This is a genomic window from Clostridium sp. USBA 49 (assembly GCF_900167505.1).
GTDB classification, from domain to species: domain Bacteria; phylum Bacillota; class Clostridia; order Clostridiales; family Clostridiaceae; genus Clostridium_AT; species Clostridium_AT prolinivorans.
Map to the genome: position 1 here is coordinate 1 of NZ_FUYD01000014.1, position 51,770 is coordinate 51,770.

The following is a 51,770-nucleotide window of genomic DNA, read 5'->3' on the forward strand; positions in this document are numbered from 1 at the left end:
TTGAGGTTTGTTTTTCAGTAACATCATACTTGTCATATCCAAGCTGTGTATCCATTTCTGCTTCTAATGCTTCTTGCAGTACCTCTTTAAATAATTCTTTCATAGCATCTAAAACATCATTAGGACTTTTAAAGTTCTGCTCATTAACATAATTTCTTAAAATTTCTTTAGAAATATTCGACATAAAAAACACTCCTTCTTGTAAATATTTGGTATATTATCTATCCAAATTCTTGCCAAGAAAGAGTGCTTTTTATTCAGTTTACACAAAATTTTTTGCAGGCTCGTTTATTATATAACAAATTTCATCATCAGATATATTTATAAGATATTTATTACATAAAAATGAAAAGTTTTCTTTAACTATATAATATATTTCTTTGTTTTGTGATATATAACTATCTTTATCAGGATATTCTATTGATGCATCGCCTTTTTTTAACCTACTTAACATAAAAGCTAAATGCAAAATTATACCAATTAAACTTTCATCTTTTAACTTTAAAGATAAGGTTTCCTCTAAACGTTTTAAAAAAATTATAATATCATTATAAAGCTCAATTCCATCAAAATTATCAATATTTTCTTGTATTATTATAGGCATTTTTAAAAGTGTAGTTTTTATATCTATACTTTCTTGAAGTGAATCTAAAACTTTCATATTAAGTACATCATACATATTATATTGTTTAATATCTATATCTATTGGGAAAGAAGATACTATAAATAAAATTTCTTTTTCTTTTAAAATTTCATTTAGTTTTTGTTTAAAATAATTTCTGTCTAAACAATTTAAAGCAATTATTTCAAATAAATCTTTATCATATTTAAGATTATTATTTAAAAAACTTTTAATTGCTAAAGAACCACCTTGTCCAGTTAAACATGCTGTTATTATAACTACTTTAGAGTTATGAGTATTAGCTTCTTTAATAATTCTATTTTTTTCAAAATATGAATTTACTTGCAATACTTCATTATAAATATCATCTAATGAAAGACCTAAAAGAGCTTTTCTTGCAGCCTCCAATACATGTAATGTTGAAACAAGAGGTATTACTTTTACAGGAACATTAAATTCTTGACTTATAGTTTCACCAAAAGTAGTTAAAGAGCCCATGTCAACAAGAAAAAGATATCCACTACTATTAATATCTTCAGATATAATTTTTTTGGTTTTTTCAAGAATAACTACTGGGCTTTCATCTATTGGTGAGTTGACACCTATAACATAATTTTCTCCCAAAAGTTCATTAGCTACATTTGCCATGGATGTTGCAGTAGATTCACCATGAGCTATAAGTATTATTTTAACTTTATTTTTATTATTAATGTTATGCTGTTCTTCAGGTAATAAAAATATTGTTAAATATCCAGCTTCATCTTCAGGTATTGTATGATGTATATATTTTTCAATAATTTCTTTAGCTTTAACAGCTATCTTAAATTCTTCAGGGTATAGTTCTTTAATTTTATATAATTGAGGATTAGTTATAGTTTTATTACTATTTATTCTTTTTATAAGAGTATTTATATGAAGAGCTAAAGCAGTATAAGTATTATTACTAAGATTTCTTTTTAACTGAGAAGTTACATAATATACAACCTTATCAATACATGCTAAAGCTTCTTCGCCAACAATGCTTAGTAAATTTTTCCTGTTTATTTCTTCAGAAATTCCACTGATATGCTTTACAAAATATTTTGTTATATCTTTTTCTAATATATTTTCTATAGCAATATTTGATATACCTTTAGATTTTAAATTTTCAAGTTTTGTTTCAATAATTTTATAAATTCCGTTATCTTCAGATTCTAAGTTTTCGTCATATTCCATAGATTTTGAGAACTTAAAATATTCTATTTCTTCACCAACTAATTTGTTCCATAAAATTCTATGTTCTTTTTCCTTATAAAGTCCTTCTCTAATATAAGATGGAAGACTGCCGCTGTGTATTCTTACATCAGATCTGATATTTGTAAGAAATTCAGAATAAGCTTTAGCACAAATAAGTTGAATATCACTTTTTAACTGACCTACATTATTTGGACAATCATAAGATAAAAGGGCTCTCATACTGTTTAAAGACACATATATATCTCTATTTATTTTTTGACTTTTTACTTTAAAAAAATTTTTAATTAAATAAAGTCTTTCTTCTAATGATCTTTGTTTTAAAGATGGAATTTTTATTATCATTGGGATTCTTCTTGTGAATGTTTTAAGCAAGGCTGAACTTGGATCTTCAGTTGTAGCACAAATAATAAGAACATCTGATTTTCTAGTTTCATAATCTCCCATACGTCTAAAACAACCGGTATCAAGAAATGTAAAAAGTATTTCTTGTCCTTCAGGAGGGAGTCTATGAACTTCGTCTAAGAATAAAATACCACCATTAGCTTTTTCAAGTAAACCAATTCTATCCGTTTCTGCTCCCGTATAAGCTCCTTTTTTTACGCCAAAAAGCTGAGAAGTAAGCAGCTGAGGGTTATTGCTGTAATCGGCACAATTAAAAACTATAAATGGTGAATTTTCTTCTCTTACATTCATTTCTACGGCATACTCATACATTAATGAAGCAAGCATTGATTTACCAACACCTGTATCTCCTAAAATTAAAGAAGGAATACCTTTTGGGGGATATAATATAGCTGCCTTCATTTGCTCTACAGCTTGTCTTAAACTCATATTATTTTTAACCAATAGATCAAGTTTACTTTCTTTATTTTTACAAAGTATATTATTTGCAGCCCAAAATAGTACTGGACGGGTAGAAGATTTTTGAACTTTTCCTTCTTTATAAAGCTTATTTAATTCATGGCTAACATTAGCTCTGCTCATACCTAAAATAGAAGCTAATGTTTGAGCATCTATTCCTTTACCATCATTAAGTTCTAAAAGCTTATTATATATAATTTCACTATTTTTCAAAGAGCCTTTCCTCCTTTCGATTGAATTTTCAAACTAATCAAAATTATATATATATTATACATTAATAACGTTTAAAATCACAGTGTTTAAAAAAATAAACACTATTATTTTTTTTGATTTTTCAGCAAATTAATATAAACACTAATGTAATTATATTTAAACACAACAGAGCCATTGTAAACGTTATAAAAACAATGCAATTATTATTAATAAATAAAAATTTAAAATACAATTTTTATATAGCCTTAAATAGTATAATTTCAATAAAATTCATTGCGATTATTAGAGTAATCATAATGAAAATTATAATAATTAGAGTTTTGGCATAATAATTGCTGTATTAAATAAGCAGAAATATAAAACACAAATTAATAAATATTTAGTGTTTGGCATAGTTTTTGCTAAATAATATAGTGAAAACATAAAAATAAATTACTAGACTAATTCAGGAGGTGACTTAAATGAGTGAGATGGAATTAATGATTATGAATATTATAATTAATGCTGGAGATGCAAAAACACATGCATATGAGGCTTTAAGAAAGGTGAATGATGGGGATTATGCTGGTGCAGAAGAGGAAATGAAAAAATCTGAAGAAGCACTTGAAGTAGCACATAATGCTCAAACATCATTAATTCAAAAAGAAGCTAACGGTGAAAAAATTGAGTTTTCAGTTTTATTTGTTCATTCTCAAGACCATTTAATGACAACTATAACAGAAAAAAATTTAATTGAACAAATTATTGAACTTAAAAAAACAATTAATCAAATATTAACTAAAATTAACAACTAGATATAATTAATAATTTTAAATTTAAGTAAAATATTAAAATCAATAATTAATGTAATAAATAATTTAAAAATTAAAATATTATTTAATTATTTAAAGGAGGAGTTTTTTATGATAAAAATTAGATTATTTTGTGCTGCAGGAATGTCTACTAGTGTATTAGTAAACAAAATGAAAAAAGCTGCTCAAGAGAAAGGAATTGAGGCAGATATTGATGCATTGCCAGAAAATGCTATGGCTAAAAGTTTAGATGGTGTAGATGTCGTACTTCTTGGACCACAAGTTGGGTATACATTACCAAAGGCAAAGAAAATATGTGGAGAAAAAGGAATACCAGTAGAAGTAATACCTATGGTAGATTATGGAATGATGAATGGAGAAAAAGTTTTAAATTTAGCATTAAAATTAGCAGGAAAATAATATGAGTACCCCATGTGCTAATACTAAAAGTGTTTAGGCAAATACTTATAAAAATAAACAAATGAGGTACTCAATATAAATTATATATAAAATATAATAATAATTCAAATTAAAATTAATATAAGAGTTATAAATACAGGGAGTTGATTGAATGAAGTTTCCACACGATTTTTTATTTGGAGCAGCTTCAGCTTCTTATCAAGTGGAAGGTGCATGGAATGAAGATGGAAAAGGTATTTCTAATTGGGATGTATTTTCAAAAATACCTGGCAAAACATATGAAAATACAAATGGAGATGTATCTGTAGATCATTACCACAGATATAAAGAAGATATTAAATTAATGGCTCAAATAGGATTGGAATCGTATAGATTTTCAATTTCATGGCCAAGGATAATTCCAGATGGAGATGGAAAAGTCAATGAAAAAGGAATAGAGTTTTATAACAATTTAATAGATGAATGTTTAAAATATGGAATTGTTCCTTTTGTTACATTATATCATTGGGATTTACCACAAGTTTTAGAAGAATGTGGAGGGTGGACCAATAAAAGAACCGTAGATGCATTTGTAAAATATGCCAATGTATGTTTTAACGCTTTTGGAGATAGAGTTAAACATTGGATTACTTTTAATGAAACAATAGTATTTACTTCATTAGGGTATATAGCAGGGGCTCATCCACCAGGAATAAAATATGATGTAAAAAAATACTTTGAAGCAACACATAATGTATTACTTGCACATGCAAAAGCTGTACAAAATTATAAAAATTTAAGACAATTTGGAGAAATAGGTATTACTCATGTATTTTCACCAGCTTTTAGTGCAGATGATAATGAAGAGAATAAAATTGCAGCATATCATGCTAATCAATATAATATTGCTTGGTTTTATGATCCTGTACTTAAAGGAGAATATCCTGAATATGTTGTTAAACAAATAAAAGAAAAAGGATGGACTCCTGATTGGACAGATGAAGAATTAAATATTATTAAGAGTTCTGCTGTAAATAATGATTTTATTGGATTAAATTATTATCAGCCTCAAAGAGTTATAAAAAATCATAAAGAAGATGAAAATACACAAAAAACTAGAGAAAATTTTACTGGAGCACCAGGAAATGCATCTTTTGATGGATTTTATAAAACAATTAAGCTTGATGATAAAGTTTACACTAAATGGGGATGGGAGATTGCTCCAGATGCTTTTCTTGAAGGTTTAAAAATGTTGAAAAAAGATTATGGAGACATAAAAATATATATTACAGAAAATGGATTAGGAGACGAAGATCCTATTATTGATGGTGAGATAGTTGATGTACCTAGAATAAAATATATAGAAACTCATTTAAGAGCTGTTAAGAATGCTATTAAAGAAGGCATAAATATTAAAGGCTATTATGCTTGGTCAGCAATTGATTTACTAAGCTGGTTAAATGGATACAAAAAACAATATGGATTTATTTATGTAGATCATAAAAATAATTTAAAAAGAAAGATAAAATTATCTGGTTATTGGTATAAAAAGGTTATCAAAGAAAGAGGAGAAAATATTTAATACAGTAATAAATTAAGTAAAATAAAAATTTGTAATAAATTTTAAGGAGGCCTGTAAATATGTCAGAACAAACAAAATTAACAGATAAATTAGTACCTGCCATAATGCGATTTGTTAATACAAAAGCAATTATTGCTTTGAAAGATGGTATACTATACACAATGCCTTTAAGCTTAGTAGGATCAATATTCTTACTTTTGGCGCAAATACCTTATCAACCATTTAATGATTGGATGGCAAGTATTTTCGGACAAAATTGGACAGCACCATTACTAAAAATTTACAATGGTTCATTTGCACTTATGGCTTTAGCAGCTGTTATGGGTATAGCTTATACTTATACAAAAAATGAGGGACATGAAGGTTTACCTGCAGCAGTAATTGCTTTATGTTCATTGGCAATTGTTATTCCAGGAACAGTTACTGCAATAGGAGCAGATAACAAGCCAATTACTGTAAGTGGTGTTTTACCTGCAAGCTGGCTTGGTGGACAAGGAATGGTACTTTCTATAATTTTGGGATTACTTGTTGGTTATGTATACTCCTTATTCTTAACTAAAAAAATTACAATTAAAATGCCTGAAGGAGTTCCACAAGGTGTTGCAAATCAATTTATTGCTCTTATACCAGCATTAGTAATATTTACAGCATTATTAATTATAAATATATTCTTCTCAGTTGTATTTAAGACTACTTTTGCAGAATGGATATTTAAGGTATTACAAACACCTCTACAAGGCGTTACAGATTCATTGTTTGGAGTATTTATTATGGGTGCATTAATTCCATTCTTATGGTGGTTTGGTGTACACGGAGCTACAATTGTAGGTGGAGTTATGACTCCTATATATCAAGCAAATATGCTTGCTAATCAAGCTATACTTGATAGTGGAAAGGCATTAACTTTACAAAATGGAGCACATATTATTACTGAACAATTTCAATCATTATTTGTTACAGTTACAGGATCTGGACTTACTATAGGGCTTGTAATTGCAATGATTTTAGCAGGAAAATCTTCTCAGTCAAAAACTTTAGGAAAATTAGCTATATGGCCGGGTATATTTAATATAAATGAACCAGTTACATTTGGATTCCCTATAGTAATGAACCCTTTTATGTTTATACCATTTGTATTAGTTCCACTTGTATCAGCTATAGCAACATATTTTGCCATGAAAATAGGATTTTTACATCCATTTTCAGCTGTAACAGTACCTTGGACAACTCCACCAATAATATCAGGATTTATTCTTCAAGGTTGGAAAGGTGCATTATGGCAAATTATAATAATGGCTTGGTCTACAATAGCATATTTCCCATTCTTTAAGAAACAAGATGCAATTAACTTAAAAATAGAACAAGAAGGATCAGCAGAATAATAAAAACAATAATAAAAACTTTAATATAATTATAAAATTTATGATATTAACCCAATATTTTATAAAATATTGGGTTAATATTTAAATTTAAAATTTTTAATAAAAAATAGATAAAGAATTAATACAATTTTAGAGTGTTTAAAAGACTAAAATTTATAAAATTATTATTTAATGTATGTCAAAATAGAACTAAATATATTTATTCAAATTATTTAGTACACTAAATATAATTAAGTATTATAGAAGGAGAGAGTTTAAAATGAAGTTGTTTAAATTAAATGTTAATGGAAGTAGTGATAATTTTAATATAAAATATACAGCAGCATCTAATTTTATTACTTATGAAGACTGTGGTTTTAACGGATCAGAGCAAGAAAAATATAATTTATTTTTAAAAGAACTAGAGAAAAATGGTGGACCACAGCCTGTAAATATTAAAGTAAAATTGAATACACAAACAGTAGATAGAGCTTTATCTAAAAATGAAATATTATCTATAAAAGATGTTAATGAATTTATAAAAAGATTAAGCAGATAATTACAAACCATATAAATTATACTATTAAACCACAATAAATTGTAAATAAATTTCCATTACACAATGAGTAGTATATTTATTATTGATTTATTTAAAAATATAGTGGTTAATTCTAAGAAAAAATAATTTTTGTGAGATAATCATTATATAAAAAGTAAAAAAATATGTTTAAGAAATTTAAAGTTATTAAATGTTTCTTATAGATATTTTTTTACTTTTTTTGTGTATGTTTATATTTCATAATATATAATTGTAATTGTAATAAAAATTATTTTTATTAAGAATTTATTATAAGATTTTTATACAATAAAAAATTTTAAGCAGGAAAGGTTTATTTTCATACTAAAATTGTATACTTAAAGTTAGTTTACAGTTTATTTAATAAATTATTTAAAATAAAAACTAGGGGATAGAACTATGTATGAAAAAATAATTGATGAAATAAAAAAAGATATAGTAAAAGGAATATATAAACCTGGTAAAAAATTACCTTCAGTAAGAGAATTAAGCGATAAATATAAATGTTCTAAAAACACTGTTGTTAAAGCTTATGAAGTTTTAAAAAATAATCATATAATTTATTCAATACCACAAAGTGGATATTATATAGTTGAAAAAATTATAAATAATAATATAGAAAATGATTTTAAAACAATAGATTTTCGTAGTGGCAATCCTATTATCGGCAATATGAATACTCCAGATCTTAAGCATTGTCTTGATAGAGCCGTTGATATTTATAAAAATAATTCATTAAATAATACAGAATATGGAGTGGATTCTTTACGCAATATATTGCCTAAATATTTAGCAGATTTTCAAGTATTTACTTCCCCTGACAATATATTTGTAAATTTAGGAATTCAGCAGGCTTTAAGTATATTAACACAAATGCCGTTCCCAAATGGTAAAGATTTAATTTTAATAGAGCAGCCTACTTATAGTCATTTCATAAATTTTTTAAAATTTATAGGAGCAAAAGTTATAGGAATAGAAAGAGATAAAAACGGAATAGATTTAGATAAGTTAGAATACCTTTTCAAAAATGAAAATATTAAGTTTTTTTATACTGTACCCCGTAACCATAGCCCATTAGGTGTTAATTATAATAAATATCAAAGACAAAAGATAGCAAAGCTTGCAAGCAAATATGACGTTTATATTGTTGAAGATGATTATTTTGCAGATATTTCTTCTGATAATAAATACGATCCCATATTTACTTATTCAGATCGTTTGCATCATTTTTATTTAAAAAGCTTTTCTAAAATATTACCATGGATAAGAATAGGGTTAATAGTTATTCCTGATAATATGATAAATTTATTTAAAGAATATAGTCATGTTTCTTATTATTATTCTTATTTTTCAGCATCTTTAATATCTCAGGCAACACTAGAAATTTATATAAGAAGTAATATTTTAAAAAAGCATGTATTAGCTGTTAAAAAAGAACTTGAAGAAAAGCAAAAATATTTAGCAAATTATTTTTCTATATTAAAAAAATGTGGTATTAATTGTACAGGTGGTAAAAATGGATTTTATTCTTATATTTATTTGCCTGATTATATAAATGAATATATATTTGTAGAAAATCTAAAAAAACAAAATGTAATTGTAACTTTAGGAAATAGATTTTTTTTAAATGAATCTTTTTATAAAAAAGGAATAAGGTTAAGTATTGCTAATTCAAAAATAGAAGATATAGATAAAGGATTACAAATTATTATTAAAGAGATTGAAAAATATAAAAAATTTTAATTGTTATTTTTGAATTTTATTATTAGTAAAACTTGTAATAAAAAATAATATTGCTATAAATATAAATATTATCACTCCAATAGTATCTTTAACTAAAAATCTTGTTAGAGCAATAAATAAGAAAATTATAGCTAATATTAAATTAAAGTTCCATGATTTAAATTTCATTTTTATTTACCTCGCTTTGTTTTAATTAATAATTTTAAAAATAATTTATTTATATAAATAAATTATAATCATATTAAAAATTTTTACAATACATTATAATTTGCACTATTTAAACTGTGCCAATACAGTTTGAAGTTATTGTGATTGAGATACTTTTTTTGTGGATATATAATTGTTATTGTAAGGTAGAAATAATTAATTATATATACCTTATTAAAAAATTTTTTAGTATATAAATGTAATAATTTTTATATACTAAAAATTTATTTGTAGGAGGTTACTATGGGGAAAAAAGGAATTAAAATTGCTACTATTGGAGGAGGTTCAAGCTATACTCCTGAATTAATCGAAGGCTTTATTTTAAGGAAGGATCAACTTCCAATAAAAGAAATCTGGCTTGTAGATATTGAAGAAGGAAAGGAAAAGCTTGAAATTGTAGGTAATCTTGCTAAACGTATGGTTGAAAATGCAGGATTAGATTGGGAAATACATTTAACACTCGATAGAAGAGCAGCTTTAGAAAATGCAGATTTTGTAACTACACAATTTCGTGTTGGACTTTTAGATGCAAGAATAAAAGATGAAAGAATTCCTTTAAGTCATGGAATATTGGGACAAGAAACAAATGGTGCTGGAGGAATATTTAAAGCATTTAGAACTATACCTGTAATTTTAGATATAGTTAAAGACATGAAAGAATTATGTCCTAATGCATGGCTTGTAAATTTCACAAATCCATCAGGAATGGTAACTGAAGCAGTATTAAAATATGGTAATTTTGAAAAAGTAGTTGGACTTTGCAATGTTCCTATAGGACATAATATTCGAGAATCAAGTTTAATTGGGAAAAATCCTGATGAATTATACTTTCAATATGCAGGGCTTAATCATCATCATTGGCATAAAATTTATGATAAAGATGGAACCGATTTAACTCCAATAGTTATGGAGAAAATGTTTTCAATGAAAGAAAGTGAATTAGAAAATATTCATTTTGAACCATTCTTTGAAGAACAGATTAAAGACCTTGGAATGCTTCCATGCGGCTATCATAGATATTATTATTTAACTGATGATATGTTAAAGGAAGAATTAAAAGAATTTGAAAAAAATCAAACTCGTGCTGAAACAGTAAAGAAATTAGAGGAAGAATTATTTGAATTATATAAAAATCCAGATTTAAAAGTAAAACCTGAGCAGCTATCTAAACGTGGAGGAGCTCATTATTCTGATGCTGCTTGTGAATTAATATGTTCAATTTTTAATGATAAAAGAACTGATATGGTAGTTAGCACAAGAAATAATGGTGCATTAGCTGATTTACCATATGACTGCGTAGTAGAAGTAAGCAGTATAATTACTGCATCTGGTCCAAAACCAATTACATTTGGTAAATTTAAACCAGCTATGCGAGGAATGGTTCAACTTATGAAAGCTATGGAAGAAGTTACTATTGAAGCCGCAGTTACAGGTGATTATGGCAAGGCACTTCAAGCTTTTACAATTAATCCATTAATTCCTAGTGGAAAAATTGCAAGAACATTATTAAATGAAATGCTTATAGCACATAAAAAACATCTTCCACAATTTAAAGAAGTTATAGAAAAAATTGAAAATGGAGAACTAAAATAAAAAATTTAATTAAATAAAAGTAAAACAAAATTAATATTTATATAATTTTGTAAATAAAAGCTGTGCATAAAAAATATTTTAATTTATGCACAGCTTTTTAATTTATTTTTCAAACATTAAAGGTAAGGAATATTGTTTCCCTAAAAGTAAATCGTATTGAATTAATTTATATTCTTCAATTAATTCTTTTTCATCATCGCTTAAATCTTTCTTTATATTGCTATTAGAATCTATAAGAACAGATGATTTAAGCCCTGGTACTTGAGATTTTATATCTTCAAGCATTGCATAATAAGGTGTTAAAGGCTTATTTAAAATATCAAATAAAGTTACTCCTAAAAAAGCAGGACTTATAGTTTTTAAATTCTCTTTTTTTAAGTTGTAGTTTGAATATATAAACAAAGGAGTTTCAGATAGTTTCCTTTCATTTAAAGACTCATCATCTCCTAAATACTTAGAATCTTCATATATTGAGTTAGATAGTGATGGAAGATGATCTCCCCAAAATACTACAATAGTAGGCTCTTTTAATTTTGATACACCGTCAATTAAATTTTTTATTGCTATATCTGATTGCTTTATTCCTTCAGAATAAGTTTCTAATTCTTTAGCATCTTCTTCATTTAATCCAGAAATAGATATTGAATTTTCACCATGTTTACCATCTGTTATAGGAAGATGATTTTGCATAGTAACAGCATGAATAAATTGAGGATTATTTTTTTCGTTTAATACATCTAATATTTCATTTACAACAGATTGGTCAGAAATATAAGAATCTTTAGTAAGTCTATCTTTATAACGTATATTTTCTTCACTTGTAAAATAATCAAATCCTATAAGAGGATAAACTTTAGAGCGCTTATAAAATATTTTATTATAAGGATGAATAGCTAAAGTATCATAATTATCATTTTTTAGAATACTTGCTATAGATGGTATTTTTGTATCCTTTTGAAAACCTTGCTGAAAAGGTACAGTACCTGGAAAAAGATTATACATTGAAAAACCAGTAAGAGCTTCAAACTCTACATTAGCAGTACACCCTCCAAAACTAGGTGAAAGCAATGCTCCAGATGAAGAATTAGACATTATTTCACGTATATTTTTCATAGGATCATCGCTGAATTTTAAATTTGTAAGTTTGGTTGGATCCCAAAAAGATTCATCCATAACAAAAACTATATTTGGATTTTCGCTTGAAGAAATATTTCTGTCTTTATTTATTTCTTCAGCCTTTTCTTTATATTTTAAAGCTATTTTATTAACATTTTCTTCAGTATAATTCTCAGGCATTGCCATTATATCATTTTGAAGATTTGATAAAAGAGCAATCATAAATCCATTTGTAGAATAATTCACTGGCTGATTCCAAAAAACAATAGTTACTCCAGCTTTAGATAAAATATTATTTAAAAAGCTATTGCTAAAATTTAAGTATGAATAAAGCATAAAACCAGACAAAATAATAGAAATAACTCTATTTTTTAAACTTAAAGATATCCTTGGAAGTTTTTTTATTGCTTTTACAAAAGCAAACAATAGCACAAAGAAAATAATTAAAAAAGATAATGAAAAACTTCCTTTTACAAATTTAAACAAAGATTTTATTTCTAAAACCTGATAAAAATCAACAGGATAAATAGGCTCTCCTAATATTGATAATTTTTGGCTGTTTGCAAAATTAAATATTAAAAAAACTATAAATCCTATAATAAAACCTGTAGTAAAATTACCTGCAATAGATATAATTAAAAGATAAATAAAAAATATAAATATTGTATTAAATATAGATATTTTTATATTTGATACAAACCATATTAAAGTTTTAAACAAGCCTTCATTTAATTGAGTATTTTGAAATATAAAAAATGTTATAAAAGATAAAACAAAAAGAGCAACATAAGGAAGTCCATTTTTTATATTTACTTTTTTTAAATTTAATTTATTAAAATTTAAATTAAACTTCATTTCGTTCCCCCTAATTTTAAATATATTGTATAAATATAATTATGTGTTTATAATATGTATTTTTTATTGTGATTTTATAAATATTTTGTAAATGAAATCATTAATTAAAATTTAAACTCTCTAAGCTATATTATATATTATTTATATATTTTTAGCCTAAATATATGAATATTTTAAATATTAAAAACTGCCAGACAAGTTTAAAAAAATAAATGTCTGGCAGTAGTTATAATTATTTAATATTTAATTATTATTTTTAATATTTTCACAATTTTTATGCTTATGTTTTTTTATAGAACCATCCCAATTTGCAGTTTTTTCTTTTGATTTTTCAATCATTTTTTCGGCTTCTTCTTTAGTAAGTTTACCTTCTTGAACAGCTTTGTTTATAACATCAGTTTTATTCTTTATAAGAATGTCTTTAACCTGTTTTTCTGTATAACCTTTTTCTTTAGCTAAATCAAAAATAGTTTTATTTGACTCTATTCCTTTTTTTAAATCTTCTTTAGTTAATCCTATCTCAGTAAGGAATTTATCAAAAGATTCTTTATTTATCTCTCTTTTATAAGATTTTTGAGTATCTGTTTTTGGTAAATTACTTGTTTCACTAGGATTAAGTGATGTACTAGCAAAAGCAGTAGAACTTATAAATGTTACACAGACTAATGTAAGTGCTGCAATTTTCTTATAAATTTTGTTAACCATAATGTTTCCTCCTTTTTATATTTTTTATACTGTATTATATTTTGCTTATAATGTGTCAAGAATGTGTTGAAATTATTAACAGTTTATAAACATTTTTTATTAAAATAAATTCAAATAACATATAATAAAAAATATTTTATTAACAATCAACCTCTAAATATTGATACAATACAATAATTACGACTAAAATATTTTTATATTATTTAGCAATTAAATTTTATTTTACAAAAAAGGATATCATTATTTTAATAAAGTATTTAATTAAACTTTGGAAATTAATATTTATAGATCTAAAAAATAATTGATTCTGTAAATATAAAAAATTTAAAAAATAATTAATATTGTTAATTTACAATTAAATTTATTTATAAAATTTAGTAATTATGATATTATATGTTTATAAGTTAATTGTCTGAATAAAAGTATAAAATAAAAGAGAAAGGGAGATGCTGTATGTCAAGTATATTTGAAAAATCCATTAATTTAGGGCTCGGACTATTCTCATATTCAAGAGAAAAAGTTGAAGAAATAGTAGATGAATTAGTAAATAAAGGTGAAGTGGCAAGAAAAGATGCCAAAGATTTAGTTAATGATTTAGTTAAAAAGGGAGAAGAAGAAAAAGAAGAACTTAAAAAAATAATAAAAGATGAAGTTACTGAATCATTAGATTATATGAATGTAGCCAAAAAAGAAGATTTAATTTCTGAAAAAGATATAAGAAAAATTATAAGGGAAGAACTTATAAATATATTAAATGAACAAAATATTGCAACAAAAGATGATATTATTAATCTAAAAAAAGAATTAAATGGGGAAAATAAATAATATAATAATTGATAGGAAATACATTTTAAGTATATAATTTATATAATATAAATAAGATTCGCTATTTAAGCTTTACAAAATACTGTAAAAATATCAGAATTTTACTAAGCTTAAATAGCGATTTATTAATAAAATTTTTGTTAGATTTTAAAATAGTATGTATTAATTAAATATGAAAAATAGGTTGTGATAAAATTTGATTGCTGCCAGTCAATATAATCATATTAAAAGAGTACGACAAATTATACAAGTTTTTATTAAGCATGGGTTTGGAGCTATAATAGATAATATAGGTATTTTATCTTATTTAAAAATTAAGAAAAAAACATTAAATAATAATGTTGAAGATAAAGTTATGAAGCTTACTGTAGGTCAAAGGCTAAGACTTGCATTAGAAGAATTAGGACCTACCTTTGTAAAGCTTGGACAAATAATTAGTACAAGACATGATTTACTCCCAAAGGATATAATTGAAGAACTTGAAAAACTACAAGATTCTGTACCCCCTTTTCCTTTTGAAGAAGTTAAAAATGTTATAGAAAGTGAACTTGGAGATAAACTTGAGAATATATATGCAAAATTTGATAAAGAATCTTTAGCAGCAGCATCTATTGCTCAAGTTCATCTTGCACAGCTTCTTTCAGGTAAACGGGTGGTTGTAAAAGTTCAAAGACCTAATATAGAGGAAAAGATTGATCTTGACATAAAGATATTAAAAGATATTGCATATTTTATTGATAATCATACAAAGTATGGTAAACTATATGATTTCAATAAAATGGTGAAAGAATTTGAAATTAGCATTAAAAATGAATTAGATTTTAGAATTGAAGGAGAAAATGCAGAAACATTTAAAAACAATTTTTCCAAAGATAAAAATGTATCTGTTCCTAATATCAGTTGGATTCATACAACACAACGTGTTTTAACAATGGAATATATAGAGGGAATAAAATTAAATGATTTTGATAAATTCGATAAAGCAGGTATTGATAGGAAAGAAATTGCTTATAATCTTGCAACTTCAATATTTAATCAAATATTGAGAGATGGTTTTTTTCATGGAGACCCTCATCCGGGTAATATTATGGTTTTAGAAGGAAATAAAATTGTTTTTTTAGACTTAGGTATGGTAGGAAAATTAAATCAACAGAGAAAAAATCAATTTTTAAAAATGTTAATGGGTATTACTTTAAAAAACAGTAAATTAATTATTGAAGGAATAATAGGATTAGATGCTATACCTAACAGAATAAATATGAAAAAACTTGAAAAAGATATTGATGTATTAAGGGATAAATATTTATCAATTCCTTTAAGTGAAATAAAAATTGGAGAGATGTTTAATGAAATTTTTAATCTTGCCTTTTTTTACAATATTGTAATTCCAAGTGAATTTACAATGCTTGCAAAATCACTTATTACATTAGAAGGAATTGTTGAAAAATTAAATCCAGATATGAGTGTTTTAGAAGTTGCAGAGCCAATTGCAGAAAAACTTATATTTACTTTATTTTCACCGGAAAAGATAGGTAAAGAAATTATTACAAGTATAATGGATTATGGCAATTTAGCAAAGAAATTTCCATCTTCTATGATAAATTTTTTAGATATGATAGAAGATGAAGATTTCACTATGCAGTTTAAGATTAAAGGAATTGAAGATATTACAAAACGAATTGATAAAATTTTTAATCGCCTTTCATTTAGTGTAGTTCTTTTAGCAGTCAGCATTATTATTGCAGGAATTATTATAGGTTCTAGTATGAATGCAAATATTGGAGCAGAGATGTATTTATTTAATATAACAATTTTAAGAGTAGGATTAGTAATAGCAGCTCTTATAATATTATTTCTTATTATTTCAATATTACGATCAAGTCGTCTATAAAACTTAAAAAATTATAAATATAATTTCACAATTCTTAATAGACAAATTAATGTATAAAATAAGAAGGGGTAAAAATGAATATAAAAAAATTACAGCTAAATTTAAAAAAAGAAAATGAAGAAAACAATTTAGAAGGAAATAATATATATAAAGAATATGAAAATTATATTAAAGATTTGCTTATGGATGAAAAAGTAAGAATGATGGATAAGTATAGGCACCATTACTCTACTACTTGTCTTGAACATTGTTTAAATGTATCATTTTGCAGTTATATAATATGCAAGAAATTAGGATTAGATTATATTTCTGCTGCAAGAGGGGGAATGCTCCATGATTTATTTTTATATGATTGGAGAACTACGAAATTAGATGAAGGAAAACATGCATTTAGGCATCCAGATATAGCACTTGAAAATGCTATAAAAATATGTGAATTAAATCCTATAGAAAAAGATATTATAAAAAAGCATATGTGGCCTCTTACAATAAAAATACCTAGATATATTGAATCATTTATAGTTTCTTTTGCAGATAAATACTGTGCACTAATGGAATTTGGACAGGAGATGGTAATGAATATAAAACAATCTAATTGATATTTATAAATAAGTAAATTGTTAGATTAGTTATAAATAAATTATTAAATTACTTGTTTTTCAATAACATATTACATAAAATGTAATATTATCAATAATATGTTTTTTTGAAAGTTAAACATTGACTTAAATTCATTTTTCAAATAATATAGAATTATATAAAAATTAACAATATTTTTATATAATTCTATATTATTTTTTTATATTTTGCATTTGTTGATTAATAAAATAATAAAATAAGGAGGAGTATGGCATTGGATGATAAAAAATGCTGCTGTTGTAGTAATGAAGACGATGACAGAATAGAAAAAGTTAGAGAAATTGTTAAAGAATATAAAGGAATAAAGGGTTCTCTTATTCCAATACTTCATGAAATTCAAAAATTATTTGGATATATTAAAGAAGAGGCTATGCAAGTAGTATCTGAAGAATTATCTGTTCCTATGTCTGAAATTTATGGAGTTGCAACTTTTTACTCACAATTTACACTTGAACCTAAAGGAAAACATATTATTAAAGTATGTCTTGGCACTGCATGTTATGTAAAAGGTTCACAGGATATATTAAATAAACTAAGCAGTCTGCTTGAAGTTGAAGTTGGGAAAACAACAAAAGATGGAATGTTTACATTAGAAGCAGCAAGATGTTTAGGTGGATGTGGACTTGCCCCTGTTATGATGATTGATGAAAAAGTTTACGGAAAGCTTATACCAGATGATGTAATAAAAATAATAGAGGAAGTTAAGGCTTTAGGTTAAGGGGGGAAGAATTATTATGAAAACTGTAGAGGATATAAAAAATATAAAAAATGCTGAATTTGAAAGAGTTAACCAAGGCACAAATAGAAAAACAACTAGGATAGTTGTAGGAATGGGAACTTGTGGGTTAGCGGCTGGTGCAGAGCCTGTATATGAAGCAATAGTGGATGAAGTTAATAAACTTGGTTTAAATAATGTTATAGTGGTTAAAACTGGTTGCATAGGAGTATGTAGGTTGGAACCAATTGTAGAAGTTATAAAGCCAGGAGAAGAAAAAGTAACTTATGTAAATATGTCTCCATATAAAGCAAGAAGAGTAGTTGCAAGCCACGTACTTACAGGTACTGCACTTAAAGATTATACAATTCATGTGGTTCGTGGAAAAATTTTAAATGATTATACAATAGATAATGACTAAATGGAGGTGGTAAAATGGATTTTTATCGTGCACAGGTATTAGTTTGCGGTGGCTCAGGATGCTCAGATCCTCACTGTGTAAATTTATTTAAAGTTTTAAAAACAGAGCTTAAAAGGCACAATTTAGATCATGAAATTGAAGTTGTAAAAACAGCTTGTTTAGGACTTTGTGAACTTGGACCGGTAGTAATAGTTTATCCTGAAGGAACTTTTTATAGTAAAGTAAAAGCAGAGGATATTCCAGAACTTGTAGAGGAACATTTTATAAATAACAAAGTGCTTGAAAGGCTTATTTATAGAGCTGATGGTGATGGAAGAGTTAAAAATTTAAATGAACTTAGTTTTTTTAAAAAACAGGTAAGAATAGCTTTAAGAAACTGTGGAATTATAGATCCTGAAAATATTAATGAATATATTGCTTTAGATGGTTATGGTGCACTTATAAAGGTTTTGACATCTATGACGCCTAATGAAGTTATAGATACAATTAAGCAGTCTGGATTAAGAGGAAGAGGAGGCGGGGGCTTTCCTACAGGTAATAAGTGGGAATTTGCAGCCGTGCAGCAAAGCCCTGAAAAGTACATAATTTGTAATGCTGACGAAGGAGATCCTGGAGCTTTTATGGATCGTTCCGTATTAGAAGGAGATCCTCATTCTGTACTTGAGGCTATGACAATAGGAGGCTATGCAATTGGAGCAAATAAAGGTTTTGTTTATGTAAGAGCTGAGTATCCAGTAGCTGTAGAAAGGCTTCGTACTGCTATTGAGCAATCAAGAAATTATGGACTTCTTGGAGATAATATTTTGGGAACGGGTTTTAACTTTGATATAGAAATAAGACTGGGAGCTGGTGCTTTTGTATGTGGAGAAGAAACTGCACTTATGCAGTCTATTGAAGGGAAACGAGGTATGCCAATGCCAAAGCCGCCTTTTCCTGCTGTAAGAGGATTATGGAGTAAACCTACAGTTATAAATAATGTAGAGACTTTTGCTAACATTGTTCCAATAATACTAAAAGGAGCTGAATGGTTTAGAAGTATAGGAACTGAAAAAAGTCCTGGAACAAAGGTTTTTGCTTTAGGAGGTAAGATAAGAAATACTGGGTTAGTTGAAATCCCAATGGGGACAACATTAAGAGAAACCATTTATGAAATAGGTGGTGGAATTCCTAATGCTAAGGAATTTAAAGCAGTTCAAACAGGGGGACCTTCTGGAGGATGTATATCAGCAGAGTATTTAGATACACCAATTGAGTATGATACGTTAACAGCTCTAGGTTCTATGATGGGCTCAGGTGGAATGATAGTAATGGATGAAGATAATTGTATGGTTGATGTAGCAAGATTCTTCCTTGATTTTACTAAAGATGAGTCTTGCGGTAAATGCACTCCTTGTAGAATTGGGACTAAAAGACTGCTTGAGATATTAGAAAAAATAACTCAAGGTAATGGTACTTTAGAAGATATTGAATTACTTGAAAAATTAGGGAAAGGTATAAAAAATGTTGCTTTATGCGGACTTGGGCAGACAGCTCCAAATCCAGTACTTTCCACTTTACATTATTTTAAAGATGAATATATAGCTCATGTTACTGATAAAAAGTGTCCTGCTAAAGTATGTAAACCTCTTGTTAAATATGTAATACTGGAAGATAAATGTAAGGGTTGTGGACTTTGTACTAGAAATTGCAGTGCTGGTGCAATAAGCGGGAAAGTAAAAGAAGTTCATGTAATAGATAGCGAAATTTGTGTAAGATGCGGTTTATGCATGAGTATATGTAAATTTAAAGCAATAATTAAAGTGTGATAGTGCATGGAAAAGGAGGAAAGACGATGGAAACAGTTAAACTAACTATAGATGGCATTGAGGTAGAAGTTCCCAAAGGGACAACAGTTTTGGAAGCTTCTAAAAAAGCAGGCATTGAAATACCTACATTATGCTTTTTAAAAGATATAAATGAAGTGGCTAGTTGCAGAGTGTGCGTGGTAGAAGCTGGGAAGAAACTTATAGCATCATGTACATTGCCTTGTGAAAATGGTATGGAAATTAAAACTAATACCGCTTCTGTAAGAGAAGCAAGAAAGATGGTAGTTGAACTTTTGTTATCAAACCATAAAAGAGAATGTACTACTTGTATTAGAAGTGAAAATTGTGAACTTCAAAAGCTTTCAAAGGATTTAAATATAAGAGATATAAATTATATTGGAGAGAAGACTATTTCTAAAATTGACACATCTTCCACATCTGTTATTAGAGATGCAGAAAAATGTATACTTTGCGGTAGATGTGTTAAAACGTGCCAAACTGTACAAAGTGTAGCAGCTATTAATTTTTCACAAAGAGGATTTAATACAAAAGTAACTACGGTATATGAAAGACCTATTGCAGAAAGCATTTGTATAAACTGTGGACAATGTATAATGTCCTGTCCAGTTGGTGCATTATATGAAAGAGAATCTATAAATGAAGTATGGAAAGCTTTAGCTGATAGGGAAAAATATGTAGTTGTACAAACAGCTCCAGCTATTAGAGTTGCATTAGGAGAAGAATTTGGACTTCCAATAGGCACAAGAGTTACAGGAAAAATGGTTTCAGCACTAAAAAAATTAGGTTTTAACAAAGTATTTGATACAGATTTTGCAGCAGATTTAACTATAATGGAAGAAGGCACTGAATTAATAAATAGGATTAAAAATGGAGGAACATTACCTCTTATGACATCATGCTGTCCTGGGTGGGTAAAATTTGTTGAACATAATTATTCTGATATGCTTGATAATTTATCAACATGCAAATCTCCAAGTGAAATGGAAGGAGCACTAATAAAATCTTATTTTGCAAATAAGATGAATATATCACCTGAAAAAATAGTTGTTGTTTCAATAATGCCTTGTGTAGCTAAAAAGTTTGAAGGACAAAGAGAAGAATTATCTAATACTGGTCTTTATGATGTAGATTATGTACTAACTACAAGAGAATTAGCCAGAATGATTAAAGAAGCAGGAATAGATTTTGTAAACTTAAAAGAAGAACAATTCGATAATCCTTTTGGAGAATCAACTGGTGCTGCTGTAATATTTGGAGCTACTGGAGGCGTAGCAGAAGCAGCCTTAAGAACAGTATCAGAAATTTTATCAGGTAAAGAAATAGATAATGTAAACTATACTCAAGTTAGAGGGACTGAAGGTATTAAAGAAACTTCAGTTGAGCTGCCTGATGGAAGAAAAATAACTGCTGCAATAGCACACGGATTAGCCAACGCAAGAAAAGTATTAGATTCTGTAAGAAATAATGAAAAAAAATACGATTTTATAGAAGTTATGGCATGTCCAGGTGGATGTGTAACAGGAGGTGGTCAGCCAATTGTTGATTCAAAAATAAAAGAAGAAATAGATATAAAAGCTAAAAGAGCTAAAGCAATTTATGATGAGGATGAATCATTTGTCATAAGAAAATCTCATAAAAATCCATATATAATTAAAATATATGAAGAATATTTAAAAGAGCCAAATGGGCATTTAAGTCATGAATTACTTCATACTCATTATGTTAAAAGAAGCAAATTTTAATTTAACATATAAAGTTAAATTTTTATACAATTATATATAAAGATTTTTAAATATTTGTAAGACATTTAAAAATGTTCTAAAATTTTTATAGTATTAGTAGCAGTAAAACTGGTGTTTTTTTAATTGTTTTTGTTTACTTATCAACAGAAATTGTGATATATTAGTATATTATAATAAATTAATCATAACTGTATAAAATTTTTCAAATATGCTTGACAGTGAGTTTTAAAATGTTATAATTACTATAACAAAATATTGATTAATTCTATGATGAGAAGAGTAAGTTCCCCGTAGTTTTCAGAGAGAGGATAAAGAAGCTGAAATTATCCTTAAATGAAAGGGTACTGAAGACCACCTCAGAGAGGCTCTAATAAAGCCCGGTAATTCCGTTATAATTTTTAAGAGAATCATTTATATGATTAATTTGGGTGGAACCGCGGGAGAAGTATGCACTCTCGTCCCATATCTTTAAGATATGAGACGAGAGTTTTTTATTTTGTACAAAATGGTAATTAAACAAAATTTTTAATTAATAAGAAAGGAGAATTTATATGATTAAGATTAAACTAAAAGATGGCTCAGAAAAAGAGTATGAAAAAGGAATATCAGTTTTAGAAGTTGCAAAAGATTTAAGTGAAGGATTAGCAAGAGTAGCTTGTGCAGGGAGCGTAAATGGAAAAACAGTAGATTTAAGATTTAAATTATATGATGATTGCGAATTAAATATTTTAACTTTTAATGATGAAGAAGGTAAAAAAGCTTTTAGACATACAACTTCTCATATATTAGCTCAGGCTGTTAAAAGACTTTTCCCTGAAGCTAAACTTGCCATAGGTCCTGCTATAGAAGAAGGATTTTATTATGATTTTGATAAAGAAGGATCTTTCTCTTTTGAAGATTTAGAAAAAATAGAGGCAGAAATGAAAAAAATAGTAAAAGAAGAACTTCCAATAGAAAGATTTGAACTTTCAAGGGAAGAAGCACTTAAGCTTATGAGCGAAAAAGGTGAAAACTATAAAGTTGAACTTATAAATGATCTTCCAGAAGATTCTATAATATCTTTTTATAAAATGGGAGAATTTATTGATCTTTGTGCAGGACCTCATTTAATGAATACTAAATATATAAAAGCATTTAAATTAACTCAAGTTGCAGGAGCATATTGGAGAGGAAACGAAAAGAATAAAATGCTCAGCCGTATTTATGGGACTTCTTTTACAAAGAAAAATGAGCTTGAAGAATATTTAAAAAAATTAGAGGATGCTAAAAAAAGAGATCATAATAAACTTGGAAGAGAATTAGAGCTTTTTACTACTGTTGAAGAAGTAGGTCAAGGACTTCCGCTTCTTATGCCAAAAGGAGCAAAGGTTATTCAAATACTTCAAAGATTTGTTGAAGATGAAGAAGAAAGAAGAGGATATCTTTTAACTAAAACTCCTCTTATGGCTAAAAGTGATCTTTATAAAATTTCAGGTCACTGGGATCATTATAAAGAAGGAATGTTTGTACTAGGCGATGAAGAAAAAGATGAAGAAGTTATGGCACTTAGACCAATGACATGCCCATTCCAATTTCAAATATACAAAGCTAAACAAAGAAGTTATAGAGATCTACCTCTTAGATATGGTGAAACTTCTACTCTTTTTAGAAATGAAGCTTCAGGAGAAATGCATGGACTTATAAGAGTTAGGCAGTTTACTATTTCAGAAGGTCATTTAATTGTTAGACCAGACCAGCTTGAAGAAGAATTTAAAGGTGTAGTAGACTTAATAAATTATATGCTTGATACTTTAGGCATTAGAGAAGATGTATCATATAGATTTTCAAAATGGGATCCTAAAAATAAAGAAAAATATATAGGATCAGATGAAGATTGGGAAAATACTCAAAGTATAATGAAGAATATACTTGAACATTTAGGATTAGAATATAAAGAAGCAGAAGGCGAAGCAGCTTTTTATGGACCAAAACTTGATATTCAATTTAAAAATGTTCATGGGAAAGAAGATACAATAATAACTGTTCAAATTGATTTCTCTTTAGCACATAGATTTGAAATGACTTATGTTGATAAAGATGGAGAAAAGAAATATCCTTATGTAATTCATAGAACTTCTATAGGATGCTATGAAAGAACTTTAGCAATGCTTATTGAAAAATATGCAGGAGCTTTCCCAACTTGGCTTGCTCCAGTTCAGGTTAAAGTTCTTCCAATATCTGAAAAGTATCATGACTATGTAGATAAAGTAGTTAAAGAACTTAAATCTAAAGGTATAAGAGTAGAGCCTGATTATAGAGCAGAAAAAATAGGATATAAAATAAGAGAAGCTCGTATGCAGAGAATACCATATATGCTTATAGTAGGTGAAAAAGAAGCTTCAGAAAATACTGTATCAGTAAGAAGCCGCAAAAATGATGATGAAGGTGCAGTAGCTTTAGAAGCCTTTATAGAAAGAATTGTTAAAGAAGTAGAAAATAAAGAAAGATAGTTTTATAAAGTTTTACAATTAAGCTCATAAAACTTCTAAGCTTAAAAATAGCCGCAAATTAAGTGCTTTCGTTAAAATATATAAATATTAAATAAACGAAAAGACTAAGATTTGCGGCTATATTAATTTATTTTGAAGTACACTATTTATTTTAAGATTGATTTTGAATATTTGTATGGTTATAATAATTTTATAAGTAAAAATTTCACTTAGTTACATTTATAGGCATATTATAAAATGAAAATTTCAAAAATAAAAAGGGGGCAGTTAATGATGTCTTTTAGGAAAAGTATTATTAAAAGATATATGTATTTTTCCCTATTGTCAGGTATTATAATGGGGGCTATATTTCCTTTTTTAGTAAGCTTTTTTACCTATTATAAAAAGCCTTCATATTCATTGTATTTTACTTTAACATGCTTACTAGCAGGTGTATTTGTTGGTTTTATTTCTTTTTTGATAGGTAGATTTACTTTAATTTCCATTATATCAAACTTAAACAAACATTTTGACGCTATAAGTAATGGAGATTTAACTAATAAATATGAAATAAAAAGTAATGATGAAATAGGTAAATTAGCAAATAATATAAATAAAATGCAGAATTTTTTAATAGGATTAATTAAAAAAATTATGAATGAGACTGGCACACTTGAAGATGTAGTTAATGTTTTAAATAGTTATATGACAAAATTAAATAATAATATAGAAGGTGTATCTGCAACTGTACAAGAGCTTTCTGCAAGCATGGAAGAAACAGCAGCTTCAGCAGAAGAAATGTCTGCAACTTCACAGGAAATAGAAAAAGCAGTACGCTTAATAGCACAAAAATCTCAAGAAGGAGCAATGCAGGCAGGAGAGATAGATAAAAGAGCAAATGAAATAAAAGGAACAGTTATAAGTGCTAAAGAAAGAGCAAATAATATATTTGTAAATACAAAGGATAAACTTGAAAAGGCTATAGAGGAATCAAAAGTAGTAGAACAAATTAATATATTATCTAGTACTATTATGCAAATAACAGAAGAAACAAATCTTTTAGCATTAAATGCAGCAATAGAAGCTGCAAGAGCAGGGGAATCAGGAAGAGGATTTTCAGTAGTTGCTGAAGAAGTAAGAGGGCTTGCAGAGCAGTCAAAAGATACAGTTAGTGAAATACAAAATATAACAAGCAAAGTAATAAATGCAGTAAAAAATCTTGTAGAAAATTCAAATAATCTTTTAGATTTTATGTCAAAAGATGTGGACAAGGATTACAAGACTATGATTGAAGTGGCAGAAAAATATAGTGAAGATGCAAAATTTGTAGATAACCTTGTAACAGATTTTAGTTCAACTTCAGAAGAATTATTAGCATCTCTTGGTGATGTATTAAAGATTATAGATGGAGTTGCACAAGCTGCAACTGAAGGTGCAGGAGGCACTGCTGATATAGCAAATAAAGTATCTGATGTTAATGATAAATATAACAAAATTCTTAAACAGGCTGCTAAAGCAGAAGAAAGTGCAAATAAATTAAAAAATGAAATTTCAAGATTTAAGATTTAATATATCAAATTTAAAATTATTAACCAAAAAGTAGTGTTAAGTTAAAACAAAATATTTATAATATTAAGGCTAAAGTGGAAGAAATTATAGAAGTAACTTTCTTTTTGCTAAAATAAACTATTATAATAACTTAAGCAAATTTTAGAATATTTTATAAAATAATAGCCGCAAATTAAATGCTTTGATTAAAACTTTATAAGTTTGATAAGAGCATTTAATTTGCGGTTTGCTTTTTAAGATTCTGATTTAATTACAGAATGATTTTTCCATTTTCCATTATTTAACCTTATGTAATATAAAGCACCTCTTACAATCCAATCTATAAACATTCCAAGCCAAACTCCTAAAAGACCTAAATGTAGATTAATACCTAATAAATATCCAAGAGTTATTCTAAAAATCCACATTCCTATAATTGCTGTAACCATTGTATATTTTGCATCTCCAGCACCTTTAAGACCAGCTGGAAGGACAAAAGAGAAAGGCCAAAATATAATAAATATTCCATTTACTCTTATAATTTTAGCAGATAAATTAATTATATCAGCATTATCGGTATATAATGAAGCAAGAACTTTAGCTAAAGGAATAGAAATAAGTCCTAATGTTGTTAAGCAAACAGCTGAAAAAAATAAAATATACCTAAGTGAATTTTCAGCTTCTTTTTCTTTTTTTCTTCCCATATGTTGTCCAACTATTGCTGTTGCAGCAATAGATAAAGCATTACCAGGGATATTAATCATTCCTGCTATGGAGCCGCTTATAGAATTTGATGCTATGGATATTGTACCCATGCTTACTATGTAAATTTGAGTAATTAATTTTCCTGCATTAAAAAGTAAAGATTCAACACTTGCAGGTATTCCAATTCCAAATATTGAACTTAGATATTCTCTATCAAATTTAAATTTAAAAATCTTATTTAACTTTATAATTCGAGAACCTCTTAAAAGCACAATTATTATTATAATTGCTCCTGTAGTTCTAGCTGCAGCAATACCAAGAGCAGCACCTTTTATGCCCATTCCAGGTATATAAATATGAAAATGTGAATTTTTAACATCTATTCCATAAATAAAGAAATAACTTAATATTACATTAATAAAATTCATAAATATAGTAATTTTCATAGGAGTTTTAGTATCTCCTGCACCTCTAAGAATACCGTTAGAAATTAAATCTATTGAAATCAAAGGATAAGTAAGTAGGGTTATTCCTAAATATATATAAGCATTATTTATAACTAAAGGATCAGCTTGACCATATAATATACTTATTAAAGGTTCACGTAAAATCCATGTAATAATAGTAATTACAAAAGAAAGCAAAAAACCAGCATATAAAGCCTGTTTTAAAGCTGCATTTGCTTTTTTTATATTTCCACGTCCAACATATTGAGCAACTACGACTGTTCCTCCTACAGCTAAAGCAGAGAAAAAAGCAATAAAAATATTATTTATTGAATCTACCATACCTATTGCAGATACAGCTTCTTTACCTATATGTCCAGCCATCATGGTATTAACCATACCCATAGATATAACAAAAATCTGTTCAGTTAAAATTGGAAGTGCAAGACTTAATATATCTTTTCTTATTAATTTCATTTCATTACCTTCTTTTAAAAAACTATCTATATTAATAATATCATATAAATTAATAAACTAAAGCAAATTTATAAAAATCGCTTTAGTTTATTTTATACTATTAATATTTATATAGATATAAAGTTTATTTAATGCATTTATCTAATGAAATAATAATTACATTTTATTGCAGTTAATTTGCATTCAATAGCATATAATAAAATAATAATTATATTTTATTAGTTTATATTTTATACAAACTAAAAATCTATTTTATCTAATATACCAGATAAATAAGCTATTGCAACACCATAATTAGTCATAGGAATTCCTTGCTCTTTAGCGGCATCTAATCTTGAAATAACATATTTTCTATTAAACATGCAGGCTCCGCAATGAATAATTAAGTCATATTCTGAAAGATCAGAAGGGAAGTCTGCACCTGAAACTACATTGCATGTAAGTTTTTCGCCAACTCTTTTTTTAAGCATTTTTGGAATTTTTTCACGTCCTATATCTTCTTCTAAAGGTGCGTGAGTACAAGCTTCTGCAATTAATACTTTAGAGTTTTCTGTAAGATTTTCAATAGCATAAGCACTTTTTACAAAATAATCTATATCACCTTTATAATTTGCAAATAAGACTGAAAAAGAAGTTAACTTACTTTCTTTAGGCTTTTTTTCATAAACAGTCTTAAAAACTTGAGAATCAGTAATAATAAGTTCTGGAGGTTTTGAAATACAAGATAATGCTTCGTCTAATTTATCTGTAGTTGAACTTAAAACAACACACTTTTTATCTAAAAGTTCTCTTATTGTCTGTACTTGAGGAAGAATAAGTCTTCCCTTTGGAGCTTGTATATCCTGAGGCATAACAAGTAAAACCAAATCGCCTTCTTTAACTAAATTTCCAGTTATACTTTTTGCTTCAAAATCTTCAGGAAGAAGTCTTATAAGTTCTTCCTGAATTTTTTTTATACCAGTTTTATCTTTTGCACTTACTATAATTGGATTAAGACCTGATTTTTCATTAATAATTTTACAAAGTTCTTTTGTATTATCCAATATATCAGATTTATTTATTACAGCAATTACAGGAGTGTTTTTTTCTTTAAAATCAGATATCCATTTTAATTCTTCTTCAATTTGGCTATCAGTAAAAACAACTATAGCAATATCAGTTTTTTCCATAGCTTTTTTAGTCTGAGAAACTCTCATTAATCCAAGCTCACCAACATCATCAAAACCAGCTGTATCAATAAAAACACAAGGACCAATACCATGAATTTCCATAGATTTATAAACTGGATCTGTAGTTGTACCAGCAACATCTGAAACTAAAGCTATTTTTTGATTGGTAAGTGCATTTATAAGAGAAGACTTTCCACTGTTTCTTTTTCCAAATATACCAATATGAAGTCTGTTTGATCGAGGTGTACTTTGTAAGCTCATTTTTTTCTCCTTCCCTAAATTTAAAAATTAAAATCTAAAATCACGTTTTCCACTATTTATATCATTTAAATGTTCTTTAGCTATTTTTCTAACTTTTTCATTAGGTATAAGTTCAACTTGCTCTTTAATTAAATCTTCACCTATTTTTCTTGTATCTTCAGAAGCATAATCTTCAAGATATTCTTTAAGTGTCATTAAAGCATTTGGATGGCAGCAGTTTGCAATCTGTCCGGATTTTACAAGTTTCATAAAACGATCACCGGTTCTTCCTTCACGATAGCATGCTGTACAAAAACTTGGGATATAGCCTAGTCTCATAAGCCAGTTAACAACTTCATCTAATGTTCTGTCATCACTTATTTCAAATTGTGCTGAAGTATGAGTTTTATCTTCTTTTTCTGCATATCCTCCAACACTTGTTCTTGAAGCACCACTTATTTGTGATATTCCTAAATCTAAAACACGTTCACGGGTTTTTTGAGATTCACGAGTAGATATAATCATTCCTGTATAAGGTACTGCAATTCTAAGTACAGCGACTATTTTAGCAAATATATCATCAGGAATTGCATTTGAAAAATTATTAGGATCTATATCTTCAGCTGGACAGATACGAGGTACGCTTATTGTATGAGGACCAACCCCGTAAACAGCTTCTAAATGCTCTGCGTGCATAAGAAGTCCTACAAAATCATAACGATACATATTAAGACCAAATAATACTCCAAGTCCTACATCATCAATTCCAGCTTCCATAGCTCTATCCATTGCTTCAGTATGATAAGCATAATTATGCTTTGGTCCTGTTGGATGAAGTTCTTCATATATTTTTTTATTATATGTTTCTTGGAAAAGTATATAAGTACCTATACCAGCTTCTTTAAGTTTACGATAATTTTCTACTGTTGTAGCAGCAATATTTACATTAACACGACGTATAGCTCCGTTTTTATGTTTAATACTATAAATAGTTTCTATACTTTCTAAAATATATTCTATTGGATTGTTTACAGGATCTTCTCCTGCTTCTAACGCCAAACGCTTATGTCCCATATCTTGAAGAGCTATAACTTCTTTTACAATATCTTCTTGAGATAATTTTTTTCTTGCAATATTTTTGTTTTTATAATGATAAGGACAGTAAACACATCCATTTACACAGTAATTTGAAAGATATAAAGGGGCAAACATTACAATACGATTTCCGTATAATTTTTGCTTTATTTTCTTTGCAAGTTTATACATTTTCTCATTTTCATCTTCTAAGTCACATTCTAAAAGAACTGCAGCTTCACGATGATTTAAGCCTTTGCAGTCTTCTGCACGTTTTATAAGGCTGTCTATAAGTTCTCTGTTTCTTTTGTTTGCCTGTGCATAGGCAAGTGTTTCCTTAATTTCTTCATCATCAATAAATTCAGTTGCAATTTTTGATTTACAATTATACATATTTAAGACTCCTTTTTAAATTATTATTTTTCTAATGGAACAAAATCTCCTCTATCTACAGCTAGTTCATATCCAATTTTTTTCATTCTATTAGCAAGACAAAATCTACATTCTGCCGCTTCTTCTCCTGTACAGATTTTATTGTCATATAATAAATATTGTTTTCTGACTTTAACCGGAGATAAATTTGGCATTACTACATTTGCACCAGCCAAAATACCTTTTTCTCGTCCATTTGGGTCAATAGTTCCTAATGCTGTAGTAGCGGGAATAAGTAAATTTGGTATCATAAGCCTTAATATTCCAATTAAAAATAATGTCATATCTAAACTCCCTTGAGGGAAATCAGAAAAGGGAGTAGCATGGTGTGGAATAAAAGGTCCTATTCCAACCATTTGAGGTTGCAAATCATTTATAAAAATTAAATCTTCTGCAATGTTTTCTATAGTTTGATAGGGAGAACCTACCATAAAACCTGCACCTACTTGATAGCCTATTTTTTTTAAATCTCTTAAACATTGTTGACGAGCTTTAGCTGTTTGATTTTCAGGGTGCAGCATACTATAATGTTTAAAGTTTGCTGTTTCATGGCGAAGAAGATATCTATCAGCACCTGCTTTATAGTATTTTTCATAAGATTCATAACTTTTTTCACCAATTGACAAAGTAATAGCTGTATCTGGAAATCTTTTTTTAATTTCAGATACAATTTCCACTATATAGTCATCACTATAATGTAAATCTTCACCTCCTTGGAGTACGAAGGTTCTAAAACCTAGTTCATATCCATTTTCACAACAGTTTAAAATGTCTTCCTTGCTTAAACGATAGCGTTCAACATCTACATTGCTTCTTCTTATACCACAGTAAAAACAATCATTTTTACAATAATTAGTAAATTCAATAAGCCCTCTGGTGTATATTTTATTTCCAAAATATTTTTTAGAAGTATTTCTTGCTTTTTCAAAAAGATAATTTGATGTTTCTTCTGTAAAATTGCTTAAAAGCTCTATGAATTCTTCAAGGCTTAAAATTCTTTTATTTTCAAGTTTATCTATTAACTCTTTTAAATTTCCCATAAATTACCTCCGTTATTTATCTAAAGAAGAGGGTAGTTTAGAATATACAGTTTTAATATTTACATGAGGAAGCATCCCAAGCTTTCCAGAAAGGGCACTTATTACATTGTTTGGAGCATCAATAACAATACTTATTATCGATACATCACGTTTTTTATAAGGTATACCCATCCTTCCCACAATATACTCTCTATATTCGTGTAATATTTTATTAATTTTTTCAACAGAATCTGAATCTTCAACAATAATACCAATTAAAGCAATTCTTGTATCCATTTTTAACTCCTTTCATAAATGAGAGAATTTATAATAAAAAATCCTTGAACCCAAACGGGTACAAGGACAATAAACATAAATCATAGAAAAACTATGATATCTTTATTATTCTCTCGCCTTCTCGTTTGGGATTCCCCTCATGTTTCAGAGCGATGCTTTTAATATTTATGTGGTTTGCAGTAAGGCTTAATCCTTTTCTGCTCACCAAGTGTTAATATATTAACAAGTATATCTGCTATTAAAGTATAGCATAGTTTATTTATTTAGAAAAGATATTTTAATTATTTTACAAGATTTTTTATGGGATGTTTTAGTTTTGAAATAATAATATTATAACTTATTATTGGGAAACTAATTATAAAAATTATCTTAAAAAAGTATAAAACATATTAAAATTTTATAAAGATTATATATTTTTAATTATATACTAAAAATAAATTAAATAAATTTCCTTTGGGAATTATTTTGATAATAAAATAATTTAATAAAAACAGAAAGAGAGTAGAGTGTATGAATAGTAATTGGATAATATCAGATAATAGCTTAAAAGCTGAAGATTTATTAAAAAATGAAAGTATTTTTAATACAGCTAATGGATACATTGGAATTAGAGGGAATTTTGAAGAAAAATACAGGAAAGACTTTTCAACAATTAGAGGAAGTTATATAAATGCTTTTTATGAAAATGCACCTATATGTTATGGAGAAAAGGCATATGCTTTTCCAGAAACCACTCAAAAGATAGTTAATGTTATAGATGCTCAAGATATTGATATATTAATAGGTGGAGAAAGATTTTCATTATTTGAGGGTACTATTAAAGAGTTTAAGCGTTATTTAAACATGAAAGAAGGATATTATAAAAGAGAAATACACTGGGTATCTATAAATGGGAAGGAAATTAAATTAAATATAACAAGAGTTGCTTCTTTAACTCAATTGGAATTGTTTGCAATAAAATATGAAATAGAAAAAATTAATTTTGATGATGAAATAACAGTTGAATCCAGAATTAATGGAGATGTTTCAAATTATACAGATGACAAAGATCCTCGCATATCAGGAGGACATGCCAATATATTAAGTGTAAAATCTATCAATATAGATATGAATAATGAAATTATGCAGATAGAAGCCCAAACTCAAAATTCAAAACTTTCTACAGCAGTTACCTGCATACATAAATTTAATACAGATTATAAATTTAAAATAGAAAAAGGAGCAAAAGATTTAAAAGCTATATATATAGTATCAAAAGGAAATCAAAAAATAGAATTTACTAAATATAATGTTTATACTGATTCAAGAAGATATAAAGATGTTTTAAGCTGTGGCAGAGATATAATAGAAAATGTAGGGGAAAAATCATTTGAAGTTATTTTAAAAGAGCAAAAAAATTATCTTGATGAATTTTGGAATATTGCAGATATTGAGATTAATGGAGATGAAAAACTTCAGCAGGGAATTAGATATAATTTATATCAGCTTCTTCAATCTGTTGGTAAGGATTCCATAAGCAATATATGTGCAAAAGGATTAAGCGGAGAGGGCTATGAAGGTCATTATTTTTGGGATAGTGAAATTTATATTATTCCATTTTTCACTTTATGTAATCCTAAACTTTCTAAGCAGCTTTTAAGATATAGATATACAATTTTAGACTCTGCAAGAAAAAGAGCAAAGGAATTAGGGCACAAAAAAGGAGCTGCTTATGCATGGAGAACTATAACAGGTGAAGAATGTTCAGCTTATTTTCCAGCTGGAACAGCTCAATACCATATAAATGGAGATATTGCATATTCTTATATTCAATATTATTTAGTAACTTCTGATATTGATTTTATAAAAGAATTTGGAGCTGAAGTTATATTTGAAACAGCAAGAATATGGATTGAAATAGGGCATTTTGATAAAGGTTTATTTAAAATAGATGCAGTAACAGGACCTGATGAATATACAGCTATTGTAAATAATAATTATTATACAAATGTAATAGCTAAATATAATTTAAAATGGGCAGTAAAATTATATAATTTATTAAAAAATGATCATGAAGAAACTTTAAATAAATTAGCTTCTAAAATAAATTTAAAAGAAGAAGAAATAGAAATATTTAACAAAGCTTGTAATGCTATGTATCTGCCATATAATGAAGAATATAATATTGCAGCTCAAGATGATACATTTTTATCAAAAGCTGTTTGGGATTTTGATAATACACCTAAAGATAAGTATCCACTGCTTCTTAATTATCACCCTTTAACTATTTATAGATATCAAGTATTAAAGCAGGCAGATACAGTTCTTGCACACTTTTTAGTAGAAGATGAGGCAGATTTTGAAATTATAAAAAATTCTTATGATTATTATGAAAAAATAACAACTCATGATTCTTCTTTATCATGTGCTATATATAGCATTATGGCTGCTAAATTAGGGTATATGGAAAAAGCATATGATTACTTTATAGAAACAGCAAGACTTGATTTAGATAATACCCATGGGAACACTAAAGATGGTATACATACAGCTAATATGGGTGGTACTTGGATGGCAATAATTTATGGATTTGCAGGAGTTAGAATAAAAGAAGATTACATTTATCTAAATCCAAAACTTCCTATAAATTGGGAAAATCTTAAGTTTAAATTTTTATACAAAAATGCACTTATAGAAGTCTATATGCAAAAGGATAAAACTACCATAAATGTGAAATCAAATGAATATATAAATTTAAAAGTAAAAGATAAAATATATAATATCATTGGAGAAACCACAATAGATATTTAATAAAAATAAAAGGGTATGCAAAATATGCAGCCCTTTATTTTTTAAGATTATATCATTGAATTTGATGGAAAAAATGTTAAAATAATATTAAAGTATAAACAAATAAAGTAAATTAGATATTAAAATTATTTAATGAGGTGGGTTATTATGGATTTATTATCTATGGAAGTAGAGGATATGGCGGGAATATGTTTCGATTGTTCTTGCGGGCACAGACACAGTGTAGAAATTAAAAATATAAAAATTGGGAATGGAGCAATAAATGAACTTACTAATATAGTAGATGAACTAAATATTAAAAAAATTTTTATTGTAGAAGATAAAAATACATATAAAGCAGCAGGGAATATTGTAGAAGAAAAATTAAATAAAAAATTTGATATAACTAAGTTAATTTTTCAAGATGAACATCTTATAGCTGATGAAAAAGCATTAGGTAAAATGCTTATTGAAATTCCTTACGATGCTGAACTTATTTTAGCTGTGGGCTCTGGAACCATAAACGATTTATGCAGATTTTTAAGTTACAAATTAAAAATTCCATATATAATTGTATGTACTGCACCATCAATGGATGGGTATGCTTCTGTAGTTTCTCCTTTAGTAGTAAATGGAGTTAAAACAACTTTAAATGCAGTATATCCTAATGCAATTATAGCTGATATAGATATTTTAAAAGAGGCACCTATGAAAATGCTATTAGCAGGATTAGGTGATATTTTAGGAAAATACACAGCTTTAGCTGATTGGCAGCTTTCTAAAATTCTAAATGATGAATATTTTTGTAATTTAATATCGGAAATAACAATAAAAGCTTTAAAAAAATGTATAGAATATTCAAATGGAATACAAAAAAGAGATAATAATTCTATTAAAAGCATAACTGAAGCATTAATTCTCTCTGGATTAGCTATTGGAATGTGTGGCACATCAAGACCTGCTTCAGGAGAGGAACATCATCTTTCTCATTGCTGGGAAACTATTTTTATGAACGAAGGTAAAAATTCTGAATATCTTCATGGAAATAATGTTGGCATAGGGGTTGGTATTATTACTCAAGCCTATAAATATTTAAGTGCACTTGATATAAAAAATATATATTCTTCAGGAGAGTATAAATATTTTACTAAAGATAAGTGGATTCAAAGAATTAATGATGTTTATGGTAAAATAGCACCAAGTATTATTGAATTTAAAGAAGAATGTATATGTTTTGATGAAAAACAAAGAGAGAAAAATTTTAAAAAAATAGTTGATAATTGGGATAAAATTAAAGAAATTTGTGATTTATTTTTGCCAAGTGCAGATACAATAAGAAATATTATGAAAGATACAGGAGCAGTTTATAATCCTTCAGAATTAGGATTTGATAAAGAAATGTTTAAGAAAAGTTTTATTGCAGCTAAAGATATAAGAAAACGTTATGGGATTTTACAATTGCTAGAAGATATTGGGAAAATTGAAGAAGCAGCACAAGTAATTGCAGATATATATTATAATTAAATTTTATAAAATAAATCCAGTAGAGAGCATAGTATAATAGCTTCTACTGGATTATTTTTAATTTATTTTGACAAAATAATAAATTAAGAAGAGAGGATATAGAGTTTATATTATAATTTTTTATATTAATCAAATGTTCTATAAATTAGTCGTTAGGTGCAGGCTGCTCATATATAACTCTAACGTTTATTCCTTGATTATAATTTCCAAAATTTTTACCATATATAGTAAGACCACCAACATGATTTGCATTTTCAGGAACAGATAGTTTAAAAAACAAATCGCTTTTATAGTTTAAATTTAAATCTTCTAAAGTAACGTCAGAAATTTGTATTCCATCAATAAAAGTACCAAATTTATTAATTGTAAGTAATTTTAAAAGACCATATTGATTCCAAGCTGGAAACCACCAAGAAGGAGTAAGCAATCCTTTTGTATCAGCATAATCACCAGGACTTGTCCAGCTTCCTAAATTAATATTATTTAAAATAAAATTAATATCAGAAGGCCATATAGAACAATTTCCTGGAGCCTCTGAACTTATTTCCATAGAAATTTGGATTTCAGAAAATTCTTGTCCAGGTTTAAGATAATTAGGTATTCTATATTCCACATAACCTTTAGTAAACCATAAAATATCGCTATTTATTCTTTCAGGATCTGCAAAATAGCTTGGATTATCTACTTCACCAATTAATTTATCTTTTGTCGCTATTCCACAAGTTGGATATATTTCATAATCTGAATAATGTCCAACTCCTATTTCACATTCATAGGAATTTGGAACATCTTGTTTTCCTATATCTATAATAAACTTATCCTCATGTAAACAGCAGATCTTTTGAATTCCGTGTTTTGCGGTAAGAGTATTAATTTTGATTAATCCACACTCTTCTAATTTTTTTATGTGCATAGTTACAGCACCATTAGTTAAATTAAGTTTTTCTGATATATCATTCATGTTAAGCTGCTTATATTGTGAAAGCAATTCAATAATTTCAATTCTAATATCAGAACTTAAAGCTTTAAATAATGGCAAACTTTTCTTTAAATCAGTAATATGAATCATAGTCTGTCTCCTTTGTACTATTTTATATAAATTTAAAATAATTATATTTAAAATATTTTTTATTATAAGTATTATATCAAAAAATAGTTTAAATTAAATAATTACATCTATAGATATAGATGTAATTATTATACTATATAATATAAAAAAATAAAATATACAAGTATTTAAATAATTTTAAAAAAATATAAAATATTTTAGCTAAATATATTGACAATAATAACCAAAGATGAAATAATATAAACATACAAATGAGTAAAATGATTTATATAAATATAAACTAAACAATGTAAAATTACATTATTTTAAAAAATAATACATATTATATAACATAAAATATAAAATAATGCTCATTAAATATAAGATTCTAAAATAAAAAATATACAAAATTTTAAAAAATTTAATAATATTTTTTATTTGTTTTAAAGCAATGTAAAACAATATTATTTTAAAAATTTTATTATAAATTTAACTATGAGGGAGTGATTTTTTAAACAATTAATTTTTAAATACTAATTACTCATTAACTTTAAGGAGGCAGACATTATGTTAAATGCAAAAAAAGCTAAAATGATATTAGACAAAGATTATAAAATAGGCATGGTGGACAAGCGTCTTTATGGTTCTTTCATAGAACATTTAGGACGAGCAGTATATGGAGGTATATATGAACCAGATCATCCAGAGGCTGATGAAGATGGTTTTAGAAAAGATGTAATTAATCTTGTAAAAGAATTAAATGTTCCTATAGTAAGATATCCTGGTGGAAATTTTGTTTCTGGGTATAATTGGGAAGATGGCGTAGGACCAAAAGAAAAAAGACCAAGAAGAACTGAACTTGCATGGGGAACTATTGAAACTAATCAAATTGGTACTAATGAATTTGCCGATTGGGCTAAAAAAGTAAACACTGATATTATGATGGCAGTAAATCTTGGAACTAGAGGAGCAGATGCAGCTAGAAATCTTGTTGAATACTGTAATCATCCAAAAGGTACTTACTGGAGTGATTTAAGAAGATCTCATGGGTATGAAAATCCACATAATATAAAAGTTTGGTGTTTAGGAAATGAAATGGATGGACCTTGGCAAATATGTCATAAGACAGCAGAAGAATACGGACGTATTGCTTGTGAGACAGCTAAAGTAATGAAGTGGGTTGATCCAACAATAGAGCTTGTAGCTTGTGGGAGCTCAAATATTAATATGCCTACTTTTGGTGATTGGGAAGCAACAGTGCTTGAACATACATATGAATATGTAGATTATATATCCCTTCATCAATATTATGGGAATCATGAAAAAGATACAGCTAATTTTTTAGCAAAAACTATGGATTTAGACGAATTTATAAAATCAGTAATTGCAACAGCTGACTATGTAAAAGCTAAAAAGAGATCAAAAAAGACAATAAATCTTTCATTTGATGAATGGAATGTTTGGTTTCATTCCAATGAAGCTGACAAAAAGATTGAAAGATGGTCAATAGCACCTGCACAACTTGAAGACGTTTATAATTTTGAAGATGCACTTTTAGTTGGAGGAATGCTTATAACTTTTTTAAAACATGCTGATAGAGTTAAGATGGCTTGTTTAGCTCAATTAGTAAACGTTATAGCACCTATAATGACATCAAATGGAGGAGGAGCTTGGAGACAAACAATATTTTATCCTTTTGCTCATGTTTCAGCTTATGGAAGAGGTTATGCATTAAATCCTATTATTTCATCTCCAAAGTATGATAGCAAAGATTATACAGATGTACCAATATTAGATGCAGCTGCAGTATTTAACGAAGAAAAAGATGAATTAACAATTTTTGCATTAAATAAAGATATAAACGATTCTTTAAGTTTTGAATGTGATATAAGAAATTTTGAAAATTATAAAGTGATTGAACATATTGTGCTTGAAAATGATGATGTATATGCTGTAAATACAGAATTAAATCCATATAATGTTAAACCAAATAATAATGGAAATGCTAAAATTACAGATGGCATGCTAACAGCAGATTTTTCAAAACTTTCTTGGAATGTTATAAGATTAGGTAAATAAATAAAAGGGGGAAATATTATATGAAAAAATTTACCAAAACTCTAGTAGCCGTTACTGCGGCATCATTAATGCTTATAACTGGATGTGGGAAAAAGTCGGACAGCAAACAAAGTGAATCATCTGAAACAAAACAATCACAATTAGGAGCAGGAACAGCTGGATCTAATGCAACAGAACTTAGTTATTGGACATTTGTTGACTTACATGGAAAACATTTCGAAAAAATGTTAGAACTTTGGAACAAAAACAACCCAGATAGGCAGATTAAATTAAATGTTACTGTTATGCCATATGATGATATGCATAATAAATTATTAATGGCAGTGCAAACAGGCAAAGGTGCTCCAGATATTTCTGATATTGAAGTTGGGAGATTTCCTAACTTTTTAGAAGGTGATAATGTTCCATTAGTAGAGTTAAATGATGTTGTAGAGCCATATAAAGATTCAATAGTTCTATCACGTCTTTCTATATACAGCAAAGGAGATAAGATATATGGATTTCCAACGCATGTAGGAGCAACTGTAGCTTTTTACAATACAGAAATACTTGAAAAAGCTGGAGTTGATTATAAAACAATAAAAACATGGGATGATTATAAAGCTGCTGGTATAAAGGTTTACGAAAAAACTGGTAAATATATGGGAACAGCTGATACTTCTGCTATATGGCAGGCATCACTTCTTGCAGCACAGCAGGGTACTGATTTTGTAGATGAAAATGGAAAACCAAAAATTAATTCACCTGAAATGATTAAAGGTCTTGAAATGTTAAAAGATTTACAAAAAAATAATGTAATACATACAATTCCAGGCGGACAACCTGATACTGAAGAAGGTAAAGGTGAATTTAATAAAGGTAATTTTGCAAGTGCATTTATGCCATTATGGTATATGTCAAGGTTTACAAATGAAATGAAGGATCTTAAGGGCAAATTTGCAATAGCTCCTCTTCCAGTATTTAAAGAAGGACAACCACGTTCACTTGGATTAGGAGGTACTGGTACTGTTGTTACTAAAACTGCAAAGGATATCAAACTAGCAAAAGATTTTTTAACATTTGCTAAAATTTCAGAAACTGCAAATATAGAAATTTGGAATACATTAGGTTTTGATCCAGTTAACACAAAAGTTTGGACAATGAAAGAAGTTACACATAATCCTAATAATGAATTTGTTCAATATTTTAAAACAAATCCTTTTGATACGTTAAACGAAATTAAGGATGAAATTAGAGAACATAAATCCGTTTCAGCTTCACCAACTATAAATAATGTTCTTTGCACAACAACTTTAAATTCAATATTTGAAGATGATAAAGATGTTAAAGAAGCTTTAGATGAAGCACAAGAAGCAATTGAGCAAGAATTAAAGTAGCTTAACATCTATAAAAATTATTAAAAAATATGATAAGAAATGGCCATATACGATATTTTGTATAAAAATATGGTATATGGCAGTTCCTTTATCAAAAAGGAGGCATTATTAGGAATGTTTAAAAAATTTTTCTATTCTCAAAAGGTTGCACCTTATGTATTCGTTTCACCATTTATAATAGTATTTATTATATTTTGGTTTTATCCTCTTAGTAATTCTGTTATTATGAGTTTCCAAGAAAGAATGCTCGGACAAGCACCAAAATGGGTAGGACTTGCTAATTTTAAAAAACTTCTAACAGATAAAGTATTCATGCAGGCTGTTTTAAATAGTGTTAAATATATGCTTGGAACTTTAATTCTTTTAATACCTTTTCCTATGCTTTTTGCTGTTCTTATTAATAGCAAAATAATGATAGGAAGAGAATTTTTTAAATCAGCATTTTTTCTTCCTGCACTTACTTCAGTTGCAGTAGCAGGTACAATTTTTCGTTTAATTTTTGGAGAAATGGAAGGATCTTTGTTAAATAGTGTATTTTCTATATTTGGTATGGGACCTTATAAATATTTAAAAGATGCTACGTGGAGCTATATTGCTTTATTGGCACTTGCCTGCTGGAGATGGACAGGTGTAAATATGTTATATTTTTTATCAGGATTAAAGAGTATAGATAATGAATATTATGAAGCAGCTTCTATTGATGGTGCTTCTCCATTTCAACAGTTTATAACAATTACAATGCCTCTTTTAAAGCCAACAACAATTTATGTTTTGACCATAAGCATATATGCTGGGCTTGCAATGTTTACAGAAAGTCTTATGATGTTTAATGGGAATAATTCACCTAAAAATATAGGACTTACAATAGTTGGATACTTATATAGACAAGGTATTGAAAAAAATAAATTAGGATATGCAGCTGCAGTTGGAATAGTTCTTTTGGGTGTTGCTATGATAATTAATTTAGTTCAATTGACATTTACAGGAATGTTTAAAAAGGAGGAGGATTAAATTGAATAAAGTAAGTATTGCTAATAAAACTAATATTAAGTTAAATACCAGCAATAAAAAGAAAAAAAATAAGGTTCTTAGCATTTTACTCCTCTTATTTTTTATTGGATTATTTTGTTTAATTATGATTCCTTTTTATGCAATAACTTTATCTGCATTTAAACCAGGTGAAAGTTTAATACGTTATGGTTTAAATCTTAAATTTGATTTAAATATAATGAGTTTTGATAACTTTAAATTTCTTTTTACAGGAGATCATGATTATTTTATATGGTTTAAAAATAGCATGTTTATAACAATAGTACAGGTAACATTAACATTATTTATAAGTGCCTTTGTAGCATATGGTTTTGCAGCTTATGATTTTAAAGGGAAAAATTTTTTATTTATTTGTGTATTATTAATAATGATGATACCTTTTGAAATATTGTTACTTCCTTTATATACACTAATTAATGATTTAGGTATGATGAATAGTTTTTCGGCAATTATTCTTCCAGGTATTGCTAATGCAGGTACTATATTTTTCTTTAGACAATACTTAAGAAGTGTCCCAAAGGAAATTATAGCTGCTGGAAGAGTTGATGGAGCAACTGAATACGGCATATTTTTTAAATTAATATTGCCAGTTATGAAACCTTCTTTTGCTGCTATGGCAATATTAAATGGAATGAATAGTTGGAATAACTTATTATGGCCATTTATGGTATTAGGAGATCAAAAAAAGTTTACTCTTCCAATAGGACTTAAAACTTTATTAACACCATATGGTAATAATTATGATTTACTTATGGTTGGCTCGTTTTTTGCAATATTCCCTATATTTATATTATTCATGTGCTTTCAAAAATACTTTATTGATGGCATAACGGCTGGAGCTGTTAAGGGTTAATATAATTTTATAATATTAATATAGTTTTATATTTTATAAAAAATTAATAAATCCCTATAGATTTATAAAAATGAAAAATTAATAAATCTATAGGGATTTAAAGTGTTTAAAAATATACTAATTAATTAAAACCGTTATTTTTAGCTACTTATAAATTACATTAAAATTGTCAAGTTGCATTATTTATAACTTGTAAAAATATAAATCTAATAATCGTTAAAAGATATTTTAAATATTATGGAGAATTTAGGATAAAAATAGAATAATATAAAATTTTGTATAATTTATGGAAGGATTATTAATTAAATTATAGAATATAATATAATGATAAATATAAATGGGATGTGTATATTGTAATATTTAGTAAAAACAAGAATAGATTTTTAATGTAAATGTTTACGATAGGAGGGCGTTTTATGAAATTAATTGTCAATACATCTGGGGCTTATATTAGCAAAAAAGACGAAAGATTTTTAGTAAAAATAAATGAAGAAAAACAAGAATATTCATGTAAAAAAGTAGAGCAGATTTTAATAACTACATCTGTACTTATAACAACAGATGCATTGAAACTTGCAGTAGAAAATAATATTGATGTAGTTTTTTTAGAATATAATGGACAACCTTTTGCTAGAGTATGGCATTCTAAGCTTGGAAGTATAGCCACTATAAGAAGAAATCAACTTAAACTTATAGATATATCTTTAGGTACAATATTTGTAAAAGAATGGATTAATCAAAAATTGGAAAATCAAATAAACCATTTAGAGAAATTAAAATCAAACAGATCTGAAGGAAAAGCAGAAATTTTAGAAGAAGCAATTAGTAAAATTAAAGAACAGCAGCAATGTATTTTAAATTTAGATAATATTCCTATTAAAGAGATTAGAAATACATTAGAAGGTTATGAAGGTACGGCTGGAAGAATTTATTTTGCTGCTTTAGGGAATATAATTCCCGAACAGTATGCTTTTAAAGGCAGAAGCAAAAATCCTGCAGAGGATATGTTTAATTGCATGCTTAACTATGGCTATGGGATTTTATATTCAAATGTGGAAAAAGCTTGTATAATAGCTGGACTTGATCCTTATATAGGAATAATGCATACGGATAATTATAATAAAACAGCTTTAGTCTTTGACATTATTGAAATGTATAGAGGTTATATGGATGAAATTGTGTTTAAGTTGTTTAGTAAAAGGCAAGTAAAAAAAGATATGTTTGAAGAAGTGAAAGGTGGGCTTTGGCTTAATAAAGAAGGTAAACTTCTTCTTATAAGTGCTGTTAATGAAAAATTTGCAGAAAAAATTAAATACAAAGGAAGAAATATCGAATTAAGTAATATTATTCAATTTGATTGTCATAATATTGCAAATAGGATTCTTCAAGAAGTTTAATAATATATAATGAGGAGGAAATAATTATATGCTTATTTGGGTTGTTTATGATATATCAGATAACAAAATTAGAAATAAAGCAGTAAAGGCTTGTAAAAATAAAGGACTTTATAGAGTTCAAAAGAGTGTATTTTTAGGAACATTAAATAAAAATGATAAAGATGAGCTTAAAATGATTATGGAAGATATTATAGATAAATCAACAGATTCAGTATATATTTTCCCATCTGATAAAGACTTTTTAAAAGATACTGATCTTATAGGACAAGGATTTGATAAGGAGTTGATTGCGGATGTCATTATATCAAAATTTATTTAATGAAAACGAAATATATGTTACTCCTTCTGAAATTATTGAATTTATGTATTGTCAAAGATTTGCTTATTTTATGAATTGTTTAGGAATAAAACAAAATGAAGATAAAAGATATAAAGTTATAAAAGGAAGAAACATACATATTGATAAAAGTAATCAAAATGTTAATTATGTAAGAAAAAAGATAAATGGAGTTGCAAAATATATTAATGTTTATATGATTTCTAAAAATCTTGGACTTAAGGGGATAGTAGATGAAATTTATGAACTTAAAGATGGAAGTTTAGCTCCATTGGATTATAAATATGCAGTATATGAAGAAAAAGATTTTTTAACTTCTAAAATTCAGATGGGACTTTACTCGCTTTTAATTGAAGATATATATAAATATAAAGTAAATAAAATGTTTTTAATATACTGCAGAAGTGGAAATTTATTAAAAGAATTAGAATTTAAAGATAAGGATAGAGAAGCTGCTAAAAAAGCTATTGATGATTATAAAAAAGTAATACAGGGATATTATCCCAAAGCAACAAAATATAAAGCACGGTGCATAGACTGTTGTTATAGGAATATTTGTATAAAATAAAAGGAAATTTAAAGAAAATGTAGAATATAAAATAAATATATAAAATTTTAAAAAATTTTATTTAAATACAATTAAGTAAAAACATATTAATTATTATATAAATGAGGAGTTTATATGCAAGGAGGGATGATATGGAAGCTGTAAGAAAAATAGGTGAAATTCAGTTAAAAGATATGCAGCAAAAAGGTGAAGGCCTTTTAGAAGGATTTACTGAAGATATTTCAGGGGGTGGTAATTATAATAATGCATTAGAAATAATAATAGAAAAAAATAATAGTTCATTTAAATATTTAGGAATTAATTTAAAACAGTATGAGGCTTCAGATAAATCTAAATATTTATATAGAAGTGGTTCATCTAGGGGTACGGATGTTACTCCTTCAGCAAAAGTAACAGACATAGAAAAAACTTTTTCTAATAAGATTATTAAAGCTTTTCCAGAGGCTATTAAATTTGGGGAAAATAAATATAAAGAAGAGATAGAAATACTAAAAGAAATTTATTCCGTTATGACGAAAGAAGAAAACAAAATACTGGAAGATCTAAAAGAAAAAATCAAAACTATACCTAAAAAAGAGGGTTCTTTTATAACTGTTTGCTTGCAAATTAATGATAAAAAATTATATGTAGGAGATTTTGAGGTTTTTAAAAATAAAATTGTTTCTGATGCATTAAAAAAGTTTCATTATAGTGAAGCATACAAAAAAGATGTATATAAGGATAAAGCAACTTGTAGTCTTTGTTTAAAAGTAAGTAACGAAATATATGGGTTAGCAGGTAGTAATATATTTCCATTCTACACTATTGATAAGCCTGGTTATATTGCTGGCGGCTTTAATTATGAGAAGGCTTGGAGAAACTATCCAGTGTGTAAGAATTGTGCAATTGAATTAGAACAGGGTAAAAGATATTTAGATAATAATTTAACTTTTTCTTTTTATGGAAGAAGGTATTATCTAATCCCAAAGCCAATTTTTGATGAAAATCTAGATAAAGTATTAAAGAAATATCTTACTTTAAAAAGTGAAAATATTAGTGATGTAAGAGAAAAGTATTCTTATACTGAAGAAAGAGTTATGAAACTTTTAAGTAAAGAAGAAAATTCTATAAGTTTTGATCTAATGTTTTTTGAAAAGAATAACGCTGCACTTAATATACTTTTAAACATTGAGGATGTAGCTCCATCTAGATTTAGAACAATTTTTAATTCAATAGATAAAATTAGAGATATGGAGTTTTTTAAAGAACAACCTGTTAGTTTTGAGATTTTAAATAAAGTGTTTCCAAAAACTACACACAATAAATATTTTTTAGAAATTATAGATAAAATTATATCTAATAGAAAGTTGGAATATAAATTTTTAATGCCTTTTTTTAATGAATATATAATAAATAGTTTTAGTAGATATGAATCAGATCAGATTATAAAGGGAGAGGATACTTATAAATATGCTGTGTTTAGAGTTTTTAGTTTTTTGTATTTTCTTGAGTTTTTAGATTTATTTAAACATAGAGAGGAGGATATTAATATGTCAATAGAACACAAAATTTGGGATATTAATGATTTTAATTCAAAAAGAGAATTGTTTGAAGCATTTTTTAATGAAGCTAATCCTTTTTTTGATATTCCAGATAAAAAAGTTGTATTTTTAGTAGGATATATAACCAAAAAACTTCTTAATATTCAATATATTAATGAAAAAAGAAAACCATTTATATCAAGACTTAAAGGACTTAAGTTAAGTAGGAAAGATATTAAAAGGCTTATACCGGAACTTCAATCAAAGCTTATAGAATATAAAAGTGAATATTATAATGAAGAATTTAATATTATTAGTGAATATTTGATACAATCTAATGGTTTAGATTCATTATCTGATTTAGACATACCTATGTATTTTTCACTTGGAATGAATATGGACAAGAATTTTAGGACATCAGTAATTGATGAAATAAGTTTAGATGAAAAATAAATTTTTAATTAAAAAATAAGCTTAATGAGGAGAGATAAATTATGAATAGAGCAGAATTAATATTTTTGTATGATATTAAAGACAATAATCCAAATGGAGATCCTTTAGATTCTAATAAACCAAGAATTGATGAGGAAACTGGAATTAATTTTGTAACTGATGTAAGGCTTAAGAGAACTATAAGAGATTTTATTTATGAATACAGAGGAAAAGAAATATTTGTTATAGAAAAGAGAACTGAAAAAGGTGATGTTCAAGATGCAAAAGCAAGAGCAAAGGATTTTGGAGAAAATAAAAATAAGGTTATAGAAAATGTATTAGAAAATTGTGTAGATGTTAGACTTTTTGGAGCTACTATACCTTTGGAATTTGGTAAAGAAAAAGGATCAGCTACATTTACAGGACCGGTTCAATTTAATATGGGACGTTCTTTGCATAGAGTGGCTTTAAAAAGAATTAAAGGAACAGGTGCTTTTGCATCAGGGGAAGGAAAGGATAATAAAACATTTAGAGAAGAATATATACTTCCTTACAGCCTGATAGGATTTTATGGAATAATTAATGAACATGCAGCAAAAGAAACAAATTTAAAAGAAGAAGATATTAAACTTTTATTAGATGGAATTTGGAATGGAACTAAAAATTTAATATCTAGGAGTAAAGTTGGTCAAACTCCAAGACTTCTTTTAAAAGTAAATTATAAAGAAGGAAGTTTTCATATAGGAGATTTGCTTAAAAATATCAAACTTGAAACTAAGCTAAATGATGAAGAAGAAATAAGAGGAGTAGAAGATTTTACTCTAAATATAGATAAATTAGTAGCTTCATTAATTAAATTTAAAGATAAAATTCAAAGTATTGAGTATTTAGTGGACGATAGTATTATGTTTTCGATAGGAGGTAAAATAGTAAAACTTGAAGATGCTTTAAAAGAATTTAGTCCAATAGAACTAAAAATAGAAGGATGATGAACATGAAATGCTTAGTTTTTGATGTATGGGGAGATTTTGCTCATTTTAGAAAATTTTATACTACTTCCTCACCTTTAACATTTTCTTTTCCACCTAGAACTGCTGTAGCAGGAATGATTAGTGCAATTATAGGTATTAGAAAGGAAGAATATTTAAAATATTTTACGAAAGATCAAGCCTATATAGCAATTAGAATATTAAAACCTGTAAAGAAAACTCGTATTTCTTATAATCTTATAGATACAAAAACTGCTAAAATGATGAGTAAAATTTCCAATAGAACTCAAGTTACTTTTGAATTGTTAAAGGATTGTAAGTTTAGAATTTACTTTTATCATGAAGATAATCAAATTTATGAAAAACTTAAAACTTCTTTGAAAAATCATGAAAGCTTTTATACTCCTTGTCTAGGATTAAGTGAATTTATAGCAAATTTTAATTATATTGGTGAATTTGAGTTAAGTGAAAAAAATAACTATAATTATGTATTATTACAGTCAATAATTCCTTTTAACAATGAACATATAGAAGTTGAGTTTGAAGACAATAAAGAATATTTTAAAGATACAGTTCCAAATGAAATGAATGATGATAGAGAAGTAACTGAGTATTTAAAAATACTTTATGAAAGAAATGGTAAAGCTATAAAATGCAAATTAAGCAAGTTTTACGAATTATCGGAGGAAGAGAGAATTGTATTTTTATAAATTAGAGTCTCATCCAGGTATTCCATTAATACAACATTTAAAAGCTGTAGGGGATAGATGTGTGGAATTAATTGAAAAAAAAGATATTAATTTTTCATATGGAAAAGATAAAATTTTATTTGTAGCTAAGATCATGGGTTATACTCATGATCTTGGAAAAGCTACATATTTTTTTCAAAAATATTTAAAAGATATGATTGAAATTGGAGAAAGTGAAGTAGATAAAGAACTAAGAAGTCATGGGTTTTTTTCTGCGTTACATACTTATCTTCAATTGAGAGATTTAGATAAAAAATTAGCTCTTATTTGTTTTGTAATAGTGAGAAGACATCATGGTGATTTAAATAATTCAGATATGGAATATATGTTTACTGAGAGAGAAGTTAAAAATCAAATGAAAGTTATTAAAAGACAATTAGAATCTATTAATTATGAAGAATTTGAAAAAATATTTAATGAATTATCTTTAAAAAAGTTTAAAATGAATGAAATTTTAGAGGCATTACAAGAAATCAGCGAAGAAACAGAAGATTTTCAAGAATATATAGATGACAACGATAGTTTAGAAGAATATGTTTTATTTAAATTTTTATATTCGATATTAATTTTTTCAGATAAAGAAGATGCTATTTTTCATTATAGACAAAATATAAATTATGATCTACCACAAGATTTGGTAGATGAATATAAAATAATAAAATTTGAAAGAAAAATATCCGCTTTAGGAGAAGTAAGAAATAATATTTATGAAGATGTTATAAAGACAATTGAAAATTTTTCAGAAAGAATAATGTCTATAACAGTTCCAACAGGTACGGGTAAAACTTTAACGGCTTTAGGTGGAGCATTACATCTTAAAAAACAATTAGATAAGGATATGAGAATTATTTACTGTCTTCCATTTACTTCAGTAATTGATCAAAACTTTGAGGTTTATAGTAATGTTATAGAAACTGTTATGGGAGAGGGAAAAGTTACTAATGATAGAATTTTAAAGCATCATCATTTAAGCGATTTTAAATATTCAAGTGAAATAAAAAACTTTGATAGCAATGAAAGTAAATTTCTGGTAGAAAATTGGAATTCTCAAATAGTAGTAACAACTTTCATGCAGTTTTTTGATACTTTATTTTCAAATCAAAACAGCCAGCTTGTTAAATATCAGAGTATTGCTAATTCAATTGTTCTTTTAGATGAAGTTCAATCAATACCTTATAAATATTGGCTTGTTATAAATAAGTTGTTTAAAATTATGTCCGAAAAACTAAATATATATTTTATTTTAATAACTGCAACCCAACCGCTTATTTTTGATAAAAATGAGATTAAAGAACTTGTGCCTGATAATAAAAAATATTTTGAAGTATTTAAGAGGACAAAACTTCATATAAATATAGATAAAATTTCTCTTGAAGACTTTTTAATTAAGATTGAACATCTTATAGATGAAAATGCAGAAAAAAGTATATTAATAATTTTAAATACAATAAAAGTAGCTCAAGAGGTTTATGAATTTATAAAAGAGCTTGAGCTTAAAGAAAGTTTTATATTCTTTTTAAGTACAGGAATTATTCCAAAGGAAAGAAAAGAAAGAATAAATAATATAAAAAAAATTAAAGGAAGAAAAATTATTGTAAGTACACAGCTTATTGAAGCTGGAGTGGATATAGATGTGGATATAGTAGTTAGAGATTTAGCTACTTTAGATTCAATTAATCAAAGTGCAGGAAGATGCAATAGAGAGTATAGAGGAGATTATATTGGAGATATTTATTTATGTAATTTAGTTAATGATAAAGGAAGAGAGTATAATAGTTTTATTTATGATAATTTCTTAATAGATAAGACTAAAACAGTACTGAAAGATAAAGATTTAATTTATGAAGAGGATTATTTGAACTTAAATAATTTATATTTTGAAGCTTTACACAATGATATGAGTAAGGATGAATCTATGAAACTGATTGAATTTATCAATAAGTTAAAATTTAAAGATATAAGTAATAATTTTAAATTAATTGAACAACAAAATAAGGTATCTATATTTATTGAATGTGATGGAGAGGCTTCAAAAGTTTGGAAACAATATGAAGAAATTAGAAAAGAAGAGAATGCATTGAAGGCAAAAGAAAAATTTCAAGAGATAAAAAAACAATTTTATGATTATGTAATAACAGTATTTAAAAATAAAGTGCATGAAAATTTCGATAAAGATGATATAGTTTATATCCCTTATGAATCACTTAATAATACATATGATTTCGAAACAGGATATGTACTTAAGGATAAAGATGTTATACTTTAGAAAAGAAAGGGAAGTATTTATGGAACTTAAAATTTTGAAATTATCTTTTGGCAGTTTAGAAATAGCAAGGAGAGATATACCAAAGATTAGAGGCTTTATTTCAAGTAATTATCCACAATATGATGAATTACACAATCATAAAGGAGATAAGTTTATTTATAGATATCCTCTTATCCAGTATAAAACCATAGATGGTAATCCAGTAATTATAGGCATAGAAGAAGGTGCAGATATTCTTAGCTCAATAGAAAATAATATTGATTTTTTAAATATATTTAATAAAAGAATAGATATTTATGAAAAAGGCATATTTTATAAAAAATTTAAATTTGGTGTATCAGATAAATTGCTACAATATAAATTTATATCTCCATGGCTTAGTCTTAATGAAAGAAATTTTATTAAATATATCTCTTGCTTACAGGAAGAAAAAATTGATATTTTAAAGAAAATATTAATAGGTAATATATTGTCTATGTCTAAAAGGTTTAATTATACTGTTGAAAATAAACTTGAAGCATATATAAATTTAAAACCTTGTAAAATAAATTTTAAAAATCAAGAAATGATTGGTTTTAAAGGAGAATTTTTAATAAATTTTCAAATACCCGATTATATGGCAATAGGCAAATCAGTATCAAGAGGATTTGGGACTGTAAAATTAGTTAAAAATTTTGATTTTAAATAGATTTATTTTTCCAAAATAATTTTATATTTACTTATCACATTAATAAAACTTATCTTCTAAATTAATAATATAAGCTTGAAATACTGAAACAAATACTGGACTTTTATTATAAAATTATGTATAATCAAATGTGGGAAGAAGAAAAATACATAAATTATGTATTTTTTATTCCCAGAATATTTTACCAAATCCTCTATGCTATGTGGCACAAGCAGTTAAGGACATTTAAAAGCATGTAATTGCTAAAAAATATGTTAAAATAACAGGATTTTAATCCAAAAAATGAGCATTTTAACCTTATCTAAAAATACTGTTGAATAATTGATATAT

Annotated in this window: 40 protein-coding genes and 1 other annotated feature; of the genes, 30 read left to right on the plus strand and 10 right to left on the minus strand. The window is 26.8% G+C overall.

Annotation, left to right across the window (positions count from 1 at the left end):
- Positions 1 to 184 (minus strand): transposase (locus B5D11_RS10850; RefSeq protein WP_078683060.1); only part of this gene is annotated, 184 nt, incomplete at its 3' end.
- A gap of 78 nt (positions 185 to 262) precedes the next feature.
- Entirely contained in the window at positions 263 to 2,932 is a 2,670-nt protein-coding gene (locus B5D11_RS10855) for a sigma 54-interacting transcriptional regulator (RefSeq protein WP_143327702.1), read from the minus strand.
- Between the two features lie 461 nt (positions 2,933 to 3,393).
- Between B5D11_RS10855 and B5D11_RS10860 the strand changes: the two genes are divergently transcribed.
- From B5D11_RS10860 to B5D11_RS10890, 7 genes are all read left to right on the plus strand, one after another.
- Entirely contained in the window at positions 3,394 to 3,726 is a 333-nt protein-coding gene (locus B5D11_RS10860; RefSeq protein ID WP_078683061.1) for a PTS lactose/cellobiose transporter subunit IIA, read from the plus strand.
- A 108-nt stretch (positions 3,727 to 3,834) separates the two neighbouring features.
- Entirely contained in the window at positions 3,835 to 4,143 is a 309-nt protein-coding gene (locus tag B5D11_RS10865; protein ID WP_078683062.1) for a PTS sugar transporter subunit IIB, read from the plus strand.
- Positions 4,144 to 4,294: 151 nt separating this feature from the next.
- Positions 4,295 to 5,704, plus strand: a complete 1,410-nt coding sequence (locus B5D11_RS10870; protein ID WP_078683063.1) for a GH1 family beta-glucosidase — start codon at positions 4,295 to 4,297, stop codon at positions 5,702 to 5,704.
- 59 nt (positions 5,705 to 5,763) lie between these two features.
- The gene (locus B5D11_RS10875; protein WP_078683064.1) at positions 5,764 to 7,086 is read left to right on the plus strand and encodes a PTS sugar transporter subunit IIC; all 1,323 of its coding nucleotides are present in this window, start codon (positions 5,764 to 5,766) and stop codon (positions 7,084 to 7,086) included.
- Positions 7,087 to 7,345: 259 nt separating this feature from the next.
- Positions 7,346 to 7,624 carry a hypothetical protein gene (locus B5D11_RS10880; RefSeq protein WP_078683065.1) on the plus strand — a complete coding sequence of 93 codons (279 nt, stop codon included), beginning with the start codon at positions 7,346 to 7,348 and terminating at the stop codon, positions 7,622 to 7,624.
- Between the two features lie 417 nt (positions 7,625 to 8,041).
- A complete protein-coding gene (locus B5D11_RS10885; protein WP_078683066.1) occupies positions 8,042 to 9,385 on the plus strand; it encodes an aminotransferase-like domain-containing protein in 1,344 nt (447 codons plus the stop codon).
- A gap of 450 nt (positions 9,386 to 9,835) precedes the next feature.
- On the plus strand, positions 9,836 to 11,185 hold the full coding sequence (locus B5D11_RS10890) for a 6-phospho-beta-glucosidase (protein WP_078683067.1): 1,350 nt from the start codon (positions 9,836 to 9,838) through the stop codon (positions 11,183 to 11,185).
- 102 nt (positions 11,186 to 11,287) lie between these two features.
- Here the strand turns inward: B5D11_RS10890 and B5D11_RS10895 are convergent, their stop codons facing one another.
- Entirely contained in the window at positions 11,288 to 13,156 is a 1,869-nt protein-coding gene (locus B5D11_RS10895) for an LTA synthase family protein (protein WP_078683068.1), read from the minus strand.
- Between the two features lie 243 nt (positions 13,157 to 13,399).
- Entirely contained in the window at positions 13,400 to 13,861 is a 462-nt protein-coding gene (locus B5D11_RS10900) for a hypothetical protein (RefSeq protein WP_078683069.1), read from the minus strand.
- Positions 13,862 to 14,314: 453 nt separating this feature from the next.
- Between B5D11_RS10900 and B5D11_RS10905 the strand changes: the two genes are divergently transcribed.
- The 9 genes from B5D11_RS10905 (at position 14,315) to B5D11_RS10945 (ending at position 25,957) form a co-directional block, all read left to right on the plus strand.
- Entirely contained in the window at positions 14,315 to 14,686 is a 372-nt protein-coding gene (locus B5D11_RS10905; RefSeq protein ID WP_078683070.1) for a phasin family protein, read from the plus strand.
- Positions 14,687 to 14,882: 196 nt separating this feature from the next.
- Positions 14,883 to 16,577: a 2-polyprenylphenol 6-hydroxylase gene (gene ubiB, locus B5D11_RS10910; RefSeq protein WP_347476948.1), complete on the plus strand. Its 1,695-nt coding sequence runs from the start codon at positions 14,883 to 14,885 to the stop codon at positions 16,575 to 16,577.
- 74 nt (positions 16,578 to 16,651) lie between these two features.
- The gene (locus B5D11_RS10915) at positions 16,652 to 17,176 is read left to right on the plus strand and encodes an HD domain-containing protein (RefSeq protein ID WP_078683071.1); all 525 of its coding nucleotides are present in this window, start codon (positions 16,652 to 16,654) and stop codon (positions 17,174 to 17,176) included.
- Between the two features lie 254 nt (positions 17,177 to 17,430).
- On the plus strand, positions 17,431 to 17,934 hold the full coding sequence (gene nuoE, locus B5D11_RS10920; protein ID WP_242942284.1) for an NADH-quinone oxidoreductase subunit NuoE: 504 nt from the start codon (positions 17,431 to 17,433) through the stop codon (positions 17,932 to 17,934).
- A gap of 16 nt (positions 17,935 to 17,950) precedes the next feature.
- A complete protein-coding gene (locus tag B5D11_RS10925) occupies positions 17,951 to 18,352 on the plus strand; it encodes a (2Fe-2S) ferredoxin domain-containing protein (RefSeq protein ID WP_078683073.1) in 402 nt (133 codons plus the stop codon).
- 14 nt (positions 18,353 to 18,366) lie between these two features.
- Positions 18,367 to 20,157 (plus strand): NADH-quinone oxidoreductase subunit NuoF, encoded by a 1,791-nt coding sequence (locus B5D11_RS10930; protein WP_078683074.1) that lies wholly within the window; start codon positions 18,367 to 18,369, stop codon positions 20,155 to 20,157.
- A 26-nt stretch (positions 20,158 to 20,183) separates the two neighbouring features.
- Positions 20,184 to 21,920, plus strand: a complete 1,737-nt coding sequence (locus B5D11_RS10935) for an NADH-dependent [FeFe] hydrogenase, group A6 (protein ID WP_078683075.1) — start codon at positions 20,184 to 20,186, stop codon at positions 21,918 to 21,920.
- A gap of 258 nt (positions 21,921 to 22,178) precedes the next feature.
- Positions 22,179 to 22,386, plus strand: a binding site (T-box leader).
- A gap of 85 nt (positions 22,387 to 22,471) precedes the next feature.
- On the plus strand, positions 22,472 to 24,409 hold the full coding sequence (thrS, locus tag B5D11_RS10940) for a threonine--tRNA ligase (protein ID WP_078683076.1): 1,938 nt from the start codon (positions 22,472 to 22,474) through the stop codon (positions 24,407 to 24,409).
- A 273-nt stretch (positions 24,410 to 24,682) separates the two neighbouring features.
- Positions 24,683 to 25,957, plus strand: coding sequence for a methyl-accepting chemotaxis protein (locus B5D11_RS10945; RefSeq protein ID WP_242942285.1), 1,275 nt, complete (start codon positions 24,683 to 24,685; stop codon positions 25,955 to 25,957).
- A gap of 233 nt (positions 25,958 to 26,190) precedes the next feature.
- Here B5D11_RS10945 and B5D11_RS10950 read toward each other — a convergent pair whose 3' ends face one another.
- The 5 genes from B5D11_RS10950 to B5D11_RS10970 form a co-directional block, all read right to left on the minus strand.
- Positions 26,191 to 27,564 (minus strand): MATE family efflux transporter, encoded by a 1,374-nt coding sequence (locus B5D11_RS10950; RefSeq protein WP_078683078.1) that lies wholly within the window; start codon positions 27,562 to 27,564, stop codon positions 26,191 to 26,193.
- Positions 27,565 to 27,803: 239 nt separating this feature from the next.
- Positions 27,804 to 28,994, minus strand: a complete 1,191-nt coding sequence (gene hydF, locus B5D11_RS10955) for a [FeFe] hydrogenase H-cluster maturation GTPase HydF (protein ID WP_078683079.1) — start codon at positions 28,992 to 28,994, stop codon at positions 27,804 to 27,806.
- Positions 28,995 to 29,021: 27 nt separating this feature from the next.
- Positions 29,022 to 30,440: a [FeFe] hydrogenase H-cluster radical SAM maturase HydG gene (hydG, locus tag B5D11_RS10960; protein WP_078683080.1), complete on the minus strand. Its 1,419-nt coding sequence runs from the start codon at positions 30,438 to 30,440 to the stop codon at positions 29,022 to 29,024.
- A gap of 23 nt (positions 30,441 to 30,463) precedes the next feature.
- Positions 30,464 to 31,519, minus strand: coding sequence for a [FeFe] hydrogenase H-cluster radical SAM maturase HydE (gene hydE / locus B5D11_RS10965; RefSeq protein WP_078683081.1), 1,056 nt, complete (start codon positions 31,517 to 31,519; stop codon positions 30,464 to 30,466).
- Between the two features lie 12 nt (positions 31,520 to 31,531).
- Positions 31,532 to 31,795, minus strand: a complete 264-nt coding sequence (locus B5D11_RS10970) for a TM1266 family iron-only hydrogenase system putative regulator (RefSeq protein WP_078683082.1) — start codon at positions 31,793 to 31,795, stop codon at positions 31,532 to 31,534.
- Positions 31,796 to 32,305: 510 nt separating this feature from the next.
- Between B5D11_RS10970 and B5D11_RS10975 the strand changes: the two genes are divergently transcribed.
- Together B5D11_RS10975 and B5D11_RS10980 are read left to right on the plus strand one after the other, a co-directional pair.
- Entirely contained in the window at positions 32,306 to 34,585 is a 2,280-nt protein-coding gene (locus B5D11_RS10975; RefSeq protein ID WP_078683083.1) for a glycoside hydrolase family 65 protein, read from the plus strand.
- 147 nt (positions 34,586 to 34,732) lie between these two features.
- On the plus strand, positions 34,733 to 36,088 hold the full coding sequence (locus B5D11_RS10980) for a sn-glycerol-1-phosphate dehydrogenase (RefSeq protein WP_242942286.1): 1,356 nt from the start codon (positions 34,733 to 34,735) through the stop codon (positions 36,086 to 36,088).
- 145 nt (positions 36,089 to 36,233) lie between these two features.
- Here B5D11_RS10980 and B5D11_RS10985 read toward each other — a convergent pair whose 3' ends face one another.
- Positions 36,234 to 37,157: an ArsR/SmtB family transcription factor gene (locus B5D11_RS10985; protein ID WP_078683084.1), complete on the minus strand. Its 924-nt coding sequence runs from the start codon at positions 37,155 to 37,157 to the stop codon at positions 36,234 to 36,236.
- Positions 37,158 to 37,703: 546 nt separating this feature from the next.
- On the opposite strand from B5D11_RS10985, the gene B5D11_RS10990 reads away from it, so the two are divergent.
- The 12 genes from B5D11_RS10990 (at position 37,704) to B5D11_RS11045 (ending at position 51,440) form a co-directional block, all read left to right on the plus strand.
- Positions 37,704 to 39,215, plus strand: a complete 1,512-nt coding sequence (locus B5D11_RS10990; RefSeq protein WP_242942287.1) for an arabinosylfuranosidase ArfA — start codon at positions 37,704 to 37,706, stop codon at positions 39,213 to 39,215.
- A gap of 20 nt (positions 39,216 to 39,235) precedes the next feature.
- Positions 39,236 to 40,591 (plus strand): ABC transporter substrate-binding protein, encoded by a 1,356-nt coding sequence (locus B5D11_RS10995; RefSeq protein WP_078683085.1) that lies wholly within the window; start codon positions 39,236 to 39,238, stop codon positions 40,589 to 40,591.
- A 114-nt stretch (positions 40,592 to 40,705) separates the two neighbouring features.
- A complete protein-coding gene (locus B5D11_RS11000; RefSeq protein ID WP_078683086.1) occupies positions 40,706 to 41,602 on the plus strand; it encodes a carbohydrate ABC transporter permease in 897 nt (298 codons plus the stop codon).
- A gap of 1 nt (position 41,603) precedes the next feature.
- Complete coding sequence (locus B5D11_RS11005) at positions 41,604 to 42,494, plus strand: carbohydrate ABC transporter permease (protein WP_278320360.1); 891 nt, start codon at positions 41,604 to 41,606, stop codon at positions 42,492 to 42,494.
- A 416-nt stretch (positions 42,495 to 42,910) separates the two neighbouring features.
- Positions 42,911 to 43,891: a CRISPR-associated endonuclease Cas1 gene (cas1, locus tag B5D11_RS11010; RefSeq protein ID WP_078683087.1), complete on the plus strand. Its 981-nt coding sequence runs from the start codon at positions 42,911 to 42,913 to the stop codon at positions 43,889 to 43,891.
- Positions 43,892 to 43,919: 28 nt separating this feature from the next.
- Positions 43,920 to 44,210 (plus strand): CRISPR-associated endonuclease Cas2, encoded by a 291-nt coding sequence (gene cas2, locus B5D11_RS11015; protein WP_078683088.1) that lies wholly within the window; start codon positions 43,920 to 43,922, stop codon positions 44,208 to 44,210.
- Complete coding sequence (cas4, locus tag B5D11_RS11020) at positions 44,185 to 44,796, plus strand: CRISPR-associated protein Cas4 (RefSeq protein ID WP_078683089.1); 612 nt, start codon at positions 44,185 to 44,187, stop codon at positions 44,794 to 44,796. The genes cas2 and cas4 overlap by 26 nt, the downstream gene beginning before the upstream one ends.
- 131 nt (positions 44,797 to 44,927) lie before the next feature.
- On the plus strand, positions 44,928 to 46,769 hold the full coding sequence (locus B5D11_RS11025) for a TIGR02556 family CRISPR-associated protein (RefSeq protein ID WP_180377010.1): 1,842 nt from the start codon (positions 44,928 to 44,930) through the stop codon (positions 46,767 to 46,769).
- Positions 46,770 to 46,810: 41 nt separating this feature from the next.
- The gene (gene cas7b / locus B5D11_RS11030; protein WP_078683091.1) at positions 46,811 to 47,737 is read left to right on the plus strand and encodes a type I-B CRISPR-associated protein Cas7/Csh2; all 927 of its coding nucleotides are present in this window, start codon (positions 46,811 to 46,813) and stop codon (positions 47,735 to 47,737) included.
- Between the two features lie 5 nt (positions 47,738 to 47,742).
- Positions 47,743 to 48,447, plus strand: coding sequence for a type I-B CRISPR-associated protein Cas5b (gene cas5b, locus B5D11_RS11035; protein ID WP_078683092.1), 705 nt, complete (start codon positions 47,743 to 47,745; stop codon positions 48,445 to 48,447).
- Positions 48,434 to 50,752, plus strand: coding sequence for a CRISPR-associated helicase/endonuclease Cas3 (locus tag B5D11_RS11040; RefSeq protein ID WP_078683093.1), 2,319 nt, complete (start codon positions 48,434 to 48,436; stop codon positions 50,750 to 50,752). Before cas5b ends, B5D11_RS11040 begins: the two co-directional genes overlap by 14 nt.
- 19 nt (positions 50,753 to 50,771) lie before the next feature.
- A complete protein-coding gene (locus B5D11_RS11045; protein WP_180377011.1) occupies positions 50,772 to 51,440 on the plus strand; it encodes a CRISPR-associated endonuclease Cas6 in 669 nt (222 codons plus the stop codon).
- Positions 51,441 to 51,770 lie beyond the last annotated feature (330 nt).

Bases quoted from the DNA above. Each gene is read 5' to 3' on its own strand.
- B5D11_RS10860 (WP_078683061.1), top strand. From the start codon at position 3,394: ATGAGTGAGATGGAATTAATGATTATGAATATTATAATTAATGCTGGA.
- B5D11_RS10865 (WP_078683062.1), top strand. From the start codon at position 3,835: ATGATAAAAATTAGATTATTTTGTGCTGCAGGAATGTCTACTAGTGTA.
- B5D11_RS10870 (WP_078683063.1), top strand. From the start codon at position 4,295: ATGAAGTTTCCACACGATTTTTTATTTGGAGCAGCTTCAGCTTCTTAT.
- B5D11_RS10875 (WP_078683064.1), top strand. From the start codon at position 5,764: ATGTCAGAACAAACAAAATTAACAGATAAATTAGTACCTGCCATAATG.
- B5D11_RS10880 (WP_078683065.1), top strand. From the start codon at position 7,346: ATGAAGTTGTTTAAATTAAATGTTAATGGAAGTAGTGATAATTTTAAT.
- B5D11_RS10885 (WP_078683066.1), top strand. From the start codon at position 8,042: ATGTATGAAAAAATAATTGATGAAATAAAAAAAGATATAGTAAAAGGA.
- B5D11_RS10890 (WP_078683067.1), top strand. From the start codon at position 9,836: ATGGGGAAAAAAGGAATTAAAATTGCTACTATTGGAGGAGGTTCAAGC.
- B5D11_RS10895 (WP_078683068.1), bottom strand. From the start codon at position 13,156: ATGAAGTTTAATTTAAATTTTAATAAATTAAATTTAAAAAAAGTAAAT.
- B5D11_RS10900 (WP_078683069.1), bottom strand. From the start codon at position 13,861: ATGGTTAACAAAATTTATAAGAAAATTGCAGCACTTACATTAGTCTGT.
- B5D11_RS10905 (WP_078683070.1), top strand. From the start codon at position 14,315: ATGTCAAGTATATTTGAAAAATCCATTAATTTAGGGCTCGGACTATTC.
- B5D11_RS10915 (WP_078683071.1), top strand. From the start codon at position 16,652: ATGAATATAAAAAAATTACAGCTAAATTTAAAAAAAGAAAATGAAGAA.
- B5D11_RS10925 (WP_078683073.1), top strand. From the start codon at position 17,951: ATGAAAACTGTAGAGGATATAAAAAATATAAAAAATGCTGAATTTGAA.
- B5D11_RS10930 (WP_078683074.1), top strand. From the start codon at position 18,367: ATGGATTTTTATCGTGCACAGGTATTAGTTTGCGGTGGCTCAGGATGC.
- B5D11_RS10935 (WP_078683075.1), top strand. From the start codon at position 20,184: ATGGAAACAGTTAAACTAACTATAGATGGCATTGAGGTAGAAGTTCCC.
- thrS (WP_078683076.1), top strand. From the start codon at position 22,472: ATGATTAAGATTAAACTAAAAGATGGCTCAGAAAAAGAGTATGAAAAA.
- B5D11_RS10945 (WP_242942285.1), top strand. From the start codon at position 24,683: ATGTCTTTTAGGAAAAGTATTATTAAAAGATATATGTATTTTTCCCTA.
- B5D11_RS10950 (WP_078683078.1), bottom strand. From the start codon at position 27,564: ATGAAATTAATAAGAAAAGATATATTAAGTCTTGCACTTCCAATTTTA.
- hydF (WP_078683079.1), bottom strand. From the start codon at position 28,994: ATGAGCTTACAAAGTACACCTCGATCAAACAGACTTCATATTGGTATA.
- hydG (WP_078683080.1), bottom strand. From the start codon at position 30,440: ATGTATAATTGTAAATCAAAAATTGCAACTGAATTTATTGATGATGAA.
- hydE (WP_078683081.1), bottom strand. From the start codon at position 31,519: ATGGGAAATTTAAAAGAGTTAATAGATAAACTTGAAAATAAAAGAATT.
- B5D11_RS10970 (WP_078683082.1), bottom strand. From the start codon at position 31,795: ATGGATACAAGAATTGCTTTAATTGGTATTATTGTTGAAGATTCAGAT.
- B5D11_RS10975 (WP_078683083.1), top strand. From the start codon at position 32,306: ATGAATAGTAATTGGATAATATCAGATAATAGCTTAAAAGCTGAAGAT.
- B5D11_RS10980 (WP_242942286.1), top strand. From the start codon at position 34,733: ATGGATTTATTATCTATGGAAGTAGAGGATATGGCGGGAATATGTTTC.
- B5D11_RS10985 (WP_078683084.1), bottom strand. From the start codon at position 37,157: ATGATTCATATTACTGATTTAAAGAAAAGTTTGCCATTATTTAAAGCT.
- B5D11_RS10990 (WP_242942287.1), top strand. From the start codon at position 37,704: ATGTTAAATGCAAAAAAAGCTAAAATGATATTAGACAAAGATTATAAA.
- B5D11_RS10995 (WP_078683085.1), top strand. From the start codon at position 39,236: ATGAAAAAATTTACCAAAACTCTAGTAGCCGTTACTGCGGCATCATTA.
- B5D11_RS11000 (WP_078683086.1), top strand. From the start codon at position 40,706: ATGTTTAAAAAATTTTTCTATTCTCAAAAGGTTGCACCTTATGTATTC.
- cas1 (WP_078683087.1), top strand. From the start codon at position 42,911: ATGAAATTAATTGTCAATACATCTGGGGCTTATATTAGCAAAAAAGAC.
- cas2 (WP_078683088.1), top strand. From the start codon at position 43,920: ATGCTTATTTGGGTTGTTTATGATATATCAGATAACAAAATTAGAAAT.
- cas4 (WP_078683089.1), top strand. From the start codon at position 44,185: ATGTCATTATATCAAAATTTATTTAATGAAAACGAAATATATGTTACT.
- B5D11_RS11025 (WP_180377010.1), top strand. From the start codon at position 44,928: ATGGAAGCTGTAAGAAAAATAGGTGAAATTCAGTTAAAAGATATGCAG.
- cas7b (WP_078683091.1), top strand. From the start codon at position 46,811: ATGAATAGAGCAGAATTAATATTTTTGTATGATATTAAAGACAATAAT.
- cas5b (WP_078683092.1), top strand. From the start codon at position 47,743: ATGAAATGCTTAGTTTTTGATGTATGGGGAGATTTTGCTCATTTTAGA.
- B5D11_RS11045 (WP_180377011.1), top strand. From the start codon at position 50,772: ATGGAACTTAAAATTTTGAAATTATCTTTTGGCAGTTTAGAAATAGCA.